Source organism: Mesorhizobium sp. M0678 (assembly GCF_040320505.1).
In the GTDB taxonomy this organism is placed as follows: domain Bacteria; phylum Pseudomonadota; class Alphaproteobacteria; order Rhizobiales; family Rhizobiaceae; genus Mesorhizobium.
In genome coordinates, this window is record NZ_JAMYPT010000006.1 from 114361 (window position 1) to 171273 (window position 56913).

General features: G+C 63.5%; 53 protein-coding genes and 1 tRNA gene (2 of these 54 cut by a window edge). 39 read left to right on the forward strand and 15 right to left on the reverse strand.

Going from position 1 to position 56913, the window contains the following annotated elements:
• Together NKI29_RS13420 and NKI29_RS13425 are read left to right on the forward strand one after the other, a co-directional pair.
• Window positions 1-419: the end of a pilus assembly protein gene (locus NKI29_RS13420; RefSeq protein ID WP_023678115.1), read on the forward strand. It extends 943 nt beyond the left edge of the window; the window shows 419 of its 1362 coding nt (coding positions 944-1362); its start codon lies beyond the left edge, outside the window; its stop codon occupies window positions 417-419.
• Between the two features lie 385 nt (window positions 420-804).
• Window positions 805-2073 (forward strand): class I SAM-dependent methyltransferase, encoded by a 1269-nt coding sequence (locus NKI29_RS13425; protein WP_352796469.1) that lies wholly within the window; start codon window positions 805-807, stop codon window positions 2071-2073.
• On the opposite strand, the gene NKI29_RS13430 is transcribed toward NKI29_RS13425, so the two are convergent.
• Complete coding sequence (locus NKI29_RS13430) at window positions 2074-2817, reverse strand: MOSC domain-containing protein (RefSeq protein WP_023678113.1); 744 nt, start codon at window positions 2815-2817, stop codon at window positions 2074-2076. It lies immediately after the preceding gene.
• Window positions 2817-4772, reverse strand: a complete 1956-nt coding sequence (gene acs, locus NKI29_RS13435) for an acetate--CoA ligase (protein ID WP_023678112.1) — start codon at window positions 4770-4772, stop codon at window positions 2817-2819. The genes NKI29_RS13430 and acs overlap by 1 nt, the downstream gene beginning before the upstream one ends.
• Before the next feature lie 305 nt (window positions 4773-5077).
• Between acs and NKI29_RS13440 the strand changes: the two genes are divergently transcribed.
• Complete coding sequence (locus NKI29_RS13440; RefSeq protein ID WP_023678111.1) at window positions 5078-5350, forward strand: usg protein; 273 nt, start codon at window positions 5078-5080, stop codon at window positions 5348-5350.
• Between the two features lie 45 nt (window positions 5351-5395).
• Here the strand turns inward: NKI29_RS13440 and NKI29_RS13445 are convergent, their stop codons facing one another.
• Entirely contained in the window at window positions 5396-6430 is a 1035-nt protein-coding gene (locus NKI29_RS13445; RefSeq protein ID WP_352796472.1) for an aldo/keto reductase, read from the reverse strand.
• Between the two features lie 56 nt (window positions 6431-6486).
• A complete protein-coding gene (locus NKI29_RS13450; protein ID WP_352569514.1) occupies window positions 6487-7668 on the reverse strand; it encodes an MFS transporter in 1182 nt (393 codons plus the stop codon).
• A gap of 137 nt (window positions 7669-7805) precedes the next feature.
• Here NKI29_RS13450 and NKI29_RS13455 point away from each other — a divergent pair, with 137 nt between their 5' ends.
• Window positions 7806-8714, forward strand: a complete 909-nt coding sequence (locus NKI29_RS13455; protein WP_352796475.1) for a LysR family transcriptional regulator — start codon at window positions 7806-7808, stop codon at window positions 8712-8714.
• A gap of 60 nt (window positions 8715-8774) precedes the next feature.
• Here the strand turns inward: NKI29_RS13455 and NKI29_RS13460 are convergent, their stop codons facing one another.
• Together NKI29_RS13460 and NKI29_RS13465 are read right to left on the reverse strand one after the other, a co-directional pair.
• Complete coding sequence (locus tag NKI29_RS13460; RefSeq protein WP_352624923.1) at window positions 8775-9824, reverse strand: aldo/keto reductase; 1050 nt, start codon at window positions 9822-9824, stop codon at window positions 8775-8777.
• Between the two features lie 108 nt (window positions 9825-9932).
• The gene (locus NKI29_RS13465) at window positions 9933-10595 is read right to left on the reverse strand and encodes a YggS family pyridoxal phosphate-dependent enzyme (RefSeq protein WP_352724363.1); all 663 of its coding nucleotides are present in this window, start codon (window positions 10593-10595) and stop codon (window positions 9933-9935) included.
• A 146-nt stretch (window positions 10596-10741) separates the two neighbouring features.
• Between NKI29_RS13465 and leuS the strand changes: the two genes are divergently transcribed.
• The gene (gene leuS, locus NKI29_RS13470; protein ID WP_352796478.1) at window positions 10742-13366 is read left to right on the forward strand and encodes a leucine--tRNA ligase; all 2625 of its coding nucleotides are present in this window, start codon (window positions 10742-10744) and stop codon (window positions 13364-13366) included.
• A complete protein-coding gene (locus NKI29_RS13475) occupies window positions 13353-13934 on the forward strand; it encodes an LPS assembly lipoprotein LptE (protein ID WP_023678104.1) in 582 nt (193 codons plus the stop codon). Before leuS ends, NKI29_RS13475 begins: the two co-directional genes overlap by 14 nt.
• Before the next feature lie 69 nt (window positions 13935-14003).
• Here NKI29_RS13475 and fsa read toward each other — a convergent pair whose 3' ends face one another.
• Window positions 14004-14657, reverse strand: coding sequence for a fructose-6-phosphate aldolase (fsa, locus tag NKI29_RS13480; protein ID WP_023678103.1), 654 nt, complete (start codon window positions 14655-14657; stop codon window positions 14004-14006).
• 90 nt (window positions 14658-14747) lie between these two features.
• Here fsa and NKI29_RS13485 point away from each other — a divergent pair, with 90 nt between their 5' ends.
• The 8 genes from NKI29_RS13485 (at window position 14748) to lepB (ending at window position 23911) form a co-directional block, all read left to right on the forward strand.
• A complete protein-coding gene (locus NKI29_RS13485) occupies window positions 14748-16931 on the forward strand; it encodes a primosomal protein N' (protein WP_023678102.1) in 2184 nt (727 codons plus the stop codon).
• A 108-nt stretch (window positions 16932-17039) separates the two neighbouring features.
• Window positions 17040-17435 (forward strand): AGROH133_08824 family phage infection protein, encoded by a 396-nt coding sequence (locus NKI29_RS13490; RefSeq protein ID WP_023678101.1) that lies wholly within the window; start codon window positions 17040-17042, stop codon window positions 17433-17435.
• A gap of 246 nt (window positions 17436-17681) precedes the next feature.
• On the forward strand, window positions 17682-18242 hold the full coding sequence (locus NKI29_RS13495) for a F0F1 ATP synthase subunit delta (RefSeq protein WP_023678100.1): 561 nt from the start codon (window positions 17682-17684) through the stop codon (window positions 18240-18242).
• Window positions 18242-19771: a F0F1 ATP synthase subunit alpha gene (gene atpA, locus NKI29_RS13500; RefSeq protein WP_023678099.1), complete on the forward strand. Its 1530-nt coding sequence runs from the start codon at window positions 18242-18244 to the stop codon at window positions 19769-19771. The genes NKI29_RS13495 and atpA overlap by 1 nt, the downstream gene beginning before the upstream one ends.
• Window positions 19772-19799: 28 nt before the next feature.
• A complete protein-coding gene (locus NKI29_RS13505; protein WP_023678098.1) occupies window positions 19800-20684 on the forward strand; it encodes a F0F1 ATP synthase subunit gamma in 885 nt (294 codons plus the stop codon).
• Window positions 20685-20751: 67 nt separating this feature from the next.
• Window positions 20752-22317, forward strand: a complete 1566-nt coding sequence (atpD, locus tag NKI29_RS13510) for a F0F1 ATP synthase subunit beta (protein WP_023678097.1) — start codon at window positions 20752-20754, stop codon at window positions 22315-22317.
• Between the two features lie 118 nt (window positions 22318-22435).
• Window positions 22436-22843 carry a F0F1 ATP synthase subunit epsilon gene (locus NKI29_RS13515; RefSeq protein WP_023678096.1) on the forward strand — a complete coding sequence of 136 codons (408 nt, stop codon included), beginning with the start codon at window positions 22436-22438 and terminating at the stop codon, window positions 22841-22843.
• 90 nt (window positions 22844-22933) lie between these two features.
• Complete coding sequence (gene lepB / locus NKI29_RS13520) at window positions 22934-23911, forward strand: signal peptidase I (protein ID WP_502894512.1); 978 nt, start codon at window positions 22934-22936, stop codon at window positions 23909-23911.
• 1 nt (window position 23912) lies between these two features.
• On the opposite strand, the gene uxuA is transcribed toward lepB, so the two are convergent.
• Together uxuA and NKI29_RS13530 are read right to left on the reverse strand one after the other, a co-directional pair.
• Entirely contained in the window at window positions 23913-25091 is a 1179-nt protein-coding gene (gene uxuA / locus NKI29_RS13525) for a mannonate dehydratase (protein ID WP_352569527.1), read from the reverse strand.
• Window positions 25088-26662, reverse strand: coding sequence for a mannitol dehydrogenase family protein (locus NKI29_RS13530; RefSeq protein ID WP_352796481.1), 1575 nt, complete (start codon window positions 26660-26662; stop codon window positions 25088-25090). Before NKI29_RS13530 ends, uxuA begins: the two co-directional genes overlap by 4 nt.
• 175 nt (window positions 26663-26837) lie before the next feature.
• Between NKI29_RS13530 and uxaC the strand changes: the two genes are divergently transcribed.
• The 9 genes from uxaC to recQ all read left to right on the forward strand — a co-directional run bounded on the left by uxaC (window position 26838) and on the right by recQ (window position 36180).
• Window positions 26838-28247, forward strand: a complete 1410-nt coding sequence (uxaC, locus tag NKI29_RS13535; RefSeq protein ID WP_352754667.1) for a glucuronate isomerase — start codon at window positions 26838-26840, stop codon at window positions 28245-28247.
• A gap of 38 nt (window positions 28248-28285) precedes the next feature.
• Window positions 28286-29263: a TRAP transporter substrate-binding protein gene (locus NKI29_RS13540; RefSeq protein ID WP_023678091.1), complete on the forward strand. Its 978-nt coding sequence runs from the start codon at window positions 28286-28288 to the stop codon at window positions 29261-29263.
• Window positions 29264-29366: 103 nt separating this feature from the next.
• Window positions 29367-29894 (forward strand): TRAP transporter small permease, encoded by a 528-nt coding sequence (locus NKI29_RS13545; RefSeq protein ID WP_023678090.1) that lies wholly within the window; start codon window positions 29367-29369, stop codon window positions 29892-29894.
• A gap of 4 nt (window positions 29895-29898) precedes the next feature.
• Entirely contained in the window at window positions 29899-31179 is a 1281-nt protein-coding gene (locus NKI29_RS13550; protein WP_023678089.1) for a TRAP transporter large permease, read from the forward strand.
• Window positions 31180-31189: 10 nt separating this feature from the next.
• Complete coding sequence (locus tag NKI29_RS13555; protein WP_023678088.1) at window positions 31190-31966, forward strand: FadR/GntR family transcriptional regulator; 777 nt, start codon at window positions 31190-31192, stop codon at window positions 31964-31966.
• A gap of 28 nt (window positions 31967-31994) precedes the next feature.
• A complete protein-coding gene (gene kduI, locus NKI29_RS13560) occupies window positions 31995-32852 on the forward strand; it encodes a 5-dehydro-4-deoxy-D-glucuronate isomerase (RefSeq protein WP_023678087.1) in 858 nt (285 codons plus the stop codon).
• On the forward strand, window positions 32849-33616 hold the full coding sequence (gene kduD / locus NKI29_RS13565) for a 2-dehydro-3-deoxy-D-gluconate 5-dehydrogenase KduD (protein ID WP_352569536.1): 768 nt from the start codon (window positions 32849-32851) through the stop codon (window positions 33614-33616). Before kduI ends, kduD begins: the two co-directional genes overlap by 4 nt.
• 26 nt (window positions 33617-33642) lie before the next feature.
• Window positions 33643-33981, forward strand: coding sequence for a cupin domain-containing protein (locus NKI29_RS13570; RefSeq protein WP_352594361.1), 339 nt, complete (start codon window positions 33643-33645; stop codon window positions 33979-33981).
• 363 nt (window positions 33982-34344) lie between these two features.
• Complete coding sequence (recQ, locus tag NKI29_RS13575; RefSeq protein WP_352754666.1) at window positions 34345-36180, forward strand: DNA helicase RecQ; 1836 nt, start codon at window positions 34345-34347, stop codon at window positions 36178-36180.
• A 45-nt stretch (window positions 36181-36225) separates the two neighbouring features.
• Here recQ and NKI29_RS13580 read toward each other — a convergent pair whose 3' ends face one another.
• On the reverse strand, window positions 36226-37311 hold the full coding sequence (locus NKI29_RS13580) for a DUF1186 domain-containing protein (RefSeq protein ID WP_352594359.1): 1086 nt from the start codon (window positions 37309-37311) through the stop codon (window positions 36226-36228).
• A 56-nt stretch (window positions 37312-37367) separates the two neighbouring features.
• Here NKI29_RS13580 and NKI29_RS13585 point away from each other — a divergent pair, with 56 nt between their 5' ends.
• Entirely contained in the window at window positions 37368-38516 is a 1149-nt protein-coding gene (locus tag NKI29_RS13585) for a hypothetical protein (RefSeq protein ID WP_352454999.1), read from the forward strand.
• Here the strand turns inward: NKI29_RS13585 and NKI29_RS13590 are convergent.
• The gene (locus tag NKI29_RS13590) at window positions 38513-38731 is read right to left on the reverse strand and encodes a hypothetical protein (RefSeq protein WP_352450887.1); all 219 of its coding nucleotides are present in this window, start codon (window positions 38729-38731) and stop codon (window positions 38513-38515) included. The two genes, NKI29_RS13585 and NKI29_RS13590, sit on opposite strands and share 4 nt — an antisense overlap.
• Before the next feature lie 210 nt (window positions 38732-38941).
• A complete protein-coding gene (locus NKI29_RS13595; protein ID WP_352569543.1) occupies window positions 38942-39859 on the reverse strand; it encodes an alpha/beta fold hydrolase in 918 nt (305 codons plus the stop codon).
• 723 nt (window positions 39860-40582) lie between these two features.
• Here NKI29_RS13595 and NKI29_RS13600 point away from each other — a divergent pair.
• Window positions 40583-41179 carry a TetR/AcrR family transcriptional regulator gene (locus NKI29_RS13600; RefSeq protein WP_352796484.1) on the forward strand — a complete coding sequence of 199 codons (597 nt, stop codon included), beginning with the start codon at window positions 40583-40585 and terminating at the stop codon, window positions 41177-41179.
• A gap of 79 nt (window positions 41180-41258) precedes the next feature.
• A complete protein-coding gene (locus NKI29_RS13605) occupies window positions 41259-41834 on the forward strand; it encodes a DUF308 domain-containing protein (RefSeq protein ID WP_352796487.1) in 576 nt (191 codons plus the stop codon).
• A 76-nt stretch (window positions 41835-41910) separates the two neighbouring features.
• On the opposite strand, the gene NKI29_RS13610 is transcribed toward NKI29_RS13605, so the two are convergent.
• Window positions 41911-42000 (reverse strand) — tRNA-Ser (locus tag NKI29_RS13610).
• A gap of 338 nt (window positions 42001-42338) precedes the next feature.
• Here NKI29_RS13610 and NKI29_RS13615 point away from each other — a divergent pair.
• The 3 genes from NKI29_RS13615 (at window position 42339) to NKI29_RS13625 (ending at window position 44122) form a co-directional block, all read left to right on the forward strand.
• On the forward strand, window positions 42339-43046 hold the full coding sequence (locus NKI29_RS13615; RefSeq protein WP_352450883.1) for a 50S ribosomal protein L21: 708 nt from the start codon (window positions 42339-42341) through the stop codon (window positions 43044-43046).
• Window positions 43047-43144: 98 nt separating this feature from the next.
• Complete coding sequence (gene rpmA / locus NKI29_RS13620; RefSeq protein WP_023678077.1) at window positions 43145-43414, forward strand: 50S ribosomal protein L27; 270 nt, start codon at window positions 43145-43147, stop codon at window positions 43412-43414.
• Window positions 43415-43534: 120 nt separating this feature from the next.
• Window positions 43535-44122, forward strand: coding sequence for a GNAT family N-acetyltransferase (locus NKI29_RS13625; RefSeq protein WP_352696895.1), 588 nt, complete (start codon window positions 43535-43537; stop codon window positions 44120-44122).
• A gap of 10 nt (window positions 44123-44132) precedes the next feature.
• On the opposite strand, the gene NKI29_RS13630 is transcribed toward NKI29_RS13625, so the two are convergent.
• Window positions 44133-45002 (reverse strand): endonuclease/exonuclease/phosphatase family protein, encoded by an 870-nt coding sequence (locus tag NKI29_RS13630; RefSeq protein ID WP_352796490.1) that lies wholly within the window; start codon window positions 45000-45002, stop codon window positions 44133-44135.
• Window positions 45003-45173: 171 nt separating this feature from the next.
• Here NKI29_RS13630 and obgE point away from each other — a divergent pair, with 171 nt between their 5' ends.
• The 5 genes from obgE to NKI29_RS13655 all read left to right on the forward strand — a co-directional run bounded on the left by obgE (window position 45174) and on the right by NKI29_RS13655 (window position 51043).
• Window positions 45174-46205, forward strand: coding sequence for a GTPase ObgE (gene obgE / locus NKI29_RS13635; RefSeq protein WP_352796492.1), 1032 nt, complete (start codon window positions 45174-45176; stop codon window positions 46203-46205).
• A 3-nt stretch (window positions 46206-46208) separates the two neighbouring features.
• Window positions 46209-47363: a glutamate 5-kinase gene (gene proB / locus NKI29_RS13640; RefSeq protein WP_023678073.1), complete on the forward strand. Its 1155-nt coding sequence runs from the start codon at window positions 46209-46211 to the stop codon at window positions 47361-47363.
• A gap of 13 nt (window positions 47364-47376) precedes the next feature.
• The gene (locus NKI29_RS13645) at window positions 47377-48663 is read left to right on the forward strand and encodes a glutamate-5-semialdehyde dehydrogenase (protein ID WP_352569550.1); all 1287 of its coding nucleotides are present in this window, start codon (window positions 47377-47379) and stop codon (window positions 48661-48663) included.
• 250 nt (window positions 48664-48913) lie between these two features.
• Window positions 48914-49501, forward strand: coding sequence for a nicotinate-nucleotide adenylyltransferase (locus tag NKI29_RS13650; RefSeq protein WP_352796565.1), 588 nt, complete (start codon window positions 48914-48916; stop codon window positions 49499-49501).
• 252 nt (window positions 49502-49753) lie between these two features.
• Window positions 49754-51043: an MFS transporter gene (locus tag NKI29_RS13655; protein ID WP_352696890.1), complete on the forward strand. Its 1290-nt coding sequence runs from the start codon at window positions 49754-49756 to the stop codon at window positions 51041-51043.
• A 29-nt stretch (window positions 51044-51072) separates the two neighbouring features.
• On the opposite strand, the gene NKI29_RS13660 is transcribed toward NKI29_RS13655, so the two are convergent.
• Window positions 51073-51930, reverse strand: a complete 858-nt coding sequence (locus NKI29_RS13660) for a mechanosensitive ion channel family protein (RefSeq protein WP_352569554.1) — start codon at window positions 51928-51930, stop codon at window positions 51073-51075.
• Window positions 51931-52169: 239 nt separating this feature from the next.
• Between NKI29_RS13660 and rsfS the strand changes: the two genes are divergently transcribed.
• The 5 genes from rsfS to NKI29_RS13685 all read left to right on the forward strand — a co-directional run.
• A complete protein-coding gene (gene rsfS, locus NKI29_RS13665) occupies window positions 52170-52547 on the forward strand; it encodes a ribosome silencing factor (RefSeq protein WP_023678068.1) in 378 nt (125 codons plus the stop codon).
• 61 nt (window positions 52548-52608) lie between these two features.
• Window positions 52609-53091 (forward strand): 23S rRNA (pseudouridine(1915)-N(3))-methyltransferase RlmH, encoded by a 483-nt coding sequence (gene rlmH / locus NKI29_RS13670; RefSeq protein ID WP_023678067.1) that lies wholly within the window; start codon window positions 52609-52611, stop codon window positions 53089-53091.
• 151 nt (window positions 53092-53242) lie between these two features.
• Window positions 53243-54586, forward strand: coding sequence for a murein hydrolase activator EnvC family protein (locus NKI29_RS13675; protein WP_352796495.1), 1344 nt, complete (start codon window positions 53243-53245; stop codon window positions 54584-54586).
• Entirely contained in the window at window positions 54587-55912 is a 1326-nt protein-coding gene (locus tag NKI29_RS13680) for a S41 family peptidase (RefSeq protein WP_023678065.1), read from the forward strand.
• Window positions 55913-56114: 202 nt separating this feature from the next.
• A protein-coding gene (locus NKI29_RS13685; RefSeq protein WP_352754660.1) for a divergent polysaccharide deacetylase family protein crosses the window boundary here: on the forward strand, window positions 56115-56913 show its 5' portion. Its footprint extends 395 nt past the window's final position; only the first 799 of its 1194 coding nucleotides appear in the window; its start codon is at window positions 56115-56117; its stop codon lies off the right edge, out of view.

The window sequence follows — 56913 nt, forward strand, 5'->3', positions numbered from 1 at the left end:
TGCAGTGGACCTGGTACATGCTTTCGGAAAACTGGGGCAGTGTGATGAAAGCCTCGGAACGGCCGGCCAAGATGGATCCAAAGAAGGTTGCCAAGATCGCGATCCTGATGACCGATGGCGAATTCAACCTGTCCTACTTCGATGCGAGCACGGTCAGCGACGTCTACAATGACGCCGGCAAGGAGCCGACCCGCACGGCCGCCAAGAAACTTTGCGCTGCCATGCGCGACAAGGGCATCGAGGTCTTCACCATTGGGTTTGACCTAAACGAAACGAATGCCAAGGCGACGCTCCAGGATTGCGCGAGCCCGGACACCGCCAAGATCAAGCACTTTTATCAGGCGGCCAATGGAACGGAACTCAACCAGGCTTTCCAGGATATAGCGCGCAACGTCGAGATGTTAACCGTAACCAAATAGGGGACAACAGCCCAAAAAGGAAAGGCCGCCGCTTCTCGCGAAGCCGGCGGCCTTCCGTGTTTCCGTCCATGGCGCGGCTCCTGGCGGCGACCCTGGTCGCCAGCCGCGCATCTCGCGCCTTAGCGGGAAGACTGCTTCCCGAAAGTGCGATCCGCTGAGGCCACGTTCTGGAAAACGAAATCACTCGACATCGGATCACCTCCTTTCGATTTGTTGAACACTCCCTCATGATGGGGTGTCATCCGGCAAATGGCAAGGCGCGGCACCCGAAAATCCTGAACAAGCCTGCTTGTGCACTCGGGCGGCTTGCGGCCGGCCGATCGGGCAGGCAAGATCGAGCCGCTATTGTTCCGGGCCACTATTTTGCCGGGTAAGGGAGGACGGGATGGAGGCAGCCGAGAGAGCGGCCCGGATTGTTCGGACGGTCATCGAGACGCTGAAGCCGGGTTTTGCGGTGAGGCTGTGGACAGGCGAGCGGATCGGCCCGGCTGCCGGCCCGGTGCTCACCATCAACGACCAGGACATCGTCTGGCAGATCGTACGTCGGCCCTCTTTATCGACGCTGATCGAGATGTGGATTGCCAAGGCGGTCGACGTCGAAGACGGATCGCTGTTCGATTTCTACGCCTTGCCCACGCACGGCAAGCTCAGGACGAAGCTCAAGACATTGCCGAAGCTGGCGATCCTGCGCGACCTGCCGGCGGTGCTGTTTTCGCGAAAACAGATGACGACGCGAACCGATCTTTCCGGCCGCAATCCTTTCGTCAGCGGTTCGAGCAAGGAGGCGATCGAGCATCATTACGACATTTCCAACGCATTCTACCGGCTCTTCCTCGACGAGCGCATGGTCTATAGCTGCGGCTACTTCAAGGATTTCGCCAACGATATCGATCAGGCCCAGAGAGACAAGCTCGACCATATCTGCCGCAAGCTTCGGCTGAAGCCCGGCGATAGATTGCTCGACATCGGCTGCGGCTGGGGAGCGATGCTCATCCATGCGGTGAAGAATTATGGCGTCGTCGGCCACGGCGTTTCGCTATCGGAAGCACAGACCGAGCTCGCCCGTGAACGCATCCGCGCCGAGGGGCTGGAGGACCGCATCACCATCGAGATAAAGTCCTATGCCGAGCTGTCCGGCTCCTTCGACAAGATCTCGTCGATCGGCATGTTCGAGCATCTGGGGCTTGCCAACCATGCGGCCTATTTCTCGAGGATCCATCGCCTGCTCAAGCCGGGCGGCATCTATCTGCACCACGCCATCACCCGGCGCGACAAGGGCAGCTTGAAGAAGACGCTGCGCAAGGGGCCGGAATTCAAGGCGCTGATCAAATACATTTTTCCGGGCGGCGAACTCGACACGATCGGCATGACGCTCGGCAATCTCGAGGCCAACGGCTTCCTCGTCTACGACGTCGAAAATTTGCGCGAGCACTATGCGCGCACCTGCAGGCTATGGGCCGAGCGCCTCCACGCACGCTTCGACGAAGCTATCGCCGAGGTCGGCGAAGCCAAGGCGCGGCTCTGGCTGCTTTATCTCACCGGCTGCTCGATTACCTTCGAACGCGCCTCGGCGCAGGTTTTCCAGACCGTCGCCACAAGGCGCGCGCGTGGGCCGAGCGGCCTGCCGCCGACGCGGGCGGATTTGTACCGATAGCTACAGGAGGCGCATCGTGGCGCCGATCTCGACGCGGGCCGGTCGATCGACGGTGCAGTAGACGCCGAGGTTATGGGCGTTGTGGCGGACCAGGCTGCGCAGGATTGCCGGGTCGTGGTCGAACCCGTCCTGGCCAATGATGGTGAAGCCGCAGCGGCGGCACGGCTCGGAGATGGTCAGGAGCAGGTCGCCGATCGCCAGCTTGCGCCCGATCCATTCCGTCTCGGGGAACGACCCCTCGACCTCCGGCACATCGACGACGATGTTGGGGCGGAAGCGGCGCGCGTCGGCGGTGCCCTTTGGATGCAGCACTTTCAAACGCGCCAGTGAGGCGGTGGTCAGCAGATGAATAGGGGCTTTGACGTAGCGTTCCGTCAGCAGAGGGCCGGCGTAATCCGGAGCCGCATTTTCCCGACGGAACGGCCGGATGGAAGCCGCAAAGCCGAGATAGGCGCAAATGGCGCGATCACTTTGCGCGCCAGGTGCCGAAAGCCAGCGTCCGTCGGGGATGGCGACCTCCAGCCTGCCGGCCTGCGACAGCCGGGTGCGGATGCGGGGCACCTTGTGCCATTTCGCTTCGCGGTCGGGCCGTGCGATTTCATCGGTCGAGGTATCGACAAGACCAAACAGGCGGTCGCCTTCGACGGTATGCCGGTCGACGGAGATCGCCTGCTGAAACTCGCCGGCGAGCGAGCTCGCGGGATAGCGCCAAAGCTCGGTGACGGCGCCCAATGCGGGTTGCATCAGCCCTTCTTGTTTTGCCGGTTGGCGATAAGGTCGTCGACGACCGCCGGATCGGCCAGCGTCGAGGTATCGCCGAGCGCGGCAAAATCATCCTCGGCGATCTTGCGCAGGATGCGTCGCATGATCTTGCCGGAACGGGTCTTCGGCAGGCCGGGCGCGAACTGGATCTTGTCGGGCGAAGCGATGGCGCCGATCTCCTTGCGGACATGGGCGACGAGTTCCTGGCGCAATTCCTCGCTTGGCGTTTCGCCGGCCATCAGCGTGACATAGCAGTAGATGCCCTGGCCCTTGATATCGTGCGGGTAGCCGACGACGGCGGCCTCCGAGACCTTCTCATGCGAAACCAGCGCCGATTCGACCTCGGCGGTGCCCATGCGGTGGCCGGAGACGTTGATGACGTCGTCGACGCGGCCGGTGATCCAGTAGTAGCCGTCAGCATCGCGGCGGCAGCCGTCGCCGGTGAAGTATCTGCCCTTGTAGGTCGAGAAATAGGTCTGCACGAAGCGGTCGTGATCGCCATAGACGGTGCGCGTCTGGCCCGGCCATGAGTCGGCAATACAAAGATTGCCGCTGGCTTCGCCTTCGAGCACCTTGCCGTCGGTATCGACCAGCTGCGGCTTGACGCCAAAGAAGGGCCGCGTCGCTGAACCCGCCTTGAGGTGGGTGGCGCCCGGAACCGGCGTGATCATGATGCCGCCGGTCTCGGTCTGCCACCAGGTATCGACGATCGGCACCTTGCCGTTGCCTACGACGTTGAAATACCACTCCCAGGCTTCCGGATTGATCGGCTCACCGACGGTGCCGAGCACGCGCAGCGACTTGCGCGACGTTTTGGTGACATGGGCATCGCCGGCGCCCATCAGCGCGCGCAACGCCGTCGGCGCCGTGTAGAAGATGTTGACCTTGTGCTTGTCGATCACGTCCCAGAAACGCGACTGCGACGGGTAGTTCGGCACGCCTTCGAACATCAGCGTGGTGGCGCCGTTGGCGAGCGGCCCGTAGACGATGTAGCTGTGGCCGGTGACCCAGCCGACATCGGCGGTGCACCAGTAGATATCGCCGTCATGATAGTCGAAGACATATTGGTGGGTCATCGAGACATAGACGAGATAGCCGGCGGTGGTGTGCAGCACACCTTTCGGCTTGCCGGTCGAGCCGGATGTGTAGAGGATGAACAACGGGTCCTCGGCGTTCATCTTCTCGGGCTTGCATTCGGCCTTAACCGTCGCGACCTCGTCGTGGTACCAGACGTCGCGCCCGGCGGCCCAGCCGGTCTTGCCGCCAGTGCGGCGCACTACCAAGACCTTTTCGACTTTCGTTCCGGCCTTGGCGGCGATCTCGATCGCCTTGTCCGTGTTCTCCTTTAGCGGGATCGGCTTGCCGCCGCGCAGGCCTTCGTCGGCGGTGATGACGAAGGTCGACTTGCAGTCATCGATGCGTCCGGCCAGCGCATCCGGCGAAAAGCCGCCGAAGACGACCGAATGAATGGCGCCGATGCGCGTGCAGGCGAGCATCGCATAAGCGGCCTCCGGGATCATCGGCATGTAGATGGTTACGCGGTCGCCCTTCTTGACGCCGTGCTTTTTCATCACATTGGCGAGGCGGCAGACATGCGCGTAAAGCTCGTTATAGGTGATCTTCCTGTCGTCGTAGGGATTGTCGCCTTCCCAGATGATGGCGGTCTGTTCGCCGCGCTTCTTCAGATGCCGGTCGATGCAGTTCCAGGAAACGTTGGTCTGGCCATCCTCGAACCATTTGATTGAGACCTGGCCGTCGAAGGACGTGTTCTTGACCTTGCTGTACGGCTTGAACCAGTCGATGCGCTTGCCGTGCTTGCCCCAGAACTTGTCCGGGTTCTTGACGCTGTCGGCGTACCATTTCAGGTAGGTGTCATTGTCAATCAGCGCGTTCTTCTTCCACGCCGGCTGGACGCGATGGACATGAACATCGGACATTTCTTCGCCTTCCTCCCCAAAACCAAACCGCCGGCTTGACCGCCGGCAGGATCGCAGCGATGCGGCCGCGAATTCGCGCGCATTATTAACAGTTCGGCCGCGACGGCAACATTAGACGTTGGATTCGCGCGGCGGGATGCCGCAGGCGCCTTACCAGGCGGTGTCAGCACTCTCGTGAGTCGGCTGCTAAGCGCATGTTTTTGCGGAAGTAATCTGGTTCGATCATAGAAATATCAATAGACGATTAAGCAAATGGGGTGCACAATTTCAGCCTGGGAGGAAGGAGAATCAACCAGGGGACCGCAATGCGCGACCATTCCGAAATGGACCTGATGCTCAAGGGCTATGGCTTGACCACGGCCAAGATTCTTTATCACTTTCCAGATCATCCGCATCTGCTGCAGAGCTTCATCTGGCAGGATTACGACATCGCCCCGAAATTTCCCGTGCTGATCCGTTTCATCGAGTTCTGGAAGGCCAAGCTCGAAGGCCCGCTGCATTCGGTCAGCTACACGCACCAGAAGCTGATCGCGCCGAACGAATGGCGCAAGGTCGACGGCGAGTTCGTTCTGCATTAGCCGGGCGGGCGGCAGCCTGGGAGCCGCCGCCCAGCTTTTGGAGCGTCAGACTGCGGGCGGGTTCAGCCCGGCAAAACCCTCCTGCCGGCGATAGGGAAAATACGGATAGGGTGCGGTGACCTCACTTGCCGTGTCGAGCTTCTTCATCTGCTCGGCTGTCAACGACCAGCCGACGGCGCCGAGATTCTGGCGCAACTGCTCCTCGTTGCGCGCGCCGACGATGACGGAGGCGACGGTCGGCCGCTGCAGCAGCCAATTGATGGCGATCTGCGGTATGGTCTTGCCGGTTTCCTCGGCGACAACATCAAGCGCGTCGACGACCCGATAGAGATGCTCATCCTCGACGGGCGGTCCGAAGCTTGCCGTGTCGTGCAGCCGGCTTTTCTCAGGCAGCTTCTGGCCACGGCGGATCTTGCCGGTCAGGCGGCCCCAGCCGAGCGGGCTCCACACCAGCGCACCGACACCCTGGTCGAGGCCGAGCGGCATCAACTCCCATTCATAGTCGCGTCCGACCAGCGAGTAATAGACCTGATGGGCGACGTATCGGGGATAGCCGTATCTGCCCGCCAGGCCGAGCGATTTCATCACTTGCCAGCCGGAAAAATTGGAGACGCCGACATAACGCAGTTTGCCGGCGCGCACGAGACTGTCCAGTGTCGACAGCACCTCCTCGATCGGTGTTGCTGCGTCGAAGGCGTGCAGTTGCAGCAGGTCGATGTAGTCGGTGCCAAGGCGCCCCAGCGCGTCTTCGACGGCCTTGATCAGGCGTGAACGTGACGATCCGGCATCGTTGGGACCGTCACCCATCGGCAGCGAGGTCTTGGTCGAGATCAGCACGGCGTCGCGGCGGCCCTTGATGGCAGCGCCGAGCACTTGTTCGGAAGCGCCATTCGAATAGACGTCGGCGGTGTCGAACAGGTTGACGCCGGCCTCAAGGCAGATGTCGACCAGCCGCCGTGCTTCCGTCGCATCGCTGTTGCCCCAGGCGCCGAACAGCGGGCCTGAACCGCCGAAGGTTCCAGCGCCGAACGAGAGCGCCGGGACCTTCAGGCCTGATGCGCCAAGATTTCGATAATCCATGGGTTTGCTCCTTGTGGAAGGATGGCTGTTTCAAAGATTGGTTGAGGTTTGCCGTTCTATGACCGCGCGATTTCCGGTGTGGCGAGGACAGGATCTCGGTCGAGGCGCAGCGCAAACGCCGCCACGGCAAGCGCTGAAAGCGGCAACAGGGCCGCGACCCAGGTGACGGCATCGAGGCCGGGACCATGGGCGATGACCACGCCGCCGAGCCAGGCGCCGGCAGCATTGCCGAGGTTGAAGGCGGCGATGTTGAAGGATGAGGCGAGGCTCTGGCCGGCGCCTTGTGCCTTCTGCAACACCCATAACTGTAGCGGCGCGACGGTGGCGAAGGCGGCGGCGCCGAGCAGGCCGACATAGATAACGGCCATGACCTGGCTGTGCAGGGCGAAGGTCATGGTGCCGAGCACCATCGCCAGGACGACGAGACTGCCGAGAACGGACGGTACCAACCAGCGGTCGGCGAACTTGCCGCCGGCGAGGTTGCCGGCAATGAGGCCGCCGCCGAAGACCAGCAGGATCGGCGACACCGCTGCTTCATCAAAACCGGTGATCTCGGTCAGCAACGGGGCGATGTAGGTGAAGACGGCGAAGACGCCGGCATAGCCAAGCACGGTGGTAGCAAAGCCAAGCAGGACCGGCGTGCGGCCGAGCACGGCGAGATCGGCGCGCAAATTGCTCTTCTCAGGCTCTGTTCGGCTGCCCGGCACCAGCAGCAGAATGATGGTAAAGGCGGCGATGCCGACCAGGGTCACCGCCCAGAAGGTCGCGCGCCAGCCGAAGGCTTGGCCGAGCCATGTGCCGAAGGGCACGCCGAGGATGTTGGCGATGGTCAGGCCGGTGAACATCAGGGCGATCGCCGAGGCTTTCTTGTTGGGCGCCACCAGTCCGGTCGCCACGACCGAGCCGACGCCGAAGAAGGTGCCGTGGGCGAAGGCGGTCAGTACGCGCGCACCCATCAGCGTCCAGTAGTCTGGGGCAAGCGCACAAGCGAGGTTGCCCAGCGTGAAGATCGCCATCAGCGCCAGAAGCACGGTTTTGCGCGGCCAACGGCCGGTTGCGATCGTCAGCAGCGGCGCGCCGATGACAACGCCCAGCGCATAGCCGGAAATCAGCTGGCCGGCAGCCGAGATCGAGACGTCGAGATCGGTGCTGACGTCGAGCAGCAGGCCCATGATGACGAATTCGGTGACGCCGATGCCGAACGCACCGGCGGCAAGAGCGTAAAGAGCAAGGGGCATGGCGGTTCCCACTTCGATGACGACCAGTTTTGACGACGGGCGCCGTGTCCTCCCACGCCCCGATCCGGAAGATCGTGCCGCGATGTGCTGTGAACCAGCCTTGCATCGGGCACATCGTCTGTGAAATAAATTCACCAATGGCCAGGCCCGACATCAATCGCTCCGGCGAGATCGAAGTGTTCGTCCGCGTCGTCGAGGCGGGCAGCTTTTCAGCCGCTGCCCGTGCGTTGCGGATGACGCCGTCGGCGGTGAGCAAGCTGATCGCGCGGCTGGAGGCGCGGCTTGGTGCGCGGCTGGTCAGCCGTTCGACGCGCAAGCTGCAACTGACGCCGGAGGGGGCGGCGTTCTTCGACAGCGGCGTGCGCGTCCTGGCCGACATGGCGGCGGCCGAGCGCGAGGCAGCGGCGGGTGCCGCGCCGCGTGGCCGGCTGCGGATCAGCAGCTATGTGCCTTTCGGGCAGCACCGGCTGATCCCGCTTTTGCCGCGTTTTCTAGAGCGCTACCCCGAAATCTCGGTCGATCTGGTGTTGACTGACGATGTCATCGACCTGATGGAGGAGCGCGCTGACGTCGCCATCCGCGCCGGGCCGCTCGGCGAATCACGGCTGGTGGCGCGCAAGCTCGGGCAGAGCCGGGTGGTCGTCGTTGCGGCGCCATCGTATCTCGAAGCGCGTGGCACGCCCAAGGAGTCCGCCGATCTCGATCGTTACAACCGGATGGGCTTCCGTTTCGTACGTCACCTCGAGGGCTGGCCTTTTATCGACGCGGCCGGCAAGCCGATCACCCTGTCGATCATCGGAAATACGCTGGTCAGCGACGGCGAGGCGATGCGGCTGATGGCGCTCTCGGGGGCGGGCATCGCCCGGCTGGCACGCTGGCATGTGGAGGCCGACATTGCCGCCGGCCGGCTTCTGCCGCTGCTGGAAGAGTTCAACCCCGGCGACGAGGAACTCACCCACGCCGTCTATGTCGGCCAAGGCAAGCATCTGCCGGCGCGGGTGCGGGCGTTTTTGGACTTTTTGGTCGAGACTGTCCGGCTGACCTGAGCCCAAAAAAGATCGGGAGCCTGCCGGCTCCCGAAGCATCGAATCGAAGGTGAGTTTGAGTTACGTTTTCGGCACAAAGGGCGCCGGACGCCGGCCCGCAGCCTGACGTTCCACCATCCAGCCGGGGTATTCGGCGGGCAGGGCACTGACTTCGTCGAGGCGAACGAGATCATCGGCATCGAGCTTCAACTCGGTGGCTGCAAGGTTCTGTTCCAGCTGCTCCATGCGGCTGGCGCCGATGATGACGCTCATCACGAACGGCTTGGCCAGCACATAGCCGAGCGCCACCGTGGCGACGCTGACGCCGTGCTTGGCGGCGATCTCGCGCATGACGGCGACTGCTGCCCAGGCACGGTCCTCATTGACCGGCGGGAAATTGAAGCTGGCGCGACGGCCCTCGCCATTGCCGGGGGCGCCCGGTCCGTATTTGCCGGAGAGCAGGCCGCCAGCCATCGGCGACCAGACCATCAGCCCGAGCTTCTCCTCGTTGAGCAGCGGCACGATTTCGCGCTCGAGATCGCGGCCGGCGATCGAGTAGTACGACTGCACGGTCTCGAAGCGGGCAAATCCCTTGCGCTCGGCAATACCCAGCGCCTTGGCGATGCGCCAAGCCTGCCAGTTCGAGACGCCGACATAGCGGACCTTGCCGGCGGCAACCAGGTCGTCGAGCGCCCGCAGCGTTTCGTCGATCGGCGTCACCGTGTCGGTGCCGTGCAGCTGGTAGAGATCGATGTGATCGAGCTGCAGCCGCTCAAGGCTGCCTTCGACCGAATCCATGATGTGGCCGCGCGAGGAACCACGCTGGTTCGGGCCCCCGCCCATGGCGCCATGGACCTTGGTGGCGATGATCACGTCCTGTCGGTTGACGCCAAGATTCCTGAGCGACTGGCCGAGAAGCCGTTCCGAGGCGCCGAAGGAATAGACATCCGCCGTGTCGAAGAAATTGACGCCGGCGGCGAGCGAGCGGGCAACGATCTCGTCGACGCCCTTCTGGTCGAGGCTGGCGATCAGGCCCCATTGGGCATTCTCGCCGGCCGCGCCGAACGTCATCGTGCCGAGGCAAAGTTCGGAGACGAACATGCCCGTATTTCCAAGTTGATTGTAACGCATGGTGGCTCCAGACGGGTTGAGATAACTCGACCCATATAGGAACGAAACGTTCCGTTTCTATACGCTGGCTTAGTCAATGTCAGCCTGTGGCCTAAGGCCGGCTGCGCCTCATCTGGCGCCGAAAATCGCCGATCCAACCCTGACACTGGTCGCGCCGAAGGCGATCGCGGTTTCGTAGTCGCCGGACATGCCCATGGAGAGCTTGTCGACGCCGGCCTCGAGCCCAAGCTTTTCCAGCAGCGCGAAATGCGGACCGGGGTTCTCGTCGGCCGGCGGAATGCACATCAGCCCTTCGATGGCGAGGGCGTGAACCGAGCGGCAACGGGCCACGAAGGCGACGGCCTCGCGCGGCTCGATGCCGGCCTTTTGCGGCTCGGAGCCCGTGTTGACCTGGACATACAGCCTTGGTGACCGGCCTTGCCTGGCGATCTCCTTGGCCAGCTCTGCGGCGATCTTTTCACGGTCGACGGTTTCGATGACGTCGAACAATGCCACCGCTTCCTTGGCCTTGTTCGATTGCAGCGGACCGATCAGATGCAGCTCGATGTCGGAAAATGCCTCCTTCAGCACCGGCCATTTGGCTTGTGCTTCCTGGACGCGGTTTTCGCCGAAGACGCGCTGGCCGGCCTCGATAATCGGGCGGATATCGGCGGCGTCGAAGGTTTTTGAGACTGCGACCAGCGTCACCGCTCCGGCCTTACGGCCTGCCTCGCGCTCGGCGGCAGCGATCCTTGCCTTGACCGTGAAAAGCTGTTCGACGGCGCTCGCCATGCCTATATCCTGCCTGTGTTTGGCTTTTCGCCGGATCGCCGCAGTTGACGGGTCCGGCAATCCATGGTGAACACCGCGACGACATTTCCTGAGCCGCCCGGGCATTGTCCGGCGGCTCGTGCATGCTTTTAAGTGAAAAACACCCGATGGCAACCGAACGATACAATCCGCGCGCGTCAGAGCCCAAATGGCAGAACGCCTGGGACGCCAAGAAGCTGTTCGAAGCCGACAATGACGACCCGCGCCCGAAATACTACGTGCTGGAGATGTTCCCGTATCCGTCGGGGCGCATCCATATCGGCCATACCCGCAACTATACGATGGGCGACGTGGTGGCGCGCTACAAGCGGGCCAAGGGCTTCAACGTGCTGCACCCGATGGGCTGGGACGCCTTTGGCATGCCAGCCGAAAACGCGGCGATGCAGAACAAGGTCCATCCCAAGGACTGGACCTATCAGAACATTGCCGCCATGCGCGAGCAGCTCAAGGTCATGGGCCTGTCGCTCGATTGGGCGCGCGAGTTCGCCACCTGCGATGTCGACTACTATCACCGCCAGCAGATGCTGTTCCTCGATTTCGTCGAGAAGGGGCTGGTGACGCGCAAATCCTCCAAGGTCAACTGGGATCCGGAGGACATGACGGTGCTTGCCAACGAGCAGGTCATCGACGGACGCGGCTGGCGCTCAGGCGCGCTGGTGGAACAGCGCGAGCTGACGCAGTGGTTCTTCAAGATCACCGATTACGCGCAGGATCTGCTGGATTCGCTCGACCAACTCGATGACTGGCCGGAAAAAGTGAAGCTGATGCAGGCGAACTGGATCGGCCGTTCAGAAGGGCTGCTGATCCGCTGGCCGCTGGCCAAGCCAGCCGCCGGCGAGCATGAGCTCGAAGTCTATACGACCAGGCCTGACACCATCTTCGGCGCCTCCTTCATGGCGATTGCGGCCGACCATCCGCTGGCCAAAAAGGCCGCCGAAGACAATCCGGCACTGGCAAAGTTCATCGACGAGGTCCGCCATATGGGCACTTCGGCGGCGGCCTTGGAGACGGCCGAGAAGAAGGGTTTCGATACCGGCATTCGCGTCGTCCATCCGTTTGACGAGAGGTGGACGCTACCCGTCTACGTCGCCAATTTCGTGCTGATGGACTATGGCACCGGCGCCATCTTCGGCTGCCCGGCACATGACCAGCGCGACCTCGACTTCGCCAACAGATACGGCCTTCCGGTCATTCCGGTGGTGATGCCGGAAGGCGAGAATCAAGGAAGCTTCCAGGTCATCGACGAGGCTTATGTCGATGATGGCGCGATGATCAATTCGCGCTTCCTCGACGGCATGAAGCCGGATCAGGCATTCGACGAGGTGGCGAAGCTGCTGGAACAAAGGACCATCGGCAACCGGCCGATGGCCGAGCGCAAGGTGAATTTCCGCCTGCGCGACTGGGGCATTTCGCGCCAGCGCTATTGGGGCTGCCCGATCCCGATGATCCATTGCGAGGATTGCGGCGTGGTGCCGGTGCCGAAGGCCGACCTGCCGGTCAAGCTGCCGGACGACATCGAGTTCGACCGGCCGGGCAATCCGCTCGATCGCCATCCGACATGGCGGCACGTCAAATGCCCGCGTTGCGGCAAGGATGCGCGGCGCGAAACCGACACGATGGACACATTTGTCGATTCTTCTTGGTATTTCGCTCGCTTCACCGCGCCGTGGGCAAACGATCCGACCGATCCCAAGGCCGCGACTGAATGGCTGCCGGTCGACCAGTATATTGGCGGCATTGAGCATGCGATCCTGCATTTGCTCTATTCGCGCTTTTTCACCCGCGCCATGCGCGAGACCGGCCATGTCGATCTCGCCGAGCCGTTCAGGGGCCTGTTCACGCAAGGCATGGTGGTGCACGAGACCTATCGGGTTGGCGGCGCCTCGAACGGCCGCTGGCTTGCGCCTAGCGAGGTCAGGCTGGAAGACGCCGACGGCAAGCGCCGCGCCTTCGAAATCGCCACCGGCGAAGAGGCGGTGATCGGTCCGCTCGAAAAAATGTCGAAGTCGAAGAAGAATACGGTGAGTCCGGAAGAGATCACCGACGGCTACGGCGCCGATACGGCGCGCTGGTTCATGCTGTCGGACTCGCCGCCCGAGCGCGATGTCGAATGGACCGACGAGGGTGCGGCCGGCGCGCATCGCTTCATCCAGCGCATCTGGCGCCTGGTGTCGACGGCTGCCGAATCGCTCGCCGGAGTCCGGCCAGAGGCGGCGAAGGACGGCGAGGCCGGGACAGTGTCCAAGGCCGCGCACAAGATCTTGAAGTCGGTCGGCGAGGATATCGAAAAGCTCGCCTTCAACCGCGCCATCGCCCGCATCTACGAGCTCGCCAATGCCTTGACCGTACCGCTCAACGAGGCGGCAGAGGGCAGGGCCGGTCCGGCGCTGCAAGCGGCCTGCCGTGAGGCCGTCGAGATCCTGGTGCACCTGATCGCGCCGGTCATGCCGCATCTGGCCGAGGAGTGCTGGCAGACGCTCGGCGGCACCGACCTTGTCGCCGAACGGCCCTGGCCGGATTACGATCGCTCGCTTGTCGTCGACGCCGAGATCGTGCTGCCGGTCCAGGTCAACGGCAAGAAACGCGGCGATTTGACAATTGCCCGTGACGCGGATCAAGGTGCGGTCGAAAAGGCGGTTCTGGCTCTCGACTTCGTGCAGAAAGCGCTCGAAGGTAAGGCGCCGCGCAAGGTGATCATAGTGCCGCAGAGGATCGTCAATGTCGTTGCCTGATCCGCGAAAGACAGAGTTGACGCTGCGCCGCGTTGTGCTTTGCGGGCTGCTCGCCTCGGTGGCGCTGGTTTCCGCCTGCACGGTGCGGCCGCTCTATTCGAGCGCGCCGCTGATCGCCGGCTCGCAGGTCGGCGCTGCTGCCGAACTGGCATCGATCTCGGTCAAGCCGGTCAAGACCCGCTACGCCCAGCAGGTCCGCAACAATTTGATCTTCGCGCTCGGCCAGGGCGCCGGCGAGCCGGCTTCGCCGGTCTATTCGCTTGATCTCGGCGTCTCCGAACTCGTCGAATCGGCGGCAATCGAGCAGGTCACGACCGACGAAGACGAGCCGACCGCCGGCACTGTGACGCTGACTGCCAACTATGTGCTCAGCGATGCCAAGACGGGCACGGTCATAGCGAGGGGCAAGCGCTCGATTCCGTCGTCATACGACAGGCCGCGCCAGGAATTCGCGTCATACCGGGCCCAGATCGACGCCGAGAACCGTGCGGCGCGCGAGCTGGCAGATGTGCTGCGGCTGTCGATTGCCCAGGATCTGATCAAGCACGGCAAGCCGGCGGCAAGCTAGGTCTTTCCAGAGTGCGCAATCTGCAAAAAAGGCCGATTGCTCGGCTTTTTTGTTCGTAGGATAGTCGCTTCAGCCGATCTTCTGCCCGGTCTTTGCCCAGTCGGCGAGGAACAGTTCCAGGCCCTTGTCGGTCAGCGGGTGCTTGACCAGCGCCTTGAGCGTCGCCGGCGGCGCGGTGATGACATCGGCACCGATCAGCGCCGCCTGCTTGACATGGTTCACGGTACGCACCGAAGCGGTCAGGATTTCAGTCTGGAAGTCATAATTGTCGTAGATGGTGCGGATATCGGCAATCAGCTCCATGCCGTCCCAGCCGCTATCGTCGATGCGGCCGACGAAGGGCGAGATGAAGGAGGCGCCGGCCTTGGCGGCGAGCAGCGCCTGGGTGGCCGAGAAGCACAGCGTGACGTTGACCATGCGGCCGTCCGACCGGATGTCCTTGCAGGCTCTCAGGCCGTCGAGCGTCAGCGGCACCTTGATGCAGACATTGTCGGCGATCCTGGCCAGGATCTTGGCCTCCGCCATCATGTCCTTGTATTCGGTGGCGACGACTTCGGCCGAGACTGGGCCCTTGACGATCTCGCAGATCTCTCTTGTGACGTCGGCGATCTTGCCGCCGGATTTCAGGATCAGCGACGGATTGGTGGTTACGCCGTCGAGCAGCCCCAAATCGTTCAGCTCGCGGATTTCCTTGACATCGGCGGTGTCGACAAAAAATTTCATGGCGGTCTCCTGAAGATTTTTCATGTGCACGTCATGCACATTTGGGGTCGGACTTTGATCTAGACCAAAGTCGGGGCAAGGTCACGCCTCATGATCGAAGATTCGCCCTTTGTCGCGGCCGCACCGGTGCTGGTGCCGATGCCCGCCGAGCGCCCCTACACCTATGCCGTGCCGGCTGGCATGCGCGTGGTGCCGGGCTCGATCGTGCGCGTTCCGCTTGGGCCCCGCCAGGTCGCCGGCATCGTCTGGGACGGCGCCGTCGAAAAGGTCGACGCGAAGAAATTGCGGCCGATCGAGCAGGTTTTCGACTGCCCGCCGATCGACCGCGCGATGCGGCGTTTTGTCGATTGGGTGGCGCAGTACACGCTGTCGCCGCCCGGCATGGTGGCGCGCATGCTGCTCAGGGCGCCGGAGGCGTTCGACCCGGAGCCGTGGATCGAAGGGCTGCAGCGCACGTTCGCCAAGCCCGACCGGATGACGGAGGCGAGGACGCGCGTGCTGGAGACGGCCGAAGGCGGACTTGCCTGGACGCGATCCGGCCTGGCGCATGCGGCAGGCGTGTCGTCGACGGTGGTGGACGGGCTGCGGGTGCAGGGCGTATTCCAGACGGTGATGATCCCGCCGCGGCCGGTGGTCGCAGCACCCGATCCCGGCTACGCCGTGCCTTCACTGATGCCCGACCAGAGCGATGCCGCCGAGACGCTGCGCGCCAATGTCGCGACCGGTACATTCGGCGTCACCCTGCTCGACGGTGTAACCGGATCCGGCAAGACGGAGGTCTATTTCGAGGCGGTCGCGGCCGCGCTCGATCGCGGCAAGCAGGTGCTGATCCTGCTGCCGGAAATCGCGCTGACCCACGCCTTCCTCGAACGCTTCCAGGAGCGGTTCGGCGCCAAGCCGGCGGAGTGGCACTCGGACCTGCCGCCAAGGATGCGCGAAAAGGTCTGGCGGCAGGTAGCGGAAGGCGGCGTGCGGGTCGTCGCAGGCGCGCGCTCGGCGCTGTTCCTGCCATTCAGGGAGCTTGGACTGATCGTCGTCGACGAAGAGCACGATCCCGCCTACAAGCAGGAGGATCGCGTCTTTTACAACGCGCGCGACATGGCCGTGGTGCGCAGCCATATCGGCGGCTTTCCGGTCGTGCTCGCCTCGGCGACACCGTCGGTCGAAAGCCGGGTCAATGCCAGCCAGGGCCGCTACAGCAGGGCGGTGCTTTCGGCGCGCTTTGCCGAGGCGGCACTTCCCGATCTCAAGACGATCGACATGCGCCGCGCGCCGCCGGCACGCGGCGGCTTCCTGTCGCCTGTACTGCTCGGCCATATACGGCAGACGCTGGAAAGAAAGGAACAGTCGCTGCTGTTCCTCAACCGGCGCGGCTATGCGCCGCTGACGCTCTGCCGGGTCTGCGGCCACCGCTTCGGCTGTCCGGTCTGCTCGGCCTGGCTGGTCGAGCACCGCTTTCGCGGCCAGCTCGTCTGCCACCACTGCGGGCACAATGAACGCCGGCCCGAAGCCTGTCCGGAATGCGGCACGCTCGATCATCTGGTCGCCTGCGGGCCAGGCGTCGAGCGCATCGCCGAGGAGGTCGTCGCGCATTTCCCCGATGCCCGCACCATCGTCTTGTCGTCCGACCTGATGGGCGGCGTGCGGCGGCTGCGGCTCGAGCTTGAAGCCATCGCCAATGGCGAGGCCGACATCGTCATCGGCACACAACTCGTCGCCAAGGGCCATAATTTCCCCAACATGACGCTGGTCGGTGTGGTCGATGCCGATCTCGGCCTTGCCAATGGCGACCCGCGCGCCGCCGAGCGCACCTTCCAACTGCTCAGCCAGGTGACCGGCCGCGCCGGCCGCACCGGCAAGAAAAGCCTCGGCCTGCTGCAGACCTTCCAACCCGACCACCCGGTGATGCGCGCGATCGTCTCAGGCGATGCCGAGGCCTTCTACGAGCGCGAGATCGCCGAGCGTGAGCGGGCGGGGCTGCCGCCCTTCGGCAGGCTCGCCGGCGTCATCGTCAGCGCGGCGACACGGGCCGAAGCCGAAGGGCACGCCCGTGGCCTGCGTCGCGCCGCGCCGCAGGCCAGCGACCTGTTCGTGCTCGGCCCGGCCGAGGCGCCGCTGTCGTTGATCGGCGGCCGCCATCGCTTTCGCCTGCTGATCCAGGGCGAACGGCGCGCCGACATGCAAGGGTTCATTCGCACCATGCTGGCCGAGGGACCGAAGATAAGGGGCTCGGTGCGAGTCCAGGTCGACATCGACCCGCAGAGCTTTTTGTGAAGGGGCTCAGAGGACAGGCTTCCGTAAATTGCCGATGCCCATCTGGCGTATGTCTCTTGCTTCGTTAGAATGCCCGAAATTTTGAATATCCATTTACGAGGGGACAACATGGAATTTGCGTTTCCGTGGCCGATGAGCCAGGGCGAGTGGCTGGCATGGTCGAGCGCCGTGGTGACCTTGCTGTTCGGCCTGCTGCTGTTCCTGGCGCCAGGATTGGCCTTCCGGATCCTGCGGCTGCAGGTCAGACCGGAGAAGGCAGCGGCGATCGCCGAGGGGCGCGGCCGGATGTCGGGCTTCTATCTCGGCCTCAGCCTGTGCTGCATCCTCCTGGCGCAGCCGCTGCTCTATATGGCGCTCGGCTTCTCCTGGCTGTTCACCGCCTTCGGCCGGCTGCTGTCGATGATGTCGGACGGCGCCAACACGCCGTTCAACTGGGCATCCATCGTCGTCGAGCTGGTGCTGGCGGCGCTGCCTCTGGCCTTCGCCTTCGGCTTTTTGCCCTGAATCAGGGATCAATCCGGGGTTGGTTGCTGAACTCGGCCGGCGGATGCGACAATAGTGCCTGAAAACCATGCCGGACGACGCATTGCGGTCTGAAAATGCCTGTGCTAGACGGCAATCGACTTTCGACCGGGGATAGCGGAAGCCGCGCCTCCGTGCTTGGAAAAATGCAGTAAGGTCAAAGATTTAGCCAGAGTTTTTGCTCGCGCCAACAATCTGCGGCCTGTCAGACAAGAGAAAAGACGGTCCGTGGCCCAATCGTCATCGCCAATCTCAGGTGTCGCAGAACGCTATGCGGGTTCGCTGTTCGAACTCGCGCTGCAGGCCAATTCGGTCGCCAGCGTCGAGGCCGACCTCAATAGGTTCGAAACGATGCTCGAAGGCAGCGCTGACCTTTCGCGGCTGATCAGGAGCCCTGTCTTCTCCAGCGAGGACCAGGCCAAGGCGATCGCCGCGATCGCCGACAAAGCGGGGATCACCGGCCTCACCGGCAATTTCCTGCGCGTCGTTGCCCAGAATCGCCGGCTATTTGCCGTGCCCGGCATGATCAAGGCGTTCCGCCAGATCGCCGCCGAACACCGCGGCGAGACCGCCGCCGAGGTTACCTCGGCGCATGCGCTGACGCCTGCCCAGGAAACCGAGCTGAAGGCAGCGCTGAAAAGTGTCGCCGGCAAGGATGTGGCGATCACGGTCACCGTCGATCCGTCGCTGCTCGGCGGACTGGTGGTCAAGATCGGCTCGCGCCAGATCGATACGTCGCTCAAAACCAAACTCAATTCGCTCAAGCTTGCACTGAAAGAGGTCGGCTGATGGACATCCGCGCCGCGGAAATTTCCGCAATTCTGAAAGACCAGATCAAGAATTTCGGCAAGGAGGCCGAGGTCTCCGAAGTCGGCCAGGTGCTGTCCGTCGGTGACGGTATCGCCCGCGTCTACGGCCTCGACAATGTCCAGGCCGGCGAGATGGTCGAGTTCCCCGGCGGCATCCGCGGCATGGCGCTCAACCTCGAAGCCGACAATGTCGGCGTTGTCATCTTCGGCGCCGACCGCGACATCAAGGAAGGCGACACCGTCAAGCGCACCGGTGCCATCGTCGATGCGCCCGTCGGCATGGGCCTGCTCGGCCGCGTCGTCGACGCGCTCGGCAACCCGATTGATGGCAAAGGCCCGATCCAGGCCACCGAACGCAAGCGCGTCGACGTCAAAGCGCCCGGCATCATCCCGCGCAAATCGGTGAACGAGCCGATGTCGACCGGCCTCAAGGCCATCGACGCGCTGATCCCGGTCGGCCGCGGCCAGCGCGAACTGGTCATCGGCGACCGCCAGACCGGCAAGACCGCGATCATCCTCGACACCATGCTCAACCAGAAATCGGTGCACGACAACGGCCCTGAGAAGGAAAAGCTGTACTGCGTCTATGTCGCCGTCGGCCAGAAGCGCTCGACGGTGGCGCAGTTCGTCAAGGTCCTGGAAGAGCGCGGCGCGCTCGACTATTCGATCATCGTCGCCGCGACCGCCTCCGATCCGGCGCCAATGCAGTTCCTGGCGCCGTTCACCGCCTGCACCATGGGCGAATATTTCCGTGACAACGGCATGCACGCGCTGATCAGCTACGACGACCTGTCGAAGCAGGCCGTCGCCTATCGCCAGATGTCGCTGCTGCTGCGCCGTCCGCCGGGCCGCGAAGCCTATCCCGGCGACGTTTTCTACCTGCACTCGCGCCTGCTCGAGCGCGCCGCCAAGCTCAATGACGAAAACGGCGGTGGGTCGCTGACGGCGCTGCCGATCATCGAAACGCAGGCCAACGACGTGTCGGCCTATATCCCGACCAACGTCATCTCGATCACCGACGGCCAGATCTTCCTGGAAACCAATCTGTTCTTCCAGGGCGTGCGCCCGGCGGTCAATGTCGGCCTTTCGGTGTCGCGCGTCGGCTCCTCGGCGCAGATCAAGGCGATGAAGCAGGTTGCCGGGTCGATCAAGGGCGAGCTCGCGCAGTACCGCGAAATGGCTGCTTTCGCGCAGTTCGGCTCCGATCTCGACGCCGCCACGCAACGCCTGCTCAACCGCGGCTCGCGTCTGACCGAGCTGTTGAAGCAGCCGCAATTCTCGCCGCTCAAAGTCGAGGAGCAGGTCGCGGTGATCTTCGCCGGCGTCAACGGCTATCTCGACAAGCTGGCGGTCAACCAGGTCGGCAAGTTCGAGCATGGTCTGCTGTCGCATATGCGCTCGGCCGGCAAGGACGTGCTCGACGGCATCCGCAAGGAGAAGGCGCTGTCCGACGATCTGCGCGCCAGGCTGAAGGCAGAAATCGACGCCTTCGCCAAGACCTTTGCTTGAGCAGGACGGACGGGATCAGGTTTGAAGCATGCCTTCGTTAAAAGACCTTCGTAACCGTATCGCCTCGGTCAAGGCGACGCAGAAGATCACCAAGGCGATGCAGATGGTCGCCGCGGCGAAGCTGCGTCGCGCGCAGGAAGCGGCGGAAGCGGCGCGTCCCTATTCGGAGCGCATGGGCGCGGTGCTGGCCAATATCACCCAGGCGATCGGCGGCGGCGGCGATGCCCCGGCGCTGATGACCGGCACCGGCAAGGACGACGTGCATCTGCTTGTCGTCTGCACGGCCGAACGCGGTCTGTGCGGCGGTTTCAATTCGCAGATCGCCCGCTTTGCCCGCGACCACATCCGCAAGCTTCTGGCCGACGGCAAGCAGGTCAAGATCATCTGCGTCGGCAAGAAGGGGTTCGACATATTGCGCCGCGACTACGGGGCGCTGATCATCGAGCGTGTCGACCTGCGCGAGGTCAAGACGCTGGGCTTCGTCAATGCCGATGCCATCGCCAAGAAGGTGATCCACCTGTTCAACGAAGGCGGCTTCGACATCTGCACGCTGTTCTATTCGCAGTTCAAGTCGGTGATCAGCCAGATCCCGACGGCGCAGCAAATTGTCCCGGCGGGCGCGCCTGCGGCTGGCGCGGAAGTGAAGGACGGCGGCAGCGCCGTCTACGAATACGAGCCGGAGCCGGGCGAGATCCTCTCCGATCTCATCCCACGCAACATTTCCGTGCAGGTTTTTCGCGCGCTGCTCGAGAATGCTGCCGGCGAGATGGGCGCCAAGATGAGCGCCATGGACAATGCGACGCGCAACGCCGGCGACATGATCAACAAATTGTCGATCACCTACAACCGCCAGCGGCAGGCGCAGATCACCAAGGAATTGATCGAAATCATTTCGGGCGCCGAGGCGCTCTAGGCACGCCCACAAGGAGGTCATCGACCTCAAGCGTGTGAGAAACAAAGAGACGAAAAGGGTAAAGACGATGGCGAAAGCAGCGACCCCGAAGACGGCAGCCCCTAAGGCCGCGGCACCAGCGAAGGCTCCGGCAGCAGCAAAGGCCGCTCCGGCCAAGAAGGCGGCAGCAACCAAGGCCGCCGCTGTGAATACGCCGGCCGCCACCATCAAGAAAACCGGCCTGGCAGGCAAGGTTCGCCAGGTCATCGGCGCCGTTGTCGACGTCCAGTTTGGCGAACATCTGCCGGCGATCCTGAACGCGCTTGAGACGATCAACGTCGGCAATCGCCTGGTGCTAGAGGTGGCCCAGCATCTCGGCGAAAACACCGTGCGCTGCATCGCCATGGACTCGACCGAAGGTCTGGTCCGCGGCCAGGACGTCTATGACACCGGTGCACCGATTACCGTGCCGGTCGGCCCGGGCATGCTCGGCCGCATCATCAACGTCATCGGCGAGCCGGTCGACGAGGCAGGCCCGGTCGACGGCATCGAGATGCGCTCGATCCACCAGCCGGCGCCGACCTATGTCGAGCAGTCGACGGAAGCGCAGATCCTGGTCACCGGCATCAAGGTGCTCGACCTGCTGGCCCCCTATGCCCGCGGCGGCAAGATCGGCCTGTTCGGCGGCGCCGGCGTCGGCAAAACGGTGCTGATCCAGGAACTGATCAACAACGTCGCCAAGGCGCATGGCGGCTTCTCGGTGTTCGCCGGCGTCGGCGAGCGCACCCGCGAAGGCAACGACCTCTATCACGAGTTCATCGAGTCCGGCGTCAACAAGAAGGGCGGCGGCGAAGGCTCCAAGGCCGCGCTCGTCTATGGCCAGATGAACGAGCCGCCGGGCGCCCGCGCCCGCGTCGGCCTGACCGGCTTGACGGTTGCCGAATATTTCCGCGACCAGGGCCAGGACGTGCTGTTCTTCGTAGACAACATCTTCCGCTTCACGCAGGCGGGCTCGGAAGTGTCGGCGCTGCTCGGCCGCATTCCTTCGGCCGTGGGCTACCAGCCGACGCTGGCTACCGACATGGGCGCGCTGCAGGAGCGTATCACCACGACGACCAAGGGTTCGATCACCTCGGTGCAGGCGATCTATGTGCCGGCCGACGACCTGACCGACCCGGCACCGGCGACCTCGTTCGCCCACCTCGACGCGACGACCGTGCTCAACCGCGCGATTTCGGAAAAGGGCATCTATCCGGCCGTCGATCCGCTCGATTCGACCTCGCGCATGCTCGACCCGATGGTTGTCGGCGAAGAGCATTACCAGGTCGCCCGCCAGGTGCAGTCGATCCTTCAGCGTTACAAGTCGCTGCAGGACATCATCGCCATCCTGGGCATGGACGAGCTGTCGGAAGAGGATAAGCAGACCGTGGCCCGCGCCCGCAAGATCGAGCGCTTCCTGTCGCAACCCTTCTTCGTCGCCGAAGTGTTCACCGGCGCACCGGGCAAGCTGGTCGACCTCGCCGACACCATCAAGGGCTTCAAGGGCCTTTGCAACGGCGATTACGACCATCTGCCGGAGGCCGCCTTCTACATGGTCGGCGGCATCGAGGAAGCGGTCGAGAAGGCACAGCGCCTGGCCGCCGAAGCGGCCTGATGGTGAATGGTCAATAGTGAATTGTGAATGGGGAGTAGCGGATAGGAAATCGGGGCTGAGTGAAGGTCATTCTTTCTGACCGTTCACCATTCACCATTCACCAGTCGCTAAACTGATCATGCCTGAAGCTTTCAAATTCGAACTGGTCTCGCCGGAGCGCCTCTTGGTTTCCGAGCAGGTCGAATCCGTCGTCATTCCGGGCGCCGAAGGCGAGATGACTGTCATGGCGCATCACGCGCCGGTCATGACCACAATCAAGCCGGGCGTCGTTACGCTGAAGACCGCGCAAGGCAAGGAAGAGCGCTATGTGGTGTTCGGCGGCTTTGCCGACATCGTTCCGGCCGGCTGCACGCTTCTGGCGGAATCGGCGGTAGCCGTCGGCGACATCGACCGCGCCGACCTTGCCCGCCGCATCCAGGAGGCCAGGGAAGACGCCGCCGACGCCAAGGACGACCAGACCCGCAGCAAGGCCGAGCAGTTCCTCAACCAGCTTACGACGCTTGAAGGTGCGCTGTTGCCGGCGTGAGTTCCGGTCAAATGACTAACTGAAAAAGCGGGCTTGCCCCGCTTTTTTGTTTGGTGGACAGTCTGGCTGCCTTGGCGTGGGGGGTGGCCGATGACAGAACAAGCAGTGCAACAAGAAACTATCTCGCGATCCAGATGGTCGACGGCCCTGGTTTCGGCCTTTGGCGGCCCGTTTGGCGGGTTCCTCTGGATCGGCAGCGGCAAACTGGCGGTCGCCAGCCTGGTGGTGATCAGCGTCGTCGTTTTCGCGCTTATTTACATTGGCTTTCCGGTATTGCCTGGCGTCGATCTTGCTTGGTGGGCCAATTTTTCAGGGATCGGTTTGATGGCCCTGTGGGCAGCGATCGTTGTTCCCTTCGCGCACCGGTTCAAGCCGGACAGATGGTACGCGCGTGGGCTTTCGGTGCTGGTGCTCGTCTTTCTGACCTCGTATCCGGCTGCATTCGCAATACGCGCGTTCCTGCTCCAGCCTTTTTCGATTCCCTCCAGCAGCATGGTGCCGACGTTGCAGGAAGGCGACTATCTCTTCGTCTCCAAAATGGCATACGGCTACAGCCGCTACAGCGTGCCGTTCAACTTGCTTCCCGTTGATGGACGTATATTCGGCGCGGAACCCAAAAGGGGAGATGTGGTTGTCTTCAAGTTCCCGCCCGATCCGAGCGTGGACTACATCCAGCGGATTGTCGGCCTTCCCGGCGAGAAGATCCAGATCATCGACGGGGTGCTTCACATCAACGATGTCGCGGTGGGACTCGACGATATTGGTACTTTTTCGTCCGACGAGTTCTCGAGAGCCAAGCTCCAAAGCGAAACCTTGCCGGGGGGTGTCACCCATTCCGTTCTCAACCTCACCGACAACTCGATCGGCGACAATACGCGCGTGTTTGAGGTGCCCGCAGGCCACTACTTCGTGCTTGGCGACAACCGCGACAATGCCTCCGACAGCCGGTTCAGTGTCGCGTTTGTTCCCTATGAAAATCTGGTCGGCAAGGCCCTGCGGCTGTTCTGGAATTCCAAAGGTACCGATTATTCGTCTCGACAGACGCTGAACGGCCAGGCGAGCAAGTAGCTCAAACTGTCAGTGCCTCTACTGCGCGCATGACGCCGCGCAGTTCGGCGAGGCCCTTCAGGCGGCCGATGCAGGAATAGCCGGGGTTCACCTTCTTGCCGATGTCGTCGATGATGGCGTGGCCATGGTCGGGACGCATCGGCACCTGCCAGTCCGCCCTGCCGGCTGCCTTGCGCCGCCGCTCTTCGCCAATCAGCGCCGACACGACCGCCACCATGTCGGTGTCGCCGTCGAGGTGCTCGGCTTCGTGGAAAGAGCCGTCTGGCTCCTTGGTGACGTTGCGCAGATGGGCGAAATGGATGTTTTCGGCGAAGGCCTTTGCCATTGCCGGCAGATCGTTCTGCGCGCCCGCGCCATAGGAGCCGGTGCACAGTGTCAGCCCGTTTGCCGGCGAAGCGACGGCGTCGAGCAGCGCGCGGGCATCGGCTGCCTTGGAAACGATTCGCGGCAGGCCGAACAGCGAAAAAGGCGGATCGTCGGGGTGGATCGCCATCCTGAGGCCGGCCTCTTCGGCCACCGGCACGATCTCGCGCAGGAAGGCAAACAGGTTTTCGCGCAGGCCTTCGGTGGAGACGTCCTTGTAGAGGTCGAGGGCGCGGCGGAAGCTTGCCCGATCGAAGATGAATTCGCGCGCCGGGACCCAGCCGATCAGGTTGCGCTCCAGCCTTGCCTTGTCGCTGTCGCTCATCCCTTGCAGTCGCACACGCGCGGCCTCGACGCGGGCCGGTGGGTGATCGGCCTCCGCCCCTTCTCGCTCAAGGATGAAGACGTCATAGGCGCAGAGCTCGACGACATCGAAGCGCAGCGCCGTGCCGCCATGCGGCATCGGGTAATCGAGGTCCGTCCGCGTCCAGTCGGTGATCGCCATGAAATTATAGCAGACGGTGTTGATACCGGCGGCGGCGACGGCGCGGATCGAGGCCTTGTAATTGTCGATCAGGCTGCGCCAGTCGCCGCTGCGGGTCTTGATGTCCTCATGCACGACGATGCTCTCGACCACGTCCCAGGTCAGCCCTGCTGCCTCGATCTCGGCCTTGCGCCTGGCGATCTCGTCTGCCGGCCAGGCGCGGCCGTCGTTGAGGTGGTGCAGCGCGCTGACGATGCCGACGGCGCCGGCCTGACGGACATGGGCAAGCGTCACCGGATCGTCCGGCCCGAACCAGCGCCAGGTCTGTCTCATGGCTTCTCACTCCCTATGCCAAGCGCCGCCAAAGCTGCGGCAGTGCCGCCCCGCCGCAGGCGCTCGAGATGGGCTGCCGTCAGATCGATCAGTGTCATGCGGTGGGAATGGTCCTTGGCGAAGCCGGCGAGATCGAATATCGCTGTCACCGTCTCATCAGCCGGCCGGCTGCCGAGCGACGTAAGCCGAGCGTCGATCGGGTCGGTAAAATGGGCTTCCGGCAAGGTTTTGCCGCGCGCCTCGCAAGCGGCGATCCAGGCCGCCACCACCAGCATGAGATGCGCGGGCGGGTCACCGGCGCCCAGTCGATCGAGGGCCGAGGCGACGATGCGCTGCGGCAGCTTCTGGCTGCCGTCATTGGCGATCTGCGCCGTGCGATGGGCGAGCGCCGTGTTCGAATAGCGTTCGGCGAGCTGGGCCGTGTAGCCGGCCGTATCGAGCCCGGCGTCCTGCGGCAGCGTCGGGATCGCCTCGGCCCATAGTCCGTCGACGAATTGCCGGATCGCCGGATTGGCAAAGGCGCGGTCGACCGTGTCGTAGCCGCTGAGCAGGCCGAGATAGGCGATTGCCGAATGCGAGCCGTTGAGCAGCCGCAGCTTCATGTCCTCGAAGGGCCCGACGTCGCCGACCATGGTGACGCCGAACTTTTCCCAGGCCGGCCTGCCAGCCGGGAAATCGTCTTCGACCACCCATTGGCAGAACGGCTCGGTCATCACCGGCCAGGCATCCTCGACGCCGAGCTCGACGGCGATACGCGCCCGGTCGGCGTCGGTAGTCGCCGGCACGATACGGTCGACCATGCTCGACGGAAACGCGACGCCGTCGGCGATGTGTGCGGCGAGCCTGGCATCGCCTGAAGTGGCGAGCCTGGCATCGCCTGAAGTGGCGAGCCTGGCATCGCCTGAAGTGGCGAGCCTGGCATCGCCTGAAGTGGCGAGCCTGGAATCGCGCAGCGCGGCGAATTCGACCAGCAGGCGGTGCAGCGTGGCGCCATTGGCCGGAAGGTTGTCGCAGCAGAGCACGGTGAAAGGCTGGATGCCGGCGGCACGGCGGCGCGACAGCGCTTCGGTGAGAAAACCATGCGCCGTCCGTGGCATTTGCGGGCTAGCCAAATCATGGACGATGTCCGGATGGGTGCTGTCCAAACCGCCGCCGGCTGCTCTCAGATAAGCCTTTTCGGTGATCGTGAGCGTGACGATGCGGGTGCGCTGATCGGTCAGGGCGGCGAGCACCGCAGCCGGATCTTCCGGCGCCACCAGCAGCGACAGGATCGAGCCGACGACGCGCAGCTCTTCGCCGATGCTGCTCCTGATCGCCAGCGTGTAGAGGCCATCCTGCGGCGCCAGTGCGTCGCGCGTGTCAGGACTGCGCAAGGACACGCCGACAATGCCCCAGTCCGCCTCGCCCGCCGCCAGGCAGTCGTCGACATAGGCCGCCTGGTGGGCGCGATGGAAGGCACCGACGCCGAGATGGACGATGCCAGGTGCGACGCCGCCGCGGTCGTAGCGCGGAATCGCGACCGAAGCCGGCAGTGCCTTCAGCGTGCTGTTGGAAAGGCGTCTATTGGTCATTGCGCCACGTGTCTGATCGAGATTGTTGGGTCACTGCTGTCAGGCGGCGTAACACCCGATGCCGTCACGCACAATGGGCAATGGCCGACGAAAAGTCATCATACAACAACCCAGTTTTTGTATGTTGACATTATTTCTTTCCAACCCTACCGATGTCCGGATTGGGAGGATTTACGTGGCCGCATTGACGGATCCGGACTTGCTGTTTGCCGCCGAGGGGCGCCCGCGTTCGCTGGCCCGCGATCTCTACGCCACGGTCAAGGACCTCCCGATCGTCAGCCCGCACGGCCACACCGATCCGCGCTGGTATGCGCTCAACGAGGCGTTTCCCGATCCGGCGCAGTTGCTGATCGTGCCGGACCACTACATTTTCCGCATGCTGTTCAGCCAGGGCGTTCGGCTTGAAGAGCTTGGGGTGCCGACGCTTGACGGCTCGCCGGTGGAAACCGACGGCAGAACGATCTGGCGGCGCTTTGCCGAGCATTATTACCTGTTCCGGGGTACGCCGACCCGGCTGTGGTTCGACCACGTGCTTGCCCACCTGTTCGGCATCGACGAGCCGTTGACGGCCGCAACCGCCGACCGCCATTACGACATGATCTCGACCTTGCTGCAGTGGGAGAATTTTCGCCCGCGAGCGCTGTTCGAGCGCTTCAACATTGAAGTCATCGCAACGACCGAAGGCGCGCTCGACGATCTCAGATGGCACCAGATGATCCGCGACAGCGGCTGGGAGGGCCGCGTCATCACCGCCTATCGGCCGGATGCGATCGTCGATCCTGACTTCGAAGGGTTCTCGGCCAATCTCGACCGGCTTGGCGAGATCACCGGGTGCGATACCGGCAATTGGACAGGCTATCTCGAGGCGCACCGCCAGCGGCGCGCCTTCTTCAAGGGTTTCGGTGCGACTTCCTCCGATCACGGCCATCCGACGGCCGAAACCGCCAATCTCTCGGATGCCGCCGCGCAGGAGCTGTTCAACCGCATCCGCCGGGGCTCGGACGACGAGCGCGAGCGAAAACTGTTTCGCGCCCAGATGCTGACCGAGATGGCCAAGATGAGCCGCGACGACGGCCTGGTCCTGCAGATACATCCCGGCTCCTGGCGCAATCATTCGCCGGCTGTCTTTCAGAAGTTCGGCAGGGACAAAGGCTTCGATATCCCGACCCGCACCGATTATGTGACGGCGCTGAAGCCGCTGCTCGACTGCGTCGGGCTGGAGCGCGACCTCACCATCATCCTCTTCACCCTTGACGAGACCAGCTATGCGCGCGAACTGGCGCCGCTTGCCGGCGTCTACCCGGCATTGAAGCTCGGGCCGGCCTGGTGGTTCCACGACAGCCCCGAAGGCATGCGCCGGTTCCGTGAGATGACCACCGAAACCGCCGGTTTCTACAACACCGTCGGTTTCAACGACGACACCCGCGCCTTTCCATCCATACCGGCCCGCCATGATGTGGCGCGCCGGGTCGATTGCGCATATCTGGCGCGTCTCGTCGCCGAGCATCGGCTCGGCGAGGACGAGGCGCACGAGCTGGCGCAGGAACTTGCCTATACGCTCGCGAAACAGGCGTACCGGCTCTAACGGCGCTTGCCGCCATCGTTCAAAACGGGAGGAAACCAATGCTGCATTTTTCGAGATTGGCGGGAGCTACGCTACTTGCCGCCGCACTGCTGGCCGGATCGGCAAGCGCCCAGACGGTCCTGCGCTCGTCCGACACGCACCCGGACGGCTATCCGACGGTCGAGGCGGTCAAATATTTCGGCGAGCTGGTGAAGGAGCGCACGGCCGGCCGCTATGTGGTCGAGATCTATCCTTCCGCGCAACTCGGCGAGGAAAAGGACACGATCGAGCAGGTGCGTACCGGCGTGATCGATCTCAACCGCGTCTCGATGGCGCCGTTCAACGGGCTCATCCCGGAGACCACCGTGCCCTCGCTGCCCTACATCTTCCGTTCGGAAGAGCATATGCACAAGGTCATGGACGGGGCGATCGGCGACCAGATCGCGGCGGCGTTCGACCAGGTCGGGCTGGTGCTGCTCGCCTTTTACGACGGCGGCTCGCGCTCCTTCTACAATTCGAAGAAGCCGATCAACACCGTAGCCGACATGGCCGGCATGAAGTTCCGCGTCATCCAGTCCGACATCTTCGTCGACATGGTGGCGGCACTCGGCGCCAACGCGACGCCGATGCCGTATGGCGAGGTGTATTCGGCGATCGAGACCGGGGTGATCGACGGCGCGGAGAACAATTTTCCGAGCTACGACACCGCCAAGCACGCGGAAGTCGCCAAATACTATTCGCTCGACGAGCATACGATGGTGCCGGAAGCCTTCGTCATGGCGAAGTCGAGCTGGGACAAGCTGACGCCGGAAGACCAGGCGATCTTCAAGGCGGCCGCCAAGGAAAGCGTCGCCAAGCAGCGCGAGCTGTGGACCGCCAAGGTCAAGGAATCGCGCGCCAAGGTCGAGGCGGCCGGTTCGCAGATCACGACGCCGGACAAGCAGCCCTTCATCGACGCGATGGGGCCGGTCTACGAGAAGCACGTCAAGGACGACAAGCTGAAGGCCATGGTCGAAGCCATCAAGGCCGTGCAGTGATCAAGCGGCGGCGCGGACATTCCGTGCCGCCATCCTCCTGGGGAGAAAACCGGTGACTTCCAGCCCAAAACCAACACCGCTCCTGTCCGGCGTCGCGCAAGTGATGTCGCGCGTCAGCACGGCGGCGCTGTCGATCGCCGGCATCGGGCTGGTGCTGATGACCGCGTTCGTCGCCTGGCAGGTGTTCGGCCGCTATGTTCTGAACCGCTCGCCGAGCTGGACCGAGCCCGGCTCGGTGATGCTGATGAGCTGGTTCATTTTCCTCGGCGCTGCCGTCGGCGTTCGCGAGAACTACCATCTTGGCTTCGACGTCCTGCTCTACGTGCTGCCGAAAGGCGGCAAGCGCTGGCTGCGGATGATTTCGGATATTGTCGCGCTCGCCTTCGGCATCGGCATGATCTGGTATGGCAGCCAGCTGGTCGCATTGACCTGGGGCTCCGTCTTGCCGTCACTCGGCATATCGGGGGGCTGGGACTATGTCCCGCTTGTCGCGGGAGGCGCGCTCATCGTGCTCTTCACGCTGGAGCGCATCGTGCTTCGCCTCTCCGGCGCGCCGATCGACGATGCCCTCGATGAACTGCCGCCGGCCGAAGTCGCGGCCGAACTCGACACCGCCAACGTGAAGGTCTGACGCCATGGAACTGTGGATTCTCTTCGGCGTCTTCACCCTGCTGATGCTTATCGGCACGCCGATCGCTTTCTGCCTCGGCGTCGCAAGCCTCGCCACCGTCCTCTATATGGGCCTGCCGCCGCTCATCGTGTTCCAGCGCCTGAATTCCGGCATGAGCGTCTTTTCGCTGCTGGCCATTCCGTTTTTCATCTACGCCGGCGACTTGATGGTGCGCGGCGGCATCGCCAGCAAGATCGTTGCCTTCGCTGGCTCGCTCGTCGGCCATTTGCGCGGCGGCCTCGGCCAGGTCAACATTGCAACCGCTACACTGTTCGGCGGCATTTCCGGCTCAGCGGTTGCGGAGGCAGCGGCGGTAGGCGGCCTGATGATCCCGCAGATGAAGGCGCGTGGATATGGAGCGGACTACGCCGTCAACGTCACGTCGATGGCGGCACTGATCGCGCTGCTGCTGCCGCCGTCGCACAACATGATCATCTACTCGATCTCGGCAGGCGGAAAGATCTCCATCGCCGATCTGTTCACAGCCGGTATCATCCCGGGCCTGCTACTGGCCCTGTCGCTGATGGTCACCGCCTATATCGTGGCGCGCTCCCGCGGCTATCCGACCGAGGCGTTTCCGGGCTTCACCGCGGTCGCGCATCTTTTCGCCGTCGCCGTGCCCGGCCTGCTGCTGATCGCGATCATCTTCGGCGGCGTGCGATCGGGCGTCTTCACCGCCACCGAGAGTTCCTGTATTGCCGTCATCTATGCGCTGCTCGTGACCGTCTTCGTTTACCGGCAGATGACCTGGGAAGGGTTCGTTCATGCCACCCATGGCGCCGTGCGCACCACGGCTATGGTGCTGCTCATCATCGGCATGGCGGCGGCGTTCTCGTGGCTGATGGCCTTCCTGAAAGTGCCGGCAGCGTTGATAGCCTCCATGAACGCGATCTCGGACGATCCGCTGGTTGTGCTTCTCCTGCTCAACCTCTTGATGCTGTTCCTCGGCACGTTCATGGACATGGGGCCGACGATCATCATTTGCACGCCTATCTTCCTGCCCGTGGCGCAGGCCTACGGCGTCGATCCGGTGCATTTCGGCGTCATCATGATCCTCAATTTCGGCATCGGGCTGAACACGCCGCCGGTGGGCGCAGTGCAGTTCGTGGCATGCGCAGTGGGCAAGATATCCGTCTGGGAATCGATGCGCTCGATCTGGCCATTCTATGGCGCAGGCCTCGTGGTGCTGGCGCTCGTCACTTACATTCCGGCCATTTCGCTATGGCTGCCGAGCGTCTTCAAATAGGGGGTGCGACATGGCATCGGACACGGCCGTCGGGCTCCGCGTCGAACGAAGACCGAAGCTTTCGGAAACCGTCGTCGCGGCGATCCGCAAGCAGCTGCAGGCGGGCGAGATCCAGCCTGGGCAAAAGCTGCCGACCGAGGGCCAGCTGACGGAAACCTTCGGGGTCAGCCGCACCGTGATACGCGAGGCGCTGGCCAAGCTTGCCGCGGACGGCCTGGTCGAGCCGCGCCAAGGCGCCGGCGTTTTCGTGACCGAACATATCTCGACAGCGTTCGGTGCTCTGGCAGCGGAGATGGGCAGCAAGGATTCGATTGCCCTCAACGTGCTCGAAGTCAGGTTGGCGATCGAGATCGAATCCGCCGGGCTCGCCGCCATCCGGCGCAACGCCGCGCAGGAAGCGGCAATCCAGGAAGCCTTCTTCGAGTTCGAACGGCTGCTCCTCAACAGCGAGCCGACTGGACCGGCCGACCTTGCCTTCCACCGCGCAATCGCCAGCGCCACCAACAATCCGTTCTATGTCGAGATGCTCGACGTGCTCGGCCGGCGCGCTATTCCTTGCGATGTGACCTCGCCCTGGTCGACCGAGTTCGCGCAGTCCGACGCCTACCAGCGCGGCCTGCAGCGCGAACACCTGATGATCCTCAACGCCATCTCGGCAGGCGATGCCGAGGCGGCGCGGGAGGCGATGCGCGGGCATCTCGGTGCCAGCCAGCAGCGCTATCGCGAGCGCCTGCACGCGCGCCAGGTTTTTTATGCCGACTCGGTCAAGGCCGCGGCAACGGAATAAGCAATTGAGGCAGCCCCATGGGACAGCAATGAATCACACTGACAATCATACGGATTTCACCTCCCGCTTCGCCATCGATCCTGTTTCTGCCGCAGCCATGGGAACGGACGAGCTGCGACACAATTTCCTGATCGAGGACTTGTTCCAGCCCGGCCGCATCGGCCTGACCTACACCCATTACGACCGCATGATCGTCGGCGGCGCCATGCCCGCCGGTACACCGCTGCCGCTGCAGGCGATCAAGCCGACCGGGACCAAGAATTTTCTTGACCGCCGTGAGATGATCATCGTCAACATCGCCGGTGCAGGCGTCGTCAAAGCCGGCGGCCAATCCTACGAGCTGCAGGCACGCGACATGCTCTATCTCGGCATGGGCACGGATGAGGTGTCGTTCGCTGCGACCAATCCGGCAGCGCCGGCTAAGTTCTACCTGCTCAGCGCGCCGGCGCATCAGAGCCATCCCAACCGGCTGATCCGCATCGGCGATGCCAAGCGGCTCGATCTCGGCAGCCAGGCAACCTCCAACGAGCGCTCGATCTTCCAGTTCATCCATGCCGATGGGGTAAAGACCTGTCAGCTTGTCGTCGGCATGACGCAGCTTGCCTCCGGTTCGGTCTGGAACACCATGCCATGCCATGTGCATGACCGGCGCATGGAGGCCTATCTCTATTTCGACCTGCCGGAGGCGGCGCGGGTGTTTCATTTCATGGGCGAACCGGACGAAACGCGCCATCTCGTCATGCGCAACGAGGAGGCGGTGCTGTCGCCGGGATGGTCGATCCATTCGGGCGCCGGCACCTCGAACTACGCCTTCATCTGGGCGATGGCCGGCGACAATGTCGACTATACCGATGTCGACCTGGTGGCGATGGAGGAGCTCAAGTGAGCGATCTCTCGGCCTTCAGCCTTGCCGGCAAGCGCATCCTCGTCACCGGCGCCAATACCGGCATCGGCCAGGGCATCGCCGTGTCGATCGCGCGCGCCGGTGGCGCGGTGGTCGGCGTCGGCCGGTCGGCGATGGACGAGACGGCGGAGAGGATTGAAGCGGCCGGCGGGCGCTTCGAGGCGGTCCGCTGCGACCTTGGCGACGATGCCGCCGCCCAGGCGATGCTTGACCGCGTCTGGGACGGCACCGGGCCGCTCGACGGCCTGGTCAACAATGCGGGCATCATCCGGCGTGCCGATGCGGTCGACCTCACCGAAGCCGACTGGGATGACGTCATCGGCGTCAATCTGAAGACGGTGTTCTTCCTCAGCCAGAGTTTTGCCAGGCGCGTGCTTGCCGACCCGGGGCGGCGTGGCAAGATCGTCAACATCGCTTCGGTGCTGAGCTTTCAGGGCGGCATTCGCGTCGCCTCCTACACCGCCTCCAAACATGGCGTGCTCGGTATCACCCGGCTGCTTGCATGCGAATGGGCGGCAAAGGGCATCAACGTCAATGGCATTGCGCCAGGCTATATCGAGACCAACAACACCGAGGCGCTGCGCACCGATCCCGACCGCAGCGCTTCAATCCTGGCGCGCATTCCGGCCGGGCGCTGGGGCGCGCCGGAAGACATCGGCGACGCAGCCGTCTTCCTGCTGGCGCCGGCGTCGAACTATATGCATGGCGCGGTGATGCCGGTGGACGGCGGCTGGCTGGCGCGATGAGCAACAAAAAAGATGAGAGTTTGGTGATGACCGGAACCAAAATCTTCTCGCATGCCGGCGAGGCTGCGTGGACGCCGACGCCGGATGGCAACCGCAGGCGCGTGCTCCTGCACACGGATGAGCTGATGATGGTCGAATTCGGTTTCGACAAGGGTGGCGTCGGCGCGCTACACTCGCATCCGCACGTCCAGGCGAGCTATGTCGCCGAAGGCCGCTTCGAAGTCACCATCGACGGCAGGACCGAAATCCTGGAGACCGGAAGCAGCTTCATCGTCCCGTCCAACCTTGTCCATGGCGTCAAGGCGCTGGAGGCGGGACGACTGGTCGACAGCTTTACGCCGCACCGCGCCGATTTCCTCGACTGAGCTGCGGACCCGAAGATCAGGCAGCCGGTTCTCAGAACGAAAAAACCCGCGCCTCCGGAGAGACGCGGGCGTGTTGCCTGGGCGCTTGTGGCGCCGCGGTACTCAAAACATCACCGCAGAACCTGAACCTGCCGAATGATGGTGAAGATAGGATTAACCGCTCCGAGGCGGTGCGATATTCACAGCCAAGGCGAATAGGGGCTGGAACGACGGTCTGATATCGGCCAATGAGAGAGAAGTTCGCCTCAGGCGGTGCCGCGGACAGGACCAGAGGGGTCGATAAATGTTCGAATCTGCTGTCCAGGCAATCACCTGGCGATTCGCCGGGGAATTTCGGCAGGTCGTATCCCCGAAAGTTCTGTAATGCAGGTAGCAGCGAGCATCCCGGCAGAGGATTCCAAGCGGCGCGTCCTGAAGGATGTATTCGGCTTCGATGATTTTCGTCTCGGCCAGGCGGCCGTGATGGAGGCGCTGCTGGCCGGGCATCATGTGCTGGCTGTCATGCCGACCGGCGCCGGCAAATCGCTCTGCTACCAGGTCCCGGCGCTGGTGCTGGGCGGGCTCACCATTGTCGTTTCGCCGCTGGTGGCCCTGATGCAGGATCAGGTCGCCGCATTGCGCCTTGCCGGCGTGGCGGCCGATACAATCAATTCCTCGCTCGACCGCGATGCCAATGTCGCTGCATGGCGCCGTGTCGCGGCAGGCCAGACGCGCCTGCTCTATCTTGCACCGGAGCGGCTCATGACCGTGCGAATGCTCGAGGCGTTGACCAAGCTCGATGTCCGGCTGATCGCCATCGACGAGGCACATTGCATCTCCCAATGGGGACCGGCGTTCCGGCGCGAATACGAAGAATTGTCGAGACTACGTGATATCTTCCCGAAAGTGCCGATCATTGCGTTGACGGCGACGGCGGACGAGGCGACGCGCACCGACATTGCCGCGCAACTGTTCGACGGGCGCGTCGATACCGTGGTGCTCGGCTTCGACCGGCCGAACATCAAGCTAAGCATTGAGCCCAAGCAGGATAGCAAGCGCCAATTGCTAAACTTCGTGCAGCGCCATGCGGGCCGCAGCGGGATCGTCTATTGCCTGTCACGCAAAAAGACCGAAGAGATGGCGGCGTTCCTCGAGCGGAACGGCGTACGCGCGCTCGCCTATCACGCCGGCATGAGCAAGGACACGCGTGAAGCGAATCAAAACGCTTTCATGACCTTGTCCGGCGTGGTGATGGTGGCGACCATCGCCTTCGGCATGGGGATCGACAAGCCGGATGTCGCCTATGTCTTCCACACAGACCTGCCGGGCAGCTTGGAGGCCTATTATCAGGAAATCGGGCGGGCGGGCCGCGACGGGCGGGCGGCCGAGGCACATATGCTCTTCGGTCTCGGCGATATCCGCATGCGCCGGCTTTTCATCGAAGACGAGGACGCGCCGGCTGAGCACAAAAGGCGCGCGCATGGCCGACTCGATACGCTGATCGGTTATTGCGAGACGACGCAGTGCCGCCGTCAGATCCTGCTTGGCTATTTCGGCGAAAGTGCTTCGCCTTGCGGCAATTGCGACAACTGCCTCGACCAGGCGCCGCATGCGGATGGCGAGGCGGAGGCGCGGATCATCCTGGCGGCGATCGCACAGACCGGCGAGCGCTTCGGCGTCGCCCATGTCGTCGATGTCCTGCTCGGCCATGAGACCGAGAAGGTCCTGGACAGGAACCACCACAGGCTTGCCAGCTTCGGCACCGGTGTGGCGCATAAAAAGAGTTTCTTGCTGTCGCTGCTCCGCCAACTCGTCGCGGGAGGGTTCCTGACATTGGACTCAGCCGGCCATGGCGGCGTCGCCATTGCCGAGAAGGGCCGTGCGCTGGCTCGGGGCGAGGCTTCATTCCGGTATCGCTTGGACGCGCGCCAGTCATCGCGAGGCAAGATACGTCCTGAGGATACCGCAGCAGGCACGGAAGGTCTGGATTCGGCGCTGCTGGCCGCGCTCAAGGCTGTACGGCTGCGTCTTGCCCGGGAACGCCAGGTGCCGGCCTTCGTGATCTTTTCGGATCGTACACTGATCGATATGGCCGAACGCTGCCCGCGTGATCTGGACGCCTTCGCCGCGGTCAACGGCGTCGGCGCCGCCAAGCTCAAGGATTTCGGCGAGATATTCCTCGGCGCGATCGCTGCGCATCAGCCCGGTGGATCGGCGTGAGGGTAGCCAAAAATCAAACTCGCAATTGCGCGACACTGCAACAGGTTAGTTTGCCAGGCAGCATTTCTTTGCTTTCTTGCCGCTTCCACAGGGACACGGATCATTGCGTCCGACATGGCGCCAAGGATTTGTGACCGGCGCTGTCAATCTCGACAACTCGTCGAGCCAAGTTTGTTCCGGCAAGGGCGATTGCCAATCTTCCTCGCCAAAATACTCAAGGTGGCTGGTCCATTCCAACGCTTCAAGCACGTCGTCGATATAGCCGAGAGCGGCGCGCTCGAATCGATCCATGTCGTTTGGGCTTTGCTCGGCGGCCAGGAGATCGTCTTCGAAATCGCGGCGGTCGATTACCCCTTCGGGGATGCGGCCGTCGTCCCATGCGCTGTGAACAAGTGACGCCAGATCGCGCAAGCCAAGCAGGGCGATCGCCCCCAGCCAGGCGATCCAGGCGAAATCGTCGTCATCGGCCAGCCTCTCGGTGTGGAATCGCTCGAGAAAATCTCGCATTCGGTCACGCTCGATGCGGCCTTCCCAGGTCAGGAAGGTCGCTGCGCCCAAAACTGCATCGCGGACGAATTCATCGACGGAGCGGTCGCTGATCAAGCTGAACAAAGCGTCGGCGTCGCCATCAAATACGCCGGCGACGATACGCGCCATGCTCTCGGTCACCACGTCGCCGAGCAGGTCATCGAGGTCGCGTCCCGGCCGGCGCAGCAGGCGCAACAAGGGCCCGAACGTTCTAGTGTCGCGAGCGCCGCCCAGAATGTAGATGCCTCGCAAGAGCAGCATCTGATCATCCCGCGACAGAGCCTCTCCTTCGGCCGCTCTTGTGACGACGGCACGCAGCGCGGGAGCCGATTCTTCAATCCTCGCTATGCAGTGAATGATTGCGACATCCGGCAATTGCTGCTCGTTTGCCACGGCATGTAGTTGATCTTCTATCGGACCGAGATCGAAGCCGGGCTTGCCCCGGCCAAGGACGGAGTCCAGTGCTTCTTTCTTCATGGCATCCTCGCTGCCGTTCGCGCTTGCCAAATCTACGACAGGCCGGCTGCCTTTCAACAGTTCATCCGCACAAACGGCAAATTCCTGTGCAGAAAGTACCAGACGGGGCGAGTTCGATCTCGACACAGCTCTATCCTGAACTGACCTGTGGGGGACGAGGATCGGCCAGCAGCCAAGCAACCATGAGCGAATATCAATACTACGAGTTTCGGGCGGTCGACCGCCCACTCAGCGAAGCGGATCGCCGGGACTTGCGCGATGTGTCGACGCGGGCGCGGATTACGGCCACGAGCTTCACGAATTTCTACGAGTGGGGCGACTTTAAAGGCGATCCGGTCGCGTTGATGCGGCGTTGGTTCGATCTTCATCTCTATTTGGCGAATTGGGGCACCCACCGGCTGATGATCCGGTTTCCAGCGCGATTAATCGACCGGCAGCGTCTCGAGGGATTCCTGCATGCGGTCGATTGCCTCGAGATCAGCACGTCCGGCGAGAACCTGATCGTCGACATCCTGTGCGAAGAACTGGAACCTGCGGACGATTGGGATAATTGGGACGACGACTCGCACTGGCTCGAAGCACTGGCGCCGCTGCGCGCCGACGTGCTCGGCGGCGATCTGAGGCTTTTCTACCTGCTGTGGCTGAAGGCGGCCGAGATCGGTTCCGTCAAGCCGGACGAGGCGGAGCCTTTGCCGGGGATCGGCCCGATGACGCCCGCGCTCGACGCTTTCGCGCGCTTCTTTCAGCTCGACGCCGACCTCGTCGCTGAGGCGGCCGAGCGTCCCGCCGGCACGACAACGGAATTGTCGCCGGATATGGTCCGGCGTTCAGTCGGCGCCTTGTCCGATCATGAAAAGACGACGCTGCTCGTTCGTCTCGTCGACGGCGATCGGCATGTTGAAAACGAGCTTCGGGCGTTCGTCCGGAATCGCTCGATGTTGAAAGTCTCTGTTGGAAGCCCCATGGCCACTGTTCCGCGCTCGGCCGGCGAACTGCGAGCCCGTGCCGAGGCGATCCGTCAGGCCCGCGAGCGCGCGCAGGAGGAGCAACGAGAGGCTGAAAGAAAACGGCAGGCGGCGGAAGAGGCGCGCGCTCGCCGTATTCGGCTCGATGCGCTCTCGCGACGCGGCGAAAGCGTCTGGCGTGAGGTGGAGAGCGAGATCGAACGCCGCAACCCTCCCGGCTACGATGAGGCCGCCAGCCTTCTGCTCGACCTCAAGGCAATCGCCGAGGAATGTGGCACGACCCACGATTTTGCTCGCAGGCTGCAGGCGATCCGCGATCGGCATATCCATAAGAGGCGTTTTATCGAACGGCTAAGAGACGATTAGCACCGGCTTCGTCTCGCCGCGGCAATCGCAGCCTCCTGCTGCCGCAAGCGCTCGATCTTCGCACTCTGGCGGGCAGCCACGGTCGAGGCGACACGCTGCCCTCCCAGCAGCCAGCCCGGAATGTTGGTGTGGACGACTTTGCCACGAGCGATGGCTGTCGCCGACATTTCGTCGGCGACAGCGCCGATCGCCACGTTGAGCTCGACGCAACTCATCTTGTCGTATTTCGCAGCATCAAAGGATGCCGGCAAAGGCGATGCGCAACTTCCGACAAACATGAGGCTGCATATCAGAGGCGTGGACGTGGAGATCGCCTTCATTCCCTTATCAAGCACATTGATGCCGGACGGGCGGATTTTCGGAGGGTTCTCGATCTAGGGCCGCGAAGCACTCGCGAGGTTCCGCGTAACTGAAGCATGTGACCTCTACAATACTCTGTGCTGACCGACCTGTTTGTCTTCAAAGAATTCCGAGAGAGCCGCTGCCGTCTTGTCGGGGTGCTCTTCCGGGAAAAAGTGCCCGCCTTGGACAGCGCATCCTGCCACTCTGTCGGCCCATTTCCTCCAGATGGCCAGCGGCCCGCCTTCTTGCGCATACCAGTTCTCCAGGGCGCCTTCGCCACTCCATAGCGCCAGTAGCGGACAGTCGATGCGACGACCGTTTGCGCGGTCCAGCGCGTCATGTTCACGATCGATCGTCGCAGCGGCGCGATACTCTTCGCAGATGGCATGAATATGCGCGGGATCGCGAAGCGCATCAACATAGGCGTTCCTGACCTCTTTGGAGACCATTTTCGCCGACGATCCCCAGTGCGTAATTGCATCGTCGACGACAGCATCGGGAGCCGCGCCGATCAGACGCTCCGGCAGGGGCTCCGGCTGCGCAAGAAGGCTCCAGGGCCAGAAGCCGAGCGCCAGTCTGGCATCCGCCCGATCCCACGTTGCGGCGGTGGGGATGATGTCGAGGACGGCGATTTTGAGCACTTTGTCGGGATGGTCGAGCGCCAGGCGATAGGTAACCCGCCCGCCGCGATCATGCCCGGCAACCATGAACCGCTCAAACCCCAGCTGCTTCATGGCCTGAACCATGTCGCCGGCCATGGCGCGTTTGGCGTATGGGCTATGATCGGCAGAGGAAATCGGACATCCGCTTTGCCCATAGCCTCGAAGGTCGGCGGCGACCACCGTGAAGCGGAGCGCCAAGGCTGCGGCGATATCCCTCCACATCAGATGCGTTTCTGGAAAACCGTGAAGAAGCAGCAGCGGCGGACCGGTGCCTCCGACCCTTGCGAAAATCGTCGTATCGTCCAGTCGTAGGCTGGTGGCTCTGAACCCTGCAAACACCGTCAGCTTCCTCCGCGCCCTTAGGAAAGCTCCCTAAGGGCGCTAACGGCCGCCTGGGGCGAAAACCCCGGCCGCGATGGCCAGGGTTCAAGCCGGCCAGTTGCTAGAATCGAAACCAGACCCAGACGCGCCTGCGGAAGCACCGCCTGCGCCGATAGCCGTTTCGCCAGTAAACGCGACAGACCCTTCTCCAAGCGCGCCGGCGGCGCCGGCGCGGCCGGTGCCACCGGCGATGATAGACTGGTTGCAACTCTGCTTGAGTTTCATCGTCGTCGAAGGTCTCGACATCCGGCGCCTCGAGTTCATCGAGAATGCCGCTTCTGGCAGTTGGAACGCCGGCCACTGCGTTGATTGGCCGAACTGTGCTTGCAAGGGCCGCGGCCCCGGCAATGCCAAACATTCCTGTCAAAAATAGTCGCCGATCCATGGAAACCTCCCAGTCTTCAACCAGCGATAGAACAAGCTAACGATGGTGAGATAGCGCAGTCGGTGCAAACGCCTAGTGCCGCACGGCGATTGGCGGTGGTCCGGTCGGCCGGAGGGTGTTGCCTCGTCCTCGAAGTGGGATGGCTACCTCGATCGACAAACACCGGAGCTGTCTGAATGGATGGCGGGCCGAGATCAATTAAGATCGAATGACGTCTACGCCATAGCCACGCAATTTCACGCTACTCGCGTTGCAATAAGACTTGACTGCCATCCTACCAGAAGGTAGGTAAAAGTATGAGCAACTTGTCTACCACCTCTGATGACATCCTGGCTTGCGCACGTTCACTGATCGTCGCTGGCGGCTACAACGGTTTCAGTTATGCCGACATCGCTGATGTGGTCGGGATCCGTAAGGCGAGCATCCATCACCATTTTCCAAGCAAGGTCGATCTGGTTCGGACACTGGTTGCGCGGTATCGCGAAGAAACTGAAGCGGGGATGGCAAATGTCGAACTTCACGAATCCGATCCGCTCGAACAGTTGCGGATCTATGCCGGGTATTGGGAAGCCTGCATCGCGAACGCCAGCGCCCCGTTTTGTATCTGCGCGCTGTTGGCAAGCGAGCTCCCCGTGCTGCCCGAGGAAGTTGGCCTTGAGGTCCGGGCGCATTTCCGCTCGCTGTCAGGGTGGCTTACATCGGTGATGGAGCGCGGTGCGCGGCACGGCCAATTTCGACTGATGAGCACCCCTCGTGCCGAGGCTGAAGCGTTCATGGCGACCGTTCACGGCGCGATGCTTTCAGCACGGGCCTATGGCGGTCCGAAGATATTCGGCGTCGTGACAGGCCCGCTCCTGGAGCGCCTCCGCGCTTCCCCCCGGATGCGGGCCTAGATCTCAACTAACCATAATAGCAATCACTCTCTGCGACGTTCGTCGAGAGTCCCTACCTACTAGTCGAAAGGACGATCCAATGACGGTTCACAGTGGCGATCTTTCCCGCGCCAGCCAGGAACAATGGCTCAAGCTTTATTACTTCGCTCGGACGGCGTTCTCGGCTGTCTGGGTGGCGGCTGCCTTTACGGTGGGACAGCATTCCGGGGTGGTCGCGGCGGTATTACTCGTGGCTTATCCTGCATGGGATGCCCTCGCCAATTTTGTCGACGCATCGCGCAGCGGAGGATTGGGACAGAATCGCACCCAGACCATCAACGTCGTGGTCAGTGTGGCGACAACGCTCGCGGTCGTTTTTGCGCTGAAGATGAGCATGAATTGGGTGCTCGGGGTGTTCGGCCTATGGGCGATCCTGTCCGGCCTGCTTCAACTCGGCACCGCTGTCCGCCGTTGGAAGAGCTCTGGTGCGCAGTGGGCGATGGTCCTGAGCGGAGGGCAATCAGCACTGGCAGGCACGTTTTTCATCGCGCAGGCGCGGATGCCGATGCCGCCATCGATCTCCAACGTGGCCGGCTATGCCGCGGTAGGCGCCCTCTACTTCCTGGTTTCGGCGGTGTGGCTGAGCGTGAGCCAATTGCGGCGGAAGGCTGCATAGGCCCGCCATCTTGAGCGATCACCGGCGCGATGAGAGATGCTGTTACCTATGGGTCCGGAATGGACACATTCCGAAGTGGCGGAGAGGGAGGGATTCGAACCCCCGATGGGCTTGCACCCATGCCGCATTTCGAGTGCGGTGCATTCGACCACTCTGCCACCTCTCCGCGGTCATGGTCCGCCGTTGCCGGCGCGGCGCACTAGATAACGGCTGGACAGGCAGGTTACAAGGGCCAATCTGCCCCGGCGCCGCAGCTTCTGTCCGTGCTTCCTTCGAGCCTCCGGCAGCCGCTGCTCGATATTTGCTAGGACTGGGCTCAACCCATTCGCAGCTTGCCCGCGGCGCTTGCCTTGACTCAAACCGAACCTTCGGTTAGGGACAGCGCGCAATCGGCGTGGAGGGATCTTCCGCGCCGCTTGTTTTTTGAACCCGCAGACTGACAAAAAGACGGCCGAACCGCCTAAGGCGGTTCATCAAGGCCGACCGAACAGCGAAAGGCAAAAAATGTTCGCAGTCATCAAAACGGGCGGCAAGCAGTATCGCGTTGCCGCCAACGATCTCCTGAAGATCGAAAAACTCGAAGCCAATGTCGGCGACATCGTCGAGATCGGCAACGTGCTCGCGCATGGCGAAGGCGAGAACGTCACGTTCGGTGCGCCGTTCGTGGATGGTGCGATGGTCACCGCCGAAGTCGTCGAGCAAGGCAAGAACCGTACCGTCATCGCCTTCAAGAAGCGCCGCCGGCAGAATTCGCGCCGCAAGATCGGCCATCGCCAGCTTTTGACCACCGTCAGGATCGCCGAGATCCTGCTGGGTGGCGCCAAGCCGGCGAAGAAGGCCGCCGCCAAGACCGAAGCGAAGGCCGAGGTCGCCGCCAAGACCGAGGCGAAGGCTGAAGCCGCGCCGAAGGCAGCAGCGAAGGCAGAGGCTGCGCCGAAGAAGGAAGCCAAAGCCGAGACGACCGAGGACAAGGCTGCCGAAGCCGCCGCGCCGTTGTTCAAGGCGCCGAAAGGCGAGCCGGACGACCTGACCGTGATCAAGGGCATCGGCCCGGTCGCCGCCGGCCAGCTCAACGAACAGGGCATCACCACCTTTGCCCAGATCGCCAAGCTGTCCGACAAGGACGTCGCCAAGATCGACGAGCACATGCCGTTCAGCGCCGACCAGATCAAGGACTGGCGCGAGCAGGCCAAGGAATTGGCGAAGAAGTAGAACGAACTGGCGCAATCGTCGCCGGATCGGACTTGAAACGGAACGCGAACGCGTTCATAAGATCGTTTAGGCGCCTCGCGGCGCATCGGAGTAGTTAGATGGCACACAAGAAAGCTGGCGGATCGTCGCGCAATGGTCGCGACTCCCATTCCAAGCGGCTCGGCGTGAAGAAGTTCGGCGGCGAAGCCGTGATTCCGGGCAACATCATCATTCGTCAGCGTGGCACGACGTGGCATCCCGGCACCAATGTCGGCATTGGCACGGACCACACGCTGTTTGCGCTGGAAGCTGGCGCAGTCACCTTCAACAAAAAAGCCAATGGCCGAACCTACGTATCGGTGAACCCGATGACGAAGGCAGCGGAGTAGCCGGTTCCGCAAGAGAACACCGGCACCCATCTCGGGAACCGGTGTCTGGCCAAGCCAGGAAATGGATCAGGGGAGATGGGTTTCCATCTCCCCTTTTTCTTGTGCCTGGAGGACTTTGATATGGTTGCCGAAGCGGAAGCGACAGACGACGAAAGTTACACGATAGATTGCCCGGTCCTGGTCACCGAGCGGCTGGTCATGCGGCCCCCGCGTGAAAGCGACATCGAGCAATTGGTGGCGCTCGCCGACAACCGCCATGTCGCGGAAATGCTGGCCCGCATGCCGCATCCCTATGGCGAGGCCGAGGCACGCGCCTTCCTCGCCATGACAGCATCGCGCCGGGCCGGAATCGCCTATGCGCTGACGCTGGCCGGCACCGAGACCTTCGTCGGCTGCGCCGGGCTCAACACCACGGATCGGGGGCTCGAGCTCGGCTATTGGATCGGCGAGCCGTACTGGAAACGCGGCTACGCGACGGAGGCAGCGCACGCACTGGTCGACCTTGCCTTCCAGAGAACCACGATCCAGGTGCTGCACGCCTCGACGCGGGTTATCAATCCGGCCTCGCGCCGGGTCATCCACAAATGCGGCTTCCAGTATGCCGGCCAGGGCATGCTGAACTCGATCGTTGCAGGCCAGGTGCCGGTCGAGCGCTACCGCCTCGATCGCAAGACCTGGACCAGCCTGCGGAACTGGGTGCATTTTTGATGGATGCGGCTCACGTCATCTCGAGCCAGACCGGCAAGTGATCCGAACCGGTCGCTTGCCGGTCGACCCACAGGCGCCTCAGCGATTTGGCAAGCGAGGCGCTGGTGAAGATGTAGTCGATGCGCTTGTAGCGGCTGGTATCGCCCGGCCGCTTGGGCTCGACCCAGGTGACGAGATCGGCGCCGCCAGCGCCGAGGCGTGTGGCAGCATCGATGGCGAGGTCGGCGGTCACCGGCATGCCGAATTCATGGTCAGGCTGGCCGGCGAGTTCGACATGTTCCGGCGATCCGGCCAGCATGTTGAAGTCGCCCATGACGACGAAGGCTTCGGGACAAGGCAGGTCCGGCAAGCCGATCTCGGCGACGCCGGAGAGCCCGCCGCCCTCGAGCGGGTATTTCAACAGACGCTGGCGCAGAAAGCGGATCTGGCTCAGCCGTTCAACCGGGCTGCGGTGGTCGAGATGGGTGGAATAGAAGCGGATCGGACCAAGCGGCGTTTCGATCAGCGCCTCCAGCGCGCCGCGCTGGAAGTTCATCGCCTCGACACTGCGGCTGCGCGGCAAAAGGAGATTGCGCGACAGATGGATCGGCGTCCTTGACAGCACCATGTTGCCGAGCTGGAAGGTGGTCGTGATGGCGCGGCCGTTCTCCAGGCGCGAGCCGGCGTCGGCTTCGAAATTGCTGCCGTAGACGGCAAAATAGTCGGGCAGCGCCTCGCCGAGGTCGGCCACCATGTCGCGGCCGCCATTCTTCGGGTTGGCGCGGGTGACCTCCTGCAGCGCGATCACGTCGGCGCCGCGCACGGCATCGGCGATACGGCCGATATCATAGCGGGCGTCGAGGCCGACGCCGTAGTGGACATTGTAAGTTACCAGCTTCATTCCGACATCTCGCGCTTGGAAAGCCGAGGATCGATTTTCGGCAAGGGTCAACCAAATGGTACGCGTCCAGAGCTACGCGCGACGTTACAGTAGCAAAAACGGCCCTCGCCCTTCGACCCGCCTTGGTTTAGAGCAATCCCGCAAAGCCAATAGCAGAAACCATACAATCCGATGAAATTTCTCGATCAAGCCAAGGTCTACATCCGCTCCGGCGACGGCGGCGCCGGTTCGGTGTCGTTCCGGCGCGAAAAGTTCATCGAGTTCGGCGGCCCGGACGGCGGCGACGGCGGTCGCGGCGGCGATGTCTGGGTCGAGGCGGTCGATGGGCTGAACACGCTGATCGACTATCGCTACCAGCAGCATTTCAAGGCCAAGACCGGGACGCACGGCATGGGCCGCAACATGACCGGCGCCAAGGGTGCCGACGTGACGCTGAAAGTGCCGGCCGGAACACAGGTCTTTGCCGAGGACAATGAGACGCTGATCTGCGATCTGACGGTCGTCGGCCAGCGCTTTCTGTTGGCCAAGGGCGGCAATGGCGGTTTCGGCAACCAGCACTTCAAGACCTCGACCAACCAGGCGCCGCGCCGCGCCAATCCCGGACTGCCGGGCGAAGAGCTCAACATCTGGCTCAGGCTGAAGCTGATCGCCGATGCCGGCCTTGTCGGGCTGCCCAACGCCGGCAAGTCGACCTTCCTGGCGGCGGTCACCGCGGCCAAGCCGAAGATCGCCGACTATCCCTTCACCACGCTGCATCCGGGCCTTGGCGTGGCCCGCATCGACGGTCGCGAATTCGTCATTGCCGATATTCCGGGCCTGATCGAAGGCGCGCATGAAGGTGTCGGCATCGGCGACCGCTTCCTTGGCCATGTCGAGCGCACGCGCGTCCTTCTGCATCTTGTCTCGGCGCAGGAAGAAAATCCGGCCAATGCCTACAAGACCGTGCGTGCCGAGCTCGAAGCCTACGGCAATGGGCTGACCGACAAGGTCGAAATCGTCGCGCTTTCCCAGATCGACATACTCGATGCCGACGCACGCAAGAAAAAGACCGCCTCGCTGAAACGTGCCGCCGGCCGCGCGCCGATGCTGCTTTCGGCGGTCACCGGCGAAGGCGTCGAGGCGGTGTTGCGCGCGCTGATCGCTGTGGTGGCCGATGCACGCGAGGCTGTCGCTGCGCCGGTCGAGACGCGCTGGAACACGTAGCCCATGGCCGCGCAATCGCTGAAAAATTATCGGCGCATTGCCGTCAAGATCGGCTCGGCACTGCTTGTCGACCGCACGACGGGCCTGAAGCGCGACTGGCTGGCCTCGCTTGCGGACGACATCGCCGTGCTGGCCAATGGCGGCGCCGAAATTCTCGTCGTGTCTTCCGGGGCGATTGCACTCGGCCGCACCATCCTCGGCCTCGGCAAGCGGGCGCTGAAGCTCGAGGAGAGCCAGGCTGCTGCTGCCGTCGGGCAGATCGCCTTGGCCGGCGCCTGGTCGGATGCGCTCGGCAAGAATGGCTTGAAATCGGGCCAGATCCTGCTGACGCTCGGCGACACCGAAGAGCGCCGCCGCTATCTCAACGCGCGGGCGACGATTTCGACACTGCTCAAGATGAAGGCGGTGCCGGTCATCAACGAGAACGATACGGTGGCCACCTCCGAAATCCGCTATGGCGACAACGACCGGCTGGCGGCGCGTGTCGCCACCATGATGGGCGCCGACCTTTTGGTGCTGCTCTCCGACGTTGACGGGCTCTACACGGCACCGCCGGCGCGTGACCCGCAAGCCCGGTTCATTCAGGTCGTCGACCGCATCACCCCCGACATCGAAGCGATGGCGGGTGCCGCTGCTTCGGAATTGTCGCGCGGCGGCATGCGCACCAAGCTCGACGCCGGCAAGATCGCGACCGCCGCCGGCACCGCCATGATCATCACATCGGGCACGCGGCTGTCGCCGCTGCTGGCAATCGAGCGCGGCGAGCGTGCCACCTTCTTCCGGCCGAGCGCCAATCCGGTCAAGGGCTACAAGACCTGGATCGCCGGGCAGCTCGAACCGGCCGGCCGGCTGACCGTCGATGCCGGCGCCATCGGCGCGCTGCTCTCCGGCAAGTCGCTGCTGCCGGCCGGCGTCAAACTGGTCAGCGGCAATTTTGCGCGTGGCGACACGGTGGCGATCCTGTCGCCCGAGGGCCGCGAGATCGCGCGCGGGCTGGTTGCCTATGATGCCGCCGATGCCGTAAGGATCGCTGGGCTGAGGACGACAGAGATCGAAACCGTGCTCGGCTACGAGGCGCGTTCGGCGATGATCCACCGCGACGACCTTGTGGTGAGCCATGCCGGTGGTGAGCAAGTAGTCGGTGACCAGGTTACATAGCGGAGGATGAGCCATGCTGACGCTGCATGAAAAATCCCGGGATGATACCGTGGCGCTGATGGCCGATATCGGCCGCCGCGCGCGTGCCGCGGCCCGCCCGCTGGCCATAGCTGCGGCCGAGCGCAAGCACGCGGCGCTGATCGGCATGGCTCAGGCGATCCTTCGGCATGAGCAGGACATCCTCGACGCCAATGCCATCGACATCAGAAATGGCAGGGAGGCTGGCCTATCGGCAGCGTCGATGGATCGGCTGAAGCTCGATCCCGCCCGCATCCGCGCCATGGCAGACGGTATCAGCGAGATCGCCGGGTTACGCGATCCGGTCGGCGATGTCATTGCCGCATGGGACCGGCCGAACGGGTTGCATATCGAACGGGTGCGCACGCCGCTCGGCGTCGTCGGCGTCATCTATGAGAGCCGGCCTAACGTGACCGCCGATGCCGGCGCGCTCTGCCTCAAGGCGGGCAATCCGGTGATCCTGCGCGGCGGCTCGGATTCGGCGAATTCTTCCGCCGCTATCCATGCCTGCCTGGTCGAGGGGCTGAAGCCAGCCGGGCTGCCGGAGGATGCCATACAATTGGTGCCGACCACCGATCGCGCCGCCGTCGGCGAAATGCTGAAAGGACTTTCCGGCAATCTCGAGGTCATCATTCCGCGCGGCGGCCGCAGCCTGGTCGAGCGTGTGCAGAACGAGGCACGGGTGCCGGTCTTCGCGCATCTCGAGGGCATCTGCCATCTCTATATCGACCGATCGGCCGATCTCGACATGGCGGTCAAGATCGCGGTCAATGCCAAGATGCGGCGCACCGGGGTGTGCGGTGCTGCCGAGACGCTGCTGGTCGACCGTGCCGCCGCCGGCACGCACCTGGTGCCGATCCTCGAGGCCCTGCGGGCGGCGGGCTGCGAGATCCATGCCGATGCCGAGGCGCTGAGGCTTTATGCCGATGCCCAGCCCGCGACCGATGCAGACTGGGTGACCGAGTATCTCGATGCCATCATTGCGGTGAAGCTGGTCGACGGCATTGGCGGCGCCATCGAGCATATCGAGACGTTTTCCTCGCATCACACCGAGGCGATCATCGCCGAGGACGCCACAGCGGTCGACCGGTTCTTCAACGAGGTCGATTCGGCGATTCTTCTGCACAACGCCTCGACCCAGTTTGCCGATGGCGGCGAGTTCGGCATGGGCGCCGAGATCGGCATCGCCACCGGCAAGATGCATGCACGCGGGCCGGTCGGCGTCGAGCAACTGACCTCGTTCAAATATCGCGTGCGCGGGTCGGGACAGGTGAGGCCTTGAATCCGTCCACAGTCCGAGCCTGAGAGGCGTGCGCCCAGCCACCCCCCTCTGTCCTGCCGGACATCTCCCCCTCAAGGGGGGAGATCGGATGTCGCATAGACTTTCGCCAATCTTCGATGTCGCACTAAGGGCGCCAGGGATGAAGCTGACAATCTCCCCCCTTGAGGGGGAGATGCCCGGCGCGGCAGAGGGGGGTGCCTGACGCATGCTTGCCTTGTCCGAACATGCCATATCCTCCCGCTATCTCAAGATGCCGCATGCCGGGAAAGGCGTGGCGGTCGGGCTGTTCGGCGGTTCGTTCAACCCGCCGCATGCCGGCCATGCGCTGGTCGCCGAGATCGCACTCAGACGCCTTGCGCTCGATCAGCTGTGGTGGATGGTGACGCCCGGCAATCCGCTCAAGAATGCCGGAGACCTGGCGCCGCTGGCCGAGCGGCTGCAGCTATCCGAAAAGATCGCGAAGAATCCGAAGATCAAGGTCACCGCATTCGAGGCGGCCCACCGCGTCCGCTTCACCGCCGACACGCTGGCGCTGGTCAAGGCGCGTAACCCGGGCGTCGATTTTGTCTGGATCATGGGCGCCGACTCGCTTCGCGACTTCCACCGCTGGCAGCGCTGGCGCCGCATCGTGATGACGTTTCCGATCGCGGTGGTCGACCGGCCGGGTGCGACGCTGTCGTTCCTGTCGTCGGTGGTCGCCAAGACCTTCGACTATGCCCGCGTCGACGAGGGCGATGCGCCGCGGCTCGCCCGCATGGGCGCGCCGGCCTGGACCTTCATCCACGGCCCGCGTTCGTCGCTGTCGTCGAGCGCGATCCGCAAGGTGGCAAAGGGATAGGAGTCTCCTTCTCCCCTTGTGGGAGAAGGTGGCCGAGCGAAGCTCGGTCGGATGAGGGGTGCTGGAATGATCGCTATCTTGAAGAACTAAGCACTTAAAATCCCTCGGTCTTTTTACGCTGCATTTCTTCCAGCACCCCTCATCCGTCTCGGCGCTGCGCGCCGATCCACCTTCTCCCACAAGGGGAGAAGGCAAGTCCGGTGATGTCGCTTTTGCCGCTGCCTTGACCTGCTTGATGGGCGATCCTCGGTCATGACGATTCTCGAGCGCGACCAGGACAAGAACGGTCTAGGGCAGCCGGCGCCGTCGATCGCCATTGCCAGCATCCTTTTGTCGATGGCGCTGATCGCCGTCGGCAATGGGCTGATGTTCGCCTATATCCCAGTCCGGCTCGGCGCCGAGGGCTTCGATCCGACATGGGCGGGGCTGATCGTCACCGGCCTTTCGGCTGGCGGCCTCGCCGGCTGCATCCTGACCGGGCCGCTGGTGCGGCGTGTCGGCCATGCCCGCGTGTTCATGGTGCTGTCGGCACTGATCGTGCTGTCCAACGCCGCGGTCGGCGCCGGGCCGCACCCATTGCCATGGATCGCTGCACGGGCACTCTACGGCTTTGCCATATGCGGCCTGTTCATTGTCGCGCAGAGCTGGCTGAACGATGTCGTCGCCAACGCCATCCGCGGCCGGGTCATGGCTATCTTCTACGTTGCCTACGTCGCCGGGCTCGGCGTCGGCTACTCGACGCTGGCGTTGGTCGATATCCGCGCGGCCGACGCGCCGCTGATCGGCATTGCCTTCACCGCGCTGTCGATCCTTCCCGTCGGGCTGACGCGGCTTGCGCAGCCGCCGGCGCCGCAAGCGGCGTCCGTGGCGCTTGGCCGCGCCTGGCGGATCTCCCCGGTCGGCGTTGCCGGCATGCTTGCCGTCGGCGGCCTGTCGATGACGATCTCGGGTTTTGCGCCGATCCATGCCACGGCCAAGGGCTACAGCCAGGCCGACGTCGCCTTGCTGCTTTCGGCAATGCCGGTCGGCACGCTGATCCTGCAGATTCCGCTCGGCTGGATTTCCGACCGCACCGACCGGCGCTTTGTGCTGATCGCTGCGTCGGCGCTTGCCGCCGCGGCGGGCCTGTTTGCCCTCGGTTTCGACGGCGGCGCGCTGGCGGCGCTGCTTGTCATCTATGTGGTCTGGGACGGCGCCTCGGAATCGATCTACTCGCTGGCCAGCGCCCATGCCGGCGACCGCGCCGGCAAGGACGACATGGTGGCGCTGTCGAGCTCGCTTTTGTTTGCCTGGTCGCTGTCCGGCTTCGTCGTACCCGGCATTGTGACCGGACTTTCCGCCGTCTACGGCACGCAGGCCTTCATCTATGTGGCAATCGTCATTGCCACCGCCTACTGCCTGTTCGTTCTCTGGCGCGTCGTCATGGTGCGGCCGGTGCCCGCCACCGAGACCGGCAGTTTCGCGCCGATGACGGCGCAGGCGCCGTTGCCTGTCGATCTCGCCTTCGCGCCCGAAGATCAGCGCGGGCGCGGAGAGCTTTGAGGGCCATCTGCCGGCCGGCTTAAGATGCTCTATTGCCGCGTGGCAGAGGCATCCGGCTGCGGCGCTTTCGGCGCCGGCGCCGGGATTGAAAGGCCTTCGGCATCGAACGCCTGCTTGACGCTCTTGGTGAGGTCGATCTGGGCGGCGAAGAAATCGGCAGCCGCCGTCCAGTAGCGCAAGGTGATGGCGACGGTGCTGTCGCCGACAGTCGCGACAAAGGCGATCGGCGCCGGCTGCCGCCTGACGCGCCGGTCGGCGGCGGCGACACCGAGCATGGTCTTCTGCGCAAAATCGATGTCGTTCCAGGAGCCGATGCTGAGCGTGATGTCGCCGCGGCGCACACCGTTGCGGGTGAAATTGCGGACCGGCTGGTTCCACAGGGTCGAGTTGGGTGCAAGCACGTAGACGCCTTCGACCGTCCTCAGCGTTGTGGCAAACAGCCCGATCTCCTCGACGGTGCCGGATATCGCGCCGACTTCGACATATTCGCCGATGCGGAACGGCCGCAGCGCCAGGAGCATGATGCCGGCGGCAATGTTCTGCAGCGTGCCTTGCAGCGCCAGGCCGATGGCCAGGCCGGCGGCACCGATAGCGGCAATGATCGAAGCCGTCTGCACGCCGAACTGGCCGAGAACCATGATCACGACCAGTCCCAGGATGGCGTAGCGGACGACCTGCGAGAAGAAATGGCGGAGCGTTTCGTCGAAGCCGCTGATATGGCCGAGGCCGGCATAGATCGAACGCTCGGCGAGGCCGGCGACGATGTAGCCGATGACCAGCAGGATGACGGCGCCGACCGCCGAAAGCGAGTAGGAGACGATCAGCGTGCTGAGTTGCGCCAGGCCGGATTGCACGGTGAGGAGGGCGTTCTGGGGATCGATCGGCATGTCGGGATTCCGGTTCGTGGATGAGCCGATAACCGCTGCGGGGCGAGGCGGTTCCGATTTTCTGGCCCGAAAAGCCGGATATTCGGCCGCTGCCGGGTGCCTGCTTGCGAGCGGTGTCTTGAAACTGCAACCTAACTCTGCCTATCTAAGCAGTGTCACCTGATTTCAGAGGTGATTTGGTTGTTCTTGCTGCGAAAGGAAATACACTGAGAACAGCACTGCGGAAGAAGGCCGACATCGTGCCTTCGCCGGCCGGGATCAGCGTAAACGACGCCGTGTCCCGCGCCATCAAGACAGTCCTTGCCAGTCTGGAAGACTCCAAGGCCGAAAACATCGTCTCAATCGACATTCAGGGGAAATCGAGCCTCGGCGACTACATGGTCGTCGCGTCGGGCCGATCGCACCGTCATGTCTCGGCTGTTGCCGATCATCTCCTCAAGGCGCTGAAGGATGCCGGGCTCGGCACGGCGCGCGTCGAGGGGCTGGCTGGCGCCGACTGGGTCCTGATCGATTCGGGCGACATCATCGTCCATGTCTTCCGTCCCGAGGTCCGCGACTTCTACAATCTCGAAAAGATGTGGCAGGCGCCCGATCTCGAGGAGGAGACCCTCCACTGAGCCGTATTCGTCTTGATGTATGTCGTCGTTCGACATGCATCAGCGGCTCTTCGAGGCAGGGATGAAGATTACGGTTCATGCCGTGGGCCGAATGAAAGCCGGCCCCGAGAAGCAGTTGGCCGACCGCTATTTCGAGCGTTTTGCCAGGAGCGGTCCTGCCGTAGGCCTCGAATTCGCCGGGATCGTCGAGATTGCGGAAGGTCGCGCGCAGACAGCCAATGAGCGCCGGCGCGAGGAAGGCCAGAAGCTGCAGACGCACTTGCAACCGGGCACGGCGCTGATGCTGCTGGATGAGCGCGGCAAGAACCTTTCCTCCGAGGATTTCGCCGGCCGCATAGGTTCGCTGCGCGATGGCGGGCGCAAGGCGCTGGTGATCGCCATTGGCGGCGCCGACGGCCATGACCAGTCGCTGCGCGACCTGGCTGATCTGACGGTGTCGCTCGGCGCGCTGACCTGGCCGCATCAGCTGGTCCGCGTGATGCTGGGCGAGCAGCTTTACCGGGCGGCCACTATCCTTTCCGGTCACCCCTACCATCGTTCATGAAGTCGGCTCCGTCGGCGAATTGATGCCAGCCGCCCGGATTTTTGCCCCAATGCTCATCGACAGTTTGGGCTCATGGGGTTTGCGGATGGCGGCCGGGGCTCGAACATGGTTGATGGTTCGTTAACGAAGCCGCGCATAGAGTTAGGCTTCAATGTCTGAAGACTGGAAATCACGAACGGGCTCCTGGCGCGTGCGCTACGGCATCGCCGTGGCGACGATCGCGCTTTCGCTCGGCGTCGCGCGGGCCGAGAACACGCTCGACCTGGCGCCCGACCCGGACCAGAGCCGCGCCGAATACGAAAAAGTTTCGAAAGAGATCACGCTGTCGTCCGAGCGGCTGGCCAAGCTCGCCGCCGACATAGCGGCTGTCAAGAAGGACCACGCCTCGATCACCGCGGCGCTGATCCAGTCGGCGATGACCGAGCAGAAGCTCGGCCGGGACATCGAGGACATTGGCGGCAAGCTGGAGGGGCTGAAGGCGCAGGGGCAGAAGATCCGCGCCTCACTGGCCGCCAGACGCGACGTTCTGGCCGAAGTGCTCGGCGCGCTGCAGCGCATGGGGCTCAATCCGCCGCCGGCGATCCTGGTCAAGCCGGAGGACGCATTGTCGTCGGTGCGCAGCGCCATCCTGCTCGGTGCCGTGGTGCCGGAACTGCGCCAGCAGACCGACATGTTGCTGGCCGACCTCAAGGAGCAGTCGCGGGTGACGGCCTCGATCGAGGCCGAGCGGGCGCGGCTGACGGCAGCTGTCGGCGAGCAGGCGACGGAAAAAAAGCGGCTCGGCATGCTGCTCGAAGCCAAGCAGAAGCTCGCCGCCGATACGCAAACCGCGCTGGCCGCCGAAAAGCAACGGTCCGCGATGCTGGCGGCCAAGGCCGGCAGCCTGAAAGAACTGATCGCCTCGCTCGAGGCCGACAGAGCCCGCAAGGCGGCGGATGCGGCCAAGGCAGCCGAGCAAAAGACGGCCGACGCCGACAAGGGCCCGGCATCGGCTGCGGCGCCGACGGAATTGGCCTCGCTGCCGGTGCCGGAGAGCAACAGGCTCACCGCTGCCGCGCCGTTTTCCGCGCTTCAAGGGCAGATCGCGCTGCCGGTCACCGGCAGGATCAAGCGGCGGTTCGGGGCCAACGACGGTAACGGCGCGATGATGCTCGGTGACATGGTTGCGACACAATCGGGAGCCATCGTCACAGCGCCGGCGGATGGAAATGTGCTTTATGCGGGGCCTTTCCGCTCTTACGGTCAACTCTTGATCCTGAATGCGGGTGACGGCTATCATGTCGTCCTGGCGGGGATGAGCAGAATCAGCGTCGCGTCTGGCCAGTCGGTGCTCGCAGGTGAGCCGGTCGGCGCGATGGGAGAGGCCCGGGTGGCGAGCACCTCGGCATCGAAGAATGGAAATGCCACGCCGGAGCTCTATGTCGAGTTCCGCAAGGATGGAAAACCCGTCGATCCGGCCCCATGGTGGGCGGACCGTTTTTCTGGAAGGACGTGAATGATGCGGAAACTGTCGCTTCTGTTTGCCGGTGCGCTGATGGGTGCATCGGCGATGAGCCTGGTCTATGGCGCGCCCGGCTCGACAGCGAAAGCTGCGGGCTCCGAGACCTATAAGCAACTGGCGATCTTCGGCGATATCTTCGAACGGGTACGGGCGAATTATGTGACGCCGCCCGACGACAAGTCGCTGGTCGAAAATGCCATCAACGGCATGCTGTCGTCGCTCGACCCACACTCCTCCTACATGAATGCCGAAGAAGCGCAGGACATGCGCGTGCAGACCAAGGGCGAATTCGGCGGCCTCGGCATCGAGGTCACCATGGAGAACGACCTGGTCAAGGTGATCACGCCGATCGACGATACGCCGGCCGCCAAGGCAGGCGTGCTCGCCGGCGACTATATCGCCAAGATCGACGGCGAGGAGGTCCGCGGCCTGACGCTCAACGATGCTGTCGAGAAGATGCGCGGGCTGGTCAATACGCCGATCAAGCTCACCATCCTGCGCCAGGGCGCCGACAAGCCGATCGAACTGACCGTCGTGCGCGACATCATCAAGGTCAAGGCGGTCAAGTTCCGGGTCGAAAACGACATCGGCTACATGAAGATCACCTCCTTTACCGAAAAGACCTATGACGACCTCGAGAATGCCATCGACACCATCAAGAAGCAGGTGCCGAACGACAAGCTCAAGGGCTACGTGCTCGACCTGCGCCTCAATCCGGGCGGTTTGCTCGACCAGGCGGTGAGCGTGTCGGATGCCTTCCTCGACCGTGGCGAGATCGTCTCGACGCGCGGCCGCGACCCGAAGGACGTCACCCGCTTCGACGCGCGGGCCGGCGACGACATCGGCGGCAAGCCGCTGATCGTGCTCGTCAATGGCGGCTCGGCCAGTGCCTCGGAAATCGTCGCCGGCGCGCTGCAGGATCTGCGCCGCGCCACGGTGGTAGGCACGCAATCCTTCGGCAAGGGTTCGGTGCAGACCATCATCCCGCTTGGCGAGAACGGGGCGCTGCGGCTGACGACGGCGCTCTATTACACGCCGTCCGGCAAGTCGATCCAGGGCAAGGGCATCACGCCCGACATCAAGGTCGACCAGCCGCTGCCGGCGGAACTGCAGGGCAGGGACCTGACGCGCGGCGAATCGGACCTCAAGGGCCATATCAAGGGCGCCGACGAAAGCACGACCGGTTCGGGTTCGGCAGCCTATGTGCCGCCGGAACCGAAGGACGATTTGCAGCTCATCTATGCCGAGCAGCTGCTGCGCGGCCAGAAGACCGATCCGGCGTTCCCGCCGAATCCGCAAAAGGCCGTGTTGAACCAGTAAGGGCGGGCAAGCCGGGCCAAACAGGTCTGGCTGCCTGAACGAAGCGATGCGATGCTGCCGGGGCCGCGAGGCTCCGGCAGTTTGATTCGGGGGCCGCGGCCGGCATGCTGCGCGTCCAGTGAAGCAAGGGGACGCGCCGACATTTTGGATTTTGCGCCTCCGGAGAAGGTTTACTTCGGGGATGCACGCCGGGGGTGCGGGCTTGGCTGATATCGGCAAGGACATAGAACGACCTCTCGGACAGGCGATCCGGCTGCCGCGCTCAGGCAGCGGGATCAGCGCCGGTGCGGTCGCGGCCGCGCTTGTCGTGCTGTCCGTGGTCGGCGTCTCCAGCGCCATCGCCTTGCGAGACAAGCCGTTCCGGAAGCTGCAAGAAGTAGTCGTTTCGACGCCGAAGACGCCGGCGGCGGATACCGCCGCCGCGCCCGCCAAGGCGACGCCCGAAATGGCTGCGCCAAGCAACGCAAGTGGGGCCAACGCAAGCGGGCCGAAGACGGGCGGTCCGCAGATCATCCATGTCCAGACCGAGGGGGGCGACGGTCCACCCGAGGCCATAGTCATCCGCGACCCTTCGACGATCGGCCAGAACCTCAGGATCGCGCATATTCCCGACAAGGCGCTGGTCGAGGCCAGCGAAACCGGTCCGTTGCCGATCCGCGCCGCCGACGGCAGGCGCCCGTTCGATGTCTATGCGCGGCCGTGGTCCGGGGCTCGCGGTGCACGCGTGGCGCTCGTCATCGGCGGGCTTGCCGTGTCGCAGACCGGCACGCAGGCAGCCATCGCCAAGCTGCCGGCGGAAGTGACGCTGGCCTTCGCGCCGCAAGGCAACAGCATCGGCCGCTGGATGCAGGTGGCGCGGCAGAGCGGCCATGAGGTCATCATGCAGGTACCGCTTGAGCCGTTCGATTATCCGAACGTCAATCCCGGCCGTAACACGCTGACCGTGGCTGCAACGCCGGACGAGAATTTGAAGAATTTACGCTGGGCGCTGTCGCGAACGA

Coding starts and splice junctions, on each gene's coding strand:
- leuS (WP_352796478.1), top strand. CDS start 10,742: ATGGCAACCGAACGATACAATCCGCGCGCGTCAGAGCCCAAATGGCAG.
- acs (WP_023678112.1), bottom strand. CDS start 4,772: ATGTCCGATGTTCATGTCCATCGCGTCCAGCCGGCGTGGAAGAAGAAC.
- NKI29_RS13430 (WP_023678113.1), bottom strand. CDS start 2,817: ATGCAACCCGCATTGGGCGCCGTCACCGAGCTTTGGCGCTATCCCGCG.
- NKI29_RS13625 (WP_352696895.1), top strand. CDS start 43,535: ATGGTTGCCGAAGCGGAAGCGACAGACGACGAAAGTTACACGATAGAT.
- NKI29_RS13540 (WP_023678091.1), top strand. CDS start 28,286: ATGCTGCATTTTTCGAGATTGGCGGGAGCTACGCTACTTGCCGCCGCA.
- NKI29_RS13425 (WP_352796469.1), top strand. CDS start 805: ATGGAGGCAGCCGAGAGAGCGGCCCGGATTGTTCGGACGGTCATCGAG.
- NKI29_RS13475 (WP_023678104.1), top strand. CDS start 13,353: ATGTCGTTGCCTGATCCGCGAAAGACAGAGTTGACGCTGCGCCGCGTT.
- NKI29_RS13645 (WP_352569550.1), top strand. CDS start 47,377: ATGCTGACGCTGCATGAAAAATCCCGGGATGATACCGTGGCGCTGATG.
- NKI29_RS13660 (WP_352569554.1), bottom strand. CDS start 51,930: ATGCCGATCGATCCCCAGAACGCCCTCCTCACCGTGCAATCCGGCCTG.
- atpD (WP_023678097.1), top strand. CDS start 20,752: ATGGCGAAAGCAGCGACCCCGAAGACGGCAGCCCCTAAGGCCGCGGCA.
- NKI29_RS13550 (WP_023678089.1), top strand. CDS start 29,899: ATGGAACTGTGGATTCTCTTCGGCGTCTTCACCCTGCTGATGCTTATC.
- NKI29_RS13680 (WP_023678065.1), top strand. CDS start 54,587: ATGATGCGGAAACTGTCGCTTCTGTTTGCCGGTGCGCTGATGGGTGCA.
- NKI29_RS13630 (WP_352796490.1), bottom strand. CDS start 45,002: ATGAAGCTGGTAACTTACAATGTCCACTACGGCGTCGGCCTCGACGCC.
- uxuA (WP_352569527.1), bottom strand. CDS start 25,091: ATGAGACAGACCTGGCGCTGGTTCGGGCCGGACGATCCGGTGACGCTT.
- kduI (WP_023678087.1), top strand. CDS start 31,995: ATGAATCACACTGACAATCATACGGATTTCACCTCCCGCTTCGCCATC.
- NKI29_RS13655 (WP_352696890.1), top strand. CDS start 49,754: ATGACGATTCTCGAGCGCGACCAGGACAAGAACGGTCTAGGGCAGCCG.
- NKI29_RS13585 (WP_352454999.1), top strand. CDS start 37,368: ATGAGCGAATATCAATACTACGAGTTTCGGGCGGTCGACCGCCCACTC.
- NKI29_RS13450 (WP_352569514.1), bottom strand. CDS start 7,668: ATGCCCCTTGCTCTTTACGCTCTTGCCGCCGGTGCGTTCGGCATCGGC.
- NKI29_RS13590 (WP_352450887.1), bottom strand. CDS start 38,731: ATGAGTTGCGTCGAGCTCAACGTGGCGATCGGCGCTGTCGCCGACGAA.
- NKI29_RS13530 (WP_352796481.1), bottom strand. CDS start 26,662: ATGACCAATAGACGCCTTTCCAACAGCACGCTGAAGGCACTGCCGGCT.
- NKI29_RS13650 (WP_352796565.1), top strand. CDS start 48,914: ATGCCGCATGCCGGGAAAGGCGTGGCGGTCGGGCTGTTCGGCGGTTCG.
- NKI29_RS13570 (WP_352594361.1), top strand. CDS start 33,643: ATGACCGGAACCAAAATCTTCTCGCATGCCGGCGAGGCTGCGTGGACG.
- NKI29_RS13490 (WP_023678101.1), top strand. CDS start 17,040: ATGGAATTTGCGTTTCCGTGGCCGATGAGCCAGGGCGAGTGGCTGGCA.
- NKI29_RS13460 (WP_352624923.1), bottom strand. CDS start 9,824: ATGCGTTACAATCAACTTGGAAATACGGGCATGTTCGTCTCCGAACTT.
- obgE (WP_352796492.1), top strand. CDS start 45,174: ATGAAATTTCTCGATCAAGCCAAGGTCTACATCCGCTCCGGCGACGGC.
- NKI29_RS13675 (WP_352796495.1), top strand. CDS start 53,243: ATGTCTGAAGACTGGAAATCACGAACGGGCTCCTGGCGCGTGCGCTAC.
- NKI29_RS13455 (WP_352796475.1), top strand. CDS start 7,806: ATGGCCAGGCCCGACATCAATCGCTCCGGCGAGATCGAAGTGTTCGTC.
- NKI29_RS13445 (WP_352796472.1), bottom strand. CDS start 6,430: ATGGATTATCGAAATCTTGGCGCATCAGGCCTGAAGGTCCCGGCGCTC.
- NKI29_RS13505 (WP_023678098.1), top strand. CDS start 19,800: ATGCCTTCGTTAAAAGACCTTCGTAACCGTATCGCCTCGGTCAAGGCG.
- NKI29_RS13515 (WP_023678096.1), top strand. CDS start 22,436: ATGCCTGAAGCTTTCAAATTCGAACTGGTCTCGCCGGAGCGCCTCTTG.
- lepB (WP_502894512.1), top strand. CDS start 22,934: ATGACAGAACAAGCAGTGCAACAAGAAACTATCTCGCGATCCAGATGG.
- recQ (WP_352754666.1), top strand. CDS start 34,345: ATGCAGGTAGCAGCGAGCATCCCGGCAGAGGATTCCAAGCGGCGCGTC.
- NKI29_RS13555 (WP_023678088.1), top strand. CDS start 31,190: ATGGCATCGGACACGGCCGTCGGGCTCCGCGTCGAACGAAGACCGAAG.
- NKI29_RS13545 (WP_023678090.1), top strand. CDS start 29,367: ATGTCGCGCGTCAGCACGGCGGCGCTGTCGATCGCCGGCATCGGGCTG.
- NKI29_RS13605 (WP_352796487.1), top strand. CDS start 41,259: ATGACGGTTCACAGTGGCGATCTTTCCCGCGCCAGCCAGGAACAATGG.
- fsa (WP_023678103.1), bottom strand. CDS start 14,657: ATGAAATTTTTTGTCGACACCGCCGATGTCAAGGAAATCCGCGAGCTG.
- NKI29_RS13465 (WP_352724363.1), bottom strand. CDS start 10,595: ATGGCGAGCGCCGTCGAACAGCTTTTCACGGTCAAGGCAAGGATCGCT.
- atpA (WP_023678099.1), top strand. CDS start 18,242: ATGGACATCCGCGCCGCGGAAATTTCCGCAATTCTGAAAGACCAGATC.
- rpmA (WP_023678077.1), top strand. CDS start 43,145: ATGGCACACAAGAAAGCTGGCGGATCGTCGCGCAATGGTCGCGACTCC.
- NKI29_RS13600 (WP_352796484.1), top strand. CDS start 40,583: ATGAGCAACTTGTCTACCACCTCTGATGACATCCTGGCTTGCGCACGT.
- NKI29_RS13615 (WP_352450883.1), top strand. CDS start 42,339: ATGTTCGCAGTCATCAAAACGGGCGGCAAGCAGTATCGCGTTGCCGCC.
- rlmH (WP_023678067.1), top strand. CDS start 52,609: ATGAAGATTACGGTTCATGCCGTGGGCCGAATGAAAGCCGGCCCCGAG.
- NKI29_RS13440 (WP_023678111.1), top strand. CDS start 5,078: ATGCGCGACCATTCCGAAATGGACCTGATGCTCAAGGGCTATGGCTTG.
- proB (WP_023678073.1), top strand. CDS start 46,209: ATGGCCGCGCAATCGCTGAAAAATTATCGGCGCATTGCCGTCAAGATC.
- NKI29_RS13485 (WP_023678102.1), top strand. CDS start 14,748: ATGATCGAAGATTCGCCCTTTGTCGCGGCCGCACCGGTGCTGGTGCCG.